The organism is Nocardia sp. NPDC047038, from assembly GCF_040644075.1.
Classification (GTDB): Bacteria; Actinomycetota; Actinomycetes; order Mycobacteriales; family Mycobacteriaceae; genus Nocardia; species Nocardia sichangensis.
This window is the reverse complement of record NZ_JBEYVQ010000007.1, coordinates 166,570-222,000: the sequence shown is the minus strand read 5'-3', so window position 1 is coordinate 222,000 and position 55,431 is coordinate 166,570. Positions and strand designations below refer to the sequence as shown.

General features: G+C 67.2%; 56 protein-coding genes, 1 tRNA gene and 1 pseudogene (1 of these 58 only partly in view). 42 read left to right on the top strand and 16 right to left on the bottom strand.

Annotation, left to right across the window (positions count from 1 at the left end):
- Nucleotides 1–85: the start of a GntR family transcriptional regulator gene (locus ABZ824_RS24130; RefSeq protein ID WP_356965450.1), read on the bottom strand. Its footprint begins 476 nt before the window's first position; the window shows 85 of its 561 coding nt (coding positions 1–85); it begins with the start codon at nucleotides 83–85; the stop codon falls past the left edge of the window.
- Nucleotides 86–463: 378 nt separating this feature from the next.
- Between ABZ824_RS24130 and ABZ824_RS24125 the strand changes: the two genes are divergently transcribed.
- Nucleotides 464–1,003: an HD domain-containing protein gene (locus tag ABZ824_RS24125; RefSeq protein ID WP_356965449.1), complete on the top strand. Its 540-nt coding sequence runs from the start codon at nucleotides 464–466 to the stop codon at nucleotides 1,001–1,003.
- Here the strand turns inward: ABZ824_RS24125 and ABZ824_RS24120 are convergent.
- Nucleotides 991–1,458, bottom strand: coding sequence for an NUDIX domain-containing protein (locus ABZ824_RS24120; RefSeq protein ID WP_356965448.1), 468 nt, complete (start codon nucleotides 1,456–1,458; stop codon nucleotides 991–993). The two genes, ABZ824_RS24125 and ABZ824_RS24120, sit on opposite strands and share 13 nt — an antisense overlap.
- Nucleotides 1,455–2,213: an XRE family transcriptional regulator gene (locus tag ABZ824_RS24115; protein WP_356965447.1), complete on the bottom strand. Its 759-nt coding sequence runs from the start codon at nucleotides 2,211–2,213 to the stop codon at nucleotides 1,455–1,457. Before ABZ824_RS24115 ends, ABZ824_RS24120 begins: the two co-directional genes overlap by 4 nt.
- A 142-nt stretch (nucleotides 2,214–2,355) precedes the next feature.
- On the opposite strand from ABZ824_RS24115, the gene ABZ824_RS24110 reads away from it, so the two are divergent.
- From ABZ824_RS24110 to ABZ824_RS24050, 13 genes are read left to right on the top strand one after another with little or no spacing between them, the layout of a single operon-like run.
- Nucleotides 2,356–2,784, top strand: coding sequence for a hypothetical protein (locus ABZ824_RS24110; protein ID WP_356965446.1), 429 nt, complete (start codon nucleotides 2,356–2,358; stop codon nucleotides 2,782–2,784).
- 2 nt (nucleotides 2,785–2,786) lie between these two features.
- Nucleotides 2,787–3,026 (top strand): hypothetical protein, encoded by a 240-nt coding sequence (locus tag ABZ824_RS24105; protein WP_356965445.1) that lies wholly within the window; start codon nucleotides 2,787–2,789, stop codon nucleotides 3,024–3,026.
- Nucleotides 3,027–3,062: 36 nt separating this feature from the next.
- Nucleotides 3,063–3,692 (top strand): DUF2637 domain-containing protein, encoded by a 630-nt coding sequence (locus ABZ824_RS24100; RefSeq protein ID WP_356965444.1) that lies wholly within the window; start codon nucleotides 3,063–3,065, stop codon nucleotides 3,690–3,692.
- Nucleotide 3,693: 1 nt separating this feature from the next.
- On the top strand, nucleotides 3,694–3,996 hold the full coding sequence (locus ABZ824_RS24095; protein WP_356965443.1) for a hypothetical protein: 303 nt from the start codon (nucleotides 3,694–3,696) through the stop codon (nucleotides 3,994–3,996).
- Nucleotides 3,996–5,321, top strand: a complete 1,326-nt coding sequence (locus tag ABZ824_RS24090; RefSeq protein WP_356965442.1) for an FtsK/SpoIIIE domain-containing protein — start codon at nucleotides 3,996–3,998, stop codon at nucleotides 5,319–5,321. Before ABZ824_RS24095 ends, ABZ824_RS24090 begins: the two co-directional genes overlap by 1 nt.
- The gene (locus tag ABZ824_RS24085) at nucleotides 5,318–5,647 is read left to right on the top strand and encodes a hypothetical protein (RefSeq protein WP_356965441.1); all 330 of its coding nucleotides are present in this window, start codon (nucleotides 5,318–5,320) and stop codon (nucleotides 5,645–5,647) included. Before ABZ824_RS24090 ends, ABZ824_RS24085 begins: the two co-directional genes overlap by 4 nt.
- The gene (locus ABZ824_RS24080) at nucleotides 5,644–5,841 is read left to right on the top strand and encodes a hypothetical protein (RefSeq protein ID WP_356965440.1); all 198 of its coding nucleotides are present in this window, start codon (nucleotides 5,644–5,646) and stop codon (nucleotides 5,839–5,841) included. The genes ABZ824_RS24085 and ABZ824_RS24080 overlap by 4 nt, the downstream gene beginning before the upstream one ends.
- Nucleotides 5,838–6,020 (top strand): hypothetical protein, encoded by a 183-nt coding sequence (locus ABZ824_RS24075; protein ID WP_356965439.1) that lies wholly within the window; start codon nucleotides 5,838–5,840, stop codon nucleotides 6,018–6,020. The genes ABZ824_RS24080 and ABZ824_RS24075 overlap by 4 nt, the downstream gene beginning before the upstream one ends.
- Nucleotides 6,017–6,649 carry a hypothetical protein gene (locus tag ABZ824_RS24070; RefSeq protein WP_356965438.1) on the top strand — a complete coding sequence of 211 codons (633 nt, stop codon included), beginning with the start codon at nucleotides 6,017–6,019 and terminating at the stop codon, nucleotides 6,647–6,649. The genes ABZ824_RS24075 and ABZ824_RS24070 overlap by 4 nt, the downstream gene beginning before the upstream one ends.
- Nucleotides 6,646–7,545: a hypothetical protein gene (locus ABZ824_RS24065; RefSeq protein ID WP_356965437.1), complete on the top strand. Its 900-nt coding sequence runs from the start codon at nucleotides 6,646–6,648 to the stop codon at nucleotides 7,543–7,545. Before ABZ824_RS24070 ends, ABZ824_RS24065 begins: the two co-directional genes overlap by 4 nt.
- Nucleotides 7,542–9,242, top strand: coding sequence for a replication initiator (locus ABZ824_RS24060; RefSeq protein ID WP_356965436.1), 1,701 nt, complete (start codon nucleotides 7,542–7,544; stop codon nucleotides 9,240–9,242). The genes ABZ824_RS24065 and ABZ824_RS24060 overlap by 4 nt, the downstream gene beginning before the upstream one ends.
- A 9-nt stretch (nucleotides 9,243–9,251) precedes the next feature.
- Nucleotides 9,252–9,470: a helix-turn-helix domain-containing protein gene (locus tag ABZ824_RS24055; protein WP_067809589.1), complete on the top strand. Its 219-nt coding sequence runs from the start codon at nucleotides 9,252–9,254 to the stop codon at nucleotides 9,468–9,470.
- Nucleotides 9,470–10,681, top strand: a complete 1,212-nt coding sequence (locus ABZ824_RS24050) for a site-specific integrase (RefSeq protein WP_356965435.1) — start codon at nucleotides 9,470–9,472, stop codon at nucleotides 10,679–10,681. Before ABZ824_RS24055 ends, ABZ824_RS24050 begins: the two co-directional genes overlap by 1 nt.
- A 42-nt stretch (nucleotides 10,682–10,723) precedes the next feature.
- Here ABZ824_RS24050 and ABZ824_RS24045 read toward each other — a convergent pair.
- From ABZ824_RS24045 to ABZ824_RS24030, 4 genes are all read right to left on the bottom strand, one after another.
- Nucleotides 10,724–10,797, bottom strand: a tRNA-Pro gene (locus tag ABZ824_RS24045).
- 128 nt (nucleotides 10,798–10,925) lie between these two features.
- The gene (locus ABZ824_RS24040) at nucleotides 10,926–11,729 is read right to left on the bottom strand and encodes an NAD(P)H-binding protein (protein ID WP_356965434.1); all 804 of its coding nucleotides are present in this window, start codon (nucleotides 11,727–11,729) and stop codon (nucleotides 10,926–10,928) included.
- Nucleotides 11,726–12,346 (bottom strand): TetR family transcriptional regulator, encoded by a 621-nt coding sequence (locus ABZ824_RS24035; RefSeq protein ID WP_356965433.1) that lies wholly within the window; start codon nucleotides 12,344–12,346, stop codon nucleotides 11,726–11,728. The genes ABZ824_RS24040 and ABZ824_RS24035 overlap by 4 nt, the downstream gene beginning before the upstream one ends.
- A 101-nt stretch (nucleotides 12,347–12,447) precedes the next feature.
- Nucleotides 12,448–13,632, bottom strand: a complete 1,185-nt coding sequence (locus tag ABZ824_RS24030) for a cytochrome P450 (protein WP_356965432.1) — start codon at nucleotides 13,630–13,632, stop codon at nucleotides 12,448–12,450.
- Nucleotides 13,633–13,730: 98 nt separating this feature from the next.
- Between ABZ824_RS24030 and ABZ824_RS24025 the strand changes: the two genes are divergently transcribed.
- A complete protein-coding gene (locus tag ABZ824_RS24025; protein ID WP_356965431.1) occupies nucleotides 13,731–13,862 on the top strand; it encodes a hypothetical protein in 132 nt (43 codons plus the stop codon).
- Between the two features lie 303 nt (nucleotides 13,863–14,165).
- Here ABZ824_RS24025 and ABZ824_RS24020 read toward each other — a convergent pair whose 3' ends face one another.
- Together ABZ824_RS24020 and ABZ824_RS24015 are read right to left on the bottom strand one after the other, a co-directional pair.
- On the bottom strand, nucleotides 14,166–14,903 hold the full coding sequence (locus tag ABZ824_RS24020; RefSeq protein ID WP_356965430.1) for a GNAT family N-acetyltransferase: 738 nt from the start codon (nucleotides 14,901–14,903) through the stop codon (nucleotides 14,166–14,168).
- Between the two features lie 118 nt (nucleotides 14,904–15,021).
- Nucleotides 15,022–16,479 (bottom strand): MFS transporter, encoded by a 1,458-nt coding sequence (locus ABZ824_RS24015; protein WP_356965429.1) that lies wholly within the window; start codon nucleotides 16,477–16,479, stop codon nucleotides 15,022–15,024.
- 206 nt (nucleotides 16,480–16,685) lie between these two features.
- On the opposite strand from ABZ824_RS24015, the gene ABZ824_RS24010 reads away from it, so the two are divergent.
- From ABZ824_RS24010 to ABZ824_RS24000, 3 genes are all read left to right on the top strand, one after another.
- The gene (locus tag ABZ824_RS24010; RefSeq protein WP_355076651.1) at nucleotides 16,686–17,261 is read left to right on the top strand and encodes a TetR/AcrR family transcriptional regulator; all 576 of its coding nucleotides are present in this window, start codon (nucleotides 16,686–16,688) and stop codon (nucleotides 17,259–17,261) included.
- 74 nt (nucleotides 17,262–17,335) lie between these two features.
- Entirely contained in the window at nucleotides 17,336–18,124 is a 789-nt protein-coding gene (locus tag ABZ824_RS24005) for an oxidoreductase (protein WP_356965428.1), read from the top strand.
- 159 nt (nucleotides 18,125–18,283) lie between these two features.
- A complete protein-coding gene (locus ABZ824_RS24000) occupies nucleotides 18,284–19,108 on the top strand; it encodes an MBL fold metallo-hydrolase (RefSeq protein WP_356965427.1) in 825 nt (274 codons plus the stop codon).
- A gap of 78 nt (nucleotides 19,109–19,186) precedes the next feature.
- Here the strand turns inward: ABZ824_RS24000 and ABZ824_RS23995 are convergent, their stop codons facing one another.
- Nucleotides 19,187–20,218 (bottom strand): amidohydrolase family protein, encoded by a 1,032-nt coding sequence (locus ABZ824_RS23995; protein WP_356965426.1) that lies wholly within the window; start codon nucleotides 20,216–20,218, stop codon nucleotides 19,187–19,189.
- 207 nt (nucleotides 20,219–20,425) lie between these two features.
- Here ABZ824_RS23995 and ABZ824_RS23990 point away from each other — a divergent pair, with 207 nt between their 5' ends.
- The 4 genes from ABZ824_RS23990 to ABZ824_RS23975 all read left to right on the top strand — a co-directional run bounded on the left by ABZ824_RS23990 (nucleotide 20,426) and on the right by ABZ824_RS23975 (nucleotide 25,264).
- Entirely contained in the window at nucleotides 20,426–21,256 is an 831-nt protein-coding gene (locus ABZ824_RS23990) for an alpha/beta fold hydrolase (RefSeq protein ID WP_356965585.1), read from the top strand.
- A complete protein-coding gene (locus tag ABZ824_RS23985) occupies nucleotides 21,256–22,284 on the top strand; it encodes a VOC family protein (protein ID WP_356965425.1) in 1,029 nt (342 codons plus the stop codon). The genes ABZ824_RS23990 and ABZ824_RS23985 overlap by 1 nt, the downstream gene beginning before the upstream one ends.
- Nucleotides 22,281–23,999 carry a bifunctional 3-(3-hydroxy-phenyl)propionate/3-hydroxycinnamic acid hydroxylase gene (locus ABZ824_RS23980; protein ID WP_356965424.1) on the top strand — a complete coding sequence of 573 codons (1,719 nt, stop codon included), beginning with the start codon at nucleotides 22,281–22,283 and terminating at the stop codon, nucleotides 23,997–23,999. The genes ABZ824_RS23985 and ABZ824_RS23980 overlap by 4 nt, the downstream gene beginning before the upstream one ends.
- A gap of 359 nt (nucleotides 24,000–24,358) precedes the next feature.
- Nucleotides 24,359–25,264 carry a class I SAM-dependent methyltransferase gene (locus ABZ824_RS23975; RefSeq protein WP_356965423.1) on the top strand — a complete coding sequence of 302 codons (906 nt, stop codon included), beginning with the start codon at nucleotides 24,359–24,361 and terminating at the stop codon, nucleotides 25,262–25,264.
- A 33-nt stretch (nucleotides 25,265–25,297) separates the two neighbouring features.
- Here the strand turns inward: ABZ824_RS23975 and ABZ824_RS23970 are convergent, their stop codons facing one another.
- Nucleotides 25,298–26,545, bottom strand: a complete 1,248-nt coding sequence (locus ABZ824_RS23970; RefSeq protein WP_356965422.1) for an alkane 1-monooxygenase — start codon at nucleotides 26,543–26,545, stop codon at nucleotides 25,298–25,300.
- 738 nt (nucleotides 26,546–27,283) lie between these two features.
- Nucleotides 27,284–28,606 carry a lipase family protein gene (locus ABZ824_RS23965; protein ID WP_356965421.1) on the bottom strand — a complete coding sequence of 441 codons (1,323 nt, stop codon included), beginning with the start codon at nucleotides 28,604–28,606 and terminating at the stop codon, nucleotides 27,284–27,286.
- A 169-nt stretch (nucleotides 28,607–28,775) separates the two neighbouring features.
- Here ABZ824_RS23965 and ABZ824_RS23960 point away from each other — a divergent pair, with 169 nt between their 5' ends.
- The 3 genes from ABZ824_RS23960 to ABZ824_RS23950 all read left to right on the top strand — a co-directional run bounded on the left by ABZ824_RS23960 (nucleotide 28,776) and on the right by ABZ824_RS23950 (nucleotide 30,474).
- Complete coding sequence (locus ABZ824_RS23960) at nucleotides 28,776–29,315, top strand: helix-turn-helix domain-containing protein (protein ID WP_355076632.1); 540 nt, start codon at nucleotides 28,776–28,778, stop codon at nucleotides 29,313–29,315.
- A gap of 101 nt (nucleotides 29,316–29,416) precedes the next feature.
- Complete coding sequence (locus ABZ824_RS23955) at nucleotides 29,417–30,073, top strand: SRPBCC family protein (protein ID WP_356965420.1); 657 nt, start codon at nucleotides 29,417–29,419, stop codon at nucleotides 30,071–30,073.
- Nucleotides 30,073–30,474 carry a metalloregulator ArsR/SmtB family transcription factor gene (locus tag ABZ824_RS23950; protein ID WP_356965419.1) on the top strand — a complete coding sequence of 134 codons (402 nt, stop codon included), beginning with the start codon at nucleotides 30,073–30,075 and terminating at the stop codon, nucleotides 30,472–30,474. Before ABZ824_RS23955 ends, ABZ824_RS23950 begins: the two co-directional genes overlap by 1 nt.
- A gap of 28 nt (nucleotides 30,475–30,502) precedes the next feature.
- Here the strand turns inward: ABZ824_RS23950 and ABZ824_RS23945 are convergent, their stop codons facing one another.
- Nucleotides 30,503–31,762 carry a KasA/KasB family beta-ketoacyl-ACP synthase gene (locus tag ABZ824_RS23945; protein ID WP_356965418.1) on the bottom strand — a complete coding sequence of 420 codons (1,260 nt, stop codon included), beginning with the start codon at nucleotides 31,760–31,762 and terminating at the stop codon, nucleotides 30,503–30,505.
- 106 nt (nucleotides 31,763–31,868) lie between these two features.
- Between ABZ824_RS23945 and ABZ824_RS23940 the strand changes: the two genes are divergently transcribed.
- Entirely contained in the window at nucleotides 31,869–32,837 is a 969-nt protein-coding gene (locus tag ABZ824_RS23940; RefSeq protein ID WP_355076625.1) for a helix-turn-helix domain-containing protein, read from the top strand.
- Here ABZ824_RS23940 and ABZ824_RS23935 read toward each other — a convergent pair.
- Entirely contained in the window at nucleotides 32,834–33,532 is a 699-nt protein-coding gene (locus ABZ824_RS23935) for an HAD-IB family hydrolase (protein ID WP_356965417.1), read from the bottom strand. The genes ABZ824_RS23940 and ABZ824_RS23935 overlap by 4 nt on opposite strands.
- Complete coding sequence (locus ABZ824_RS23930) at nucleotides 33,529–34,785, bottom strand: cation:proton antiporter (RefSeq protein ID WP_356965416.1); 1,257 nt, start codon at nucleotides 34,783–34,785, stop codon at nucleotides 33,529–33,531. The genes ABZ824_RS23935 and ABZ824_RS23930 overlap by 4 nt, the downstream gene beginning before the upstream one ends.
- Nucleotides 34,786–35,106: 321 nt before the next feature.
- Between ABZ824_RS23930 and ABZ824_RS23925 the strand changes: the two genes are divergently transcribed.
- From ABZ824_RS23925 to ABZ824_RS23880, 10 genes are all read left to right on the top strand, one after another.
- Entirely contained in the window at nucleotides 35,107–35,922 is an 816-nt protein-coding gene (locus tag ABZ824_RS23925) for an SDR family oxidoreductase (protein WP_356965415.1), read from the top strand.
- Nucleotides 35,885–37,111, top strand: coding sequence for an acyl-CoA dehydrogenase family protein (locus ABZ824_RS23920; RefSeq protein WP_356965414.1), 1,227 nt, complete (start codon nucleotides 35,885–35,887; stop codon nucleotides 37,109–37,111). Before ABZ824_RS23925 ends, ABZ824_RS23920 begins: the two co-directional genes overlap by 38 nt.
- Nucleotides 37,112–37,116: 5 nt before the next feature.
- Nucleotides 37,117–38,262 (top strand): acyltransferase, encoded by a 1,146-nt coding sequence (locus ABZ824_RS23915; RefSeq protein ID WP_356965413.1) that lies wholly within the window; start codon nucleotides 37,117–37,119, stop codon nucleotides 38,260–38,262.
- A 382-nt stretch (nucleotides 38,263–38,644) separates the two neighbouring features.
- Nucleotides 38,645–39,673, top strand: a complete 1,029-nt coding sequence (locus ABZ824_RS23910; protein WP_356965412.1) for an isocyanide synthase family protein — start codon at nucleotides 38,645–38,647, stop codon at nucleotides 39,671–39,673.
- A gap of 14 nt (nucleotides 39,674–39,687) precedes the next feature.
- Nucleotides 39,688–40,491: a TauD/TfdA family dioxygenase gene (locus ABZ824_RS23905; protein WP_355076612.1), complete on the top strand. Its 804-nt coding sequence runs from the start codon at nucleotides 39,688–39,690 to the stop codon at nucleotides 40,489–40,491.
- Nucleotides 40,492–40,518: 27 nt separating this feature from the next.
- On the top strand, nucleotides 40,519–42,315 hold the full coding sequence (locus tag ABZ824_RS23900; protein ID WP_356965411.1) for an NAD(P)/FAD-dependent oxidoreductase: 1,797 nt from the start codon (nucleotides 40,519–40,521) through the stop codon (nucleotides 42,313–42,315).
- Between the two features lie 9 nt (nucleotides 42,316–42,324).
- The gene (locus tag ABZ824_RS23895) at nucleotides 42,325–43,266 is read left to right on the top strand and encodes a helix-turn-helix domain-containing protein (RefSeq protein ID WP_356965410.1); all 942 of its coding nucleotides are present in this window, start codon (nucleotides 42,325–42,327) and stop codon (nucleotides 43,264–43,266) included.
- A 222-nt stretch (nucleotides 43,267–43,488) separates the two neighbouring features.
- Nucleotides 43,489–45,165, top strand: a complete 1,677-nt coding sequence (locus ABZ824_RS23890; RefSeq protein ID WP_356965409.1) for a S8 family serine peptidase — start codon at nucleotides 43,489–43,491, stop codon at nucleotides 45,163–45,165.
- Nucleotides 45,166–45,169: 4 nt separating this feature from the next.
- A complete protein-coding gene (locus ABZ824_RS23885) occupies nucleotides 45,170–45,577 on the top strand; it encodes an NYN domain-containing protein (RefSeq protein WP_356965408.1) in 408 nt (135 codons plus the stop codon).
- Between the two features lie 89 nt (nucleotides 45,578–45,666).
- Nucleotides 45,667–46,017 (top strand): hypothetical protein, encoded by a 351-nt coding sequence (locus ABZ824_RS23880; RefSeq protein WP_356965407.1) that lies wholly within the window; start codon nucleotides 45,667–45,669, stop codon nucleotides 46,015–46,017.
- A gap of 63 nt (nucleotides 46,018–46,080) precedes the next feature.
- On the opposite strand, the gene ABZ824_RS23875 is transcribed toward ABZ824_RS23880, so the two are convergent.
- Nucleotides 46,081–46,233 carry a hypothetical protein gene (locus ABZ824_RS23875; protein ID WP_356965406.1) on the bottom strand — a complete coding sequence of 51 codons (153 nt, stop codon included), beginning with the start codon at nucleotides 46,231–46,233 and terminating at the stop codon, nucleotides 46,081–46,083.
- Between the two features lie 307 nt (nucleotides 46,234–46,540).
- Between ABZ824_RS23875 and ABZ824_RS23870 the strand changes: the two genes are divergently transcribed.
- From ABZ824_RS23870 to ABZ824_RS23845, 6 genes and pseudogenes are all read left to right on the top strand, one after another.
- Nucleotides 46,541–48,184: a fatty acyl-AMP ligase gene (locus ABZ824_RS23870; protein ID WP_356965405.1), complete on the top strand. Its 1,644-nt coding sequence runs from the start codon at nucleotides 46,541–46,543 to the stop codon at nucleotides 48,182–48,184.
- Nucleotides 48,185–48,214: 30 nt separating this feature from the next.
- Nucleotides 48,215–48,481 carry an acyl carrier protein gene (locus tag ABZ824_RS23865; protein WP_356965404.1) on the top strand — a complete coding sequence of 89 codons (267 nt, stop codon included), beginning with the start codon at nucleotides 48,215–48,217 and terminating at the stop codon, nucleotides 48,479–48,481.
- Nucleotides 48,385–49,523 (top strand): annotated as a pseudogene (locus ABZ824_RS23860) (polyketide synthase); the annotation flags it as partial. The gene ABZ824_RS23865 and the pseudogene ABZ824_RS23860, both read left to right, overlap by 97 nt.
- 93 nt (nucleotides 49,524–49,616) lie before the next feature.
- A complete protein-coding gene (locus tag ABZ824_RS23855) occupies nucleotides 49,617–52,763 on the top strand; it encodes an aminotransferase class I/II-fold pyridoxal phosphate-dependent enzyme (RefSeq protein WP_356965584.1) in 3,147 nt (1,048 codons plus the stop codon).
- A 430-nt stretch (nucleotides 52,764–53,193) separates the two neighbouring features.
- Nucleotides 53,194–54,801 (top strand): carboxylesterase family protein, encoded by a 1,608-nt coding sequence (locus tag ABZ824_RS23850; protein WP_356965403.1) that lies wholly within the window; start codon nucleotides 53,194–53,196, stop codon nucleotides 54,799–54,801.
- 230 nt (nucleotides 54,802–55,031) lie between these two features.
- The gene (locus ABZ824_RS23845; RefSeq protein WP_355076594.1) at nucleotides 55,032–55,283 is read left to right on the top strand and encodes a S1 RNA-binding domain-containing protein; all 252 of its coding nucleotides are present in this window, start codon (nucleotides 55,032–55,034) and stop codon (nucleotides 55,281–55,283) included.
- Nucleotides 55,284–55,431 lie beyond the last annotated feature (148 nt).

Here is a 55,431-nt window from a genome sequence, read left to right as displayed (position 1 = left end):
GGGGCTCCGACACGGGGAATGATCGTAGGCGATCATCAATCACGTGGCGGAATTCGTTGAAGTGCAACGGTTTCTGTCGACTCAATCACGTAGGGTGGATGCACCTCCAGCCGAGGGGCGGTGGACTTGGTCCACACACCGCGCCCAGGAAGGAGGTGGTGGGGATGGCGAAGCATCGCCGGAGAAAGCAAGAGACCCCGGTCGACTACGGCATCATCCTGGTAGTTGCTGCCGTGATCGCCGGGGCTCTGGTCTTGGTCCGCCGAGTGCGGGCTAGCTAACCCACCTGGTGGGGCGTCGCGCCAACGGCGTCCCACCTCTCGGCATCACTCGCGTGACTCGACCAGTTTACGGAGATGAGCCAGCCTTGCATAGTGACTATGCAGGCGATGCGGGCTTCGGCCCCTTTATCGGGGTACCGTCCGCATCTGCGCTTGGTGCCTGCGACCGCTACCGTGGAGTCATGGCGCATGACCTCGTGAATTGGGCCGCCGATGTCGCTCGAGAGCACCTGCGTGATTTGCCTCGGCGACTGAGTCACGTGCAGGGTGTTGCGCGGCGAGCTGCTTCGGCGGGTGACATCGCTGATGATGCGGAGCTGCTCGTGGCTGCGGGTTGGCTGCACGACGTGGGGTATGCCCCGGGCCTGGTTCGAACCGGATTTCACCCGGTCGATGGAGCAGCGTTCCTTCGCGAGGCTGGAGCGTCCGAGCGGTTATGTGCACTTGTGGCGAACCACTCTTGTGCGTGCGTTGAGGCGCGCAACCGCGGACTCGTCATCGAGTGGCCGGATGAAGACAGTCCGCTCCGGGACGCGCTGTGGTGGGCCGATATGACGACGACGGCCTCAGGCGAGGACACAACACTCTCTGAGCGACTGTCGGACGTGTACCACCGGTACGGGGACGGTGACGTTGTCACTCGATCGTTGCGGGAAGCGGAACCAGCTTTGCGGGACGCGGTCGCGCGAACCGAAAGCCGGATGCGGCTTCAGGTGAAGTAAGGCTCGTCGCCTGGTTGTAGTCCGCGTTGAATCCGCTCCCGGATCGACGGATGGATCTCGAGAGTCGGTAATTCGTCGGGCGCAACCCAGCGAACGGCCTTGGATTCCGAGCTTGTTCGAAGACTTCCGCCGATCGGCTCTGCCTTGAAGCAGATCGAAAACTCCTGGCGGACTTCGCCATCGTCGTATGCGACAACGTGGCGTGGATTGGAGAACACTCCAAGCAACGCAGTGGGCCGGACTAGAATTCCGGTCTCCTCGGTGACCTCCCGAACGACTGCGTCGGCGACGGTCTCGCCGACCTCCATGCCTCCACCTGGAATTGAGTATTTGTCGTTGTCGGTCCGGTGGATCATGAGAATCCGGCCTTCGGCGTCCTGAACGAACGCGCTGACCGCGACCTTGAGACTGTTTGCGGCCGGCGCTTCGGCGTCGTTGAAATAGTCAGTTCTCATGCCGCATCCTCCTGAAGAGGCGCAGGCCGCGAACCAGCCCAGACCTGCTCGAAGCTTGTCACATACGTATCAAAAAGGTCACCCCCTGCCAACCGGCGAAGGTGCATAGCTGGTGCATACGCGCCAGGTTGACCGTAGACATGCATGTTGACAACCATCTCGTCATCGAACCGAAAGATCGAGTTGTACAGCGTGGTTTCGTGGTAGTGCAGATCGACGCCGTCGATCTGAGCCAGCGGGGAAACCAGCACCAGCGCATTGCGAATCCGCGCGGAGACCGTGCCCGCTGCGAGTCGTTCTTCACCGGCGCGCTTATCCGCCTCGTCCGCAACCGGATCTCCGAACAGCAGGCGAATGGAGGTGCCCTGGCTTGCCTTCTGCTTGATTGTCCTAGTGAACGAAGGCTCTTCGGCCAAAAATAGGCCCGCCAAGACGAGGATCTCGATGCGGTCGTTGGCGCTTTGAAGCAGGCGCGTCCAGAGGTCGGCGGGCACCGAATTCCGGTGTGGATAGACCTTGACCACCTCGGACTCGGCGATCGCCGAGCGTCGATCGGGGCTAATCGCCTCCGGCCACAGATAGCTTTCGGTCTCCTTGACCAACGACGCGACGGTGTGCCGATGACGCGGATACGGCGCGCGCCCCTTGGTAATCCACCGCTCAACAGTCTTCTGATCGACGCCCGTCGCCTCGGCCACTTCATCGATGCTCAGGCCGTTTCGGAGAAGCGCTTCCCGCAGTCGCTCGTTCGCCATGTCAACTCCTAGGGACGAGTAGGGACGACTTAAGCGTATCCAAGACGTCTCTAGTTGTCCACGTATGCGGTCTCCGTGTCGCGCGAATTGTCGGAAAGTACTGGTCAGCAAGGTAATTCGCAAACTACAAGGAGATTGAGCGATGGCTTTGAAGGATGTTTGGTTCACCCCGGCGTTCGAGGAAGCGTTCCCGATGGGTCTGTTCCTGCTGGGGGAGATCACGCCGGTGACGGAGTTCAGCACCGACCGCAACGCGCCGAAGCGTCAGCGGCTGGACCTGGACGCGGAAGGCAACGGCACCGGTAAGCGGCTGTGGAAGGGCACGGTCACCGACCCTGCGGCGGCGAACGCGAAGCAGGCCAGTTTCGACGTGGTGTTCGTCGCGGACGTGCAGCCGGTTCCGGCGGCTCCGGAGATCGCGCGGGGTATGCGGCCGGTGGAGCTGGAGGGTTTGCAGGTCAAGCCGAAGATCGCCGGTCAGGGCGAGTTCAAGTCGATCGGCTGGACGATCCGCGCGACCGGGATCAAGGGCGACAACTCCGGCGCCAAGTCGGCTGCGAAGGCGGCGTGATCATGTCGTTCTTCAGCACCACGGACCACGGGTATGAGGGGATCACTGTCCGCTACCGGCCGCAGACGCAGGACGCCTACGGCGGGCTTCCGGCGCGGGTGTCGGTGTCGTTGAACCGGTCGGAGAGCTGGATGTGCCTCGACATCGAGGATGCCCGGTCGCTGCTGGCTCAGCTGCCCGTGGTGTTGGCCGAGCACGATGCGGTCGAGGCTGCGACGGCGTCGTCGGACAAGGCGGCCTGACGATGAATACGGCGGATCAGTCGGCGGGGATGCGTCTTGCGCTGGTCCGCCGTGGTCATCATCATCGCGGTCGGCGCGGCGGCGTTCCGGCTCAGCTTCGCCACGCTGAAGGACCTCGCGGTCCTGGCGCACATTCCGGCGTCGGATGCGTGGCTGTTCCCGCTGATAGTGGACGGCACGATCCTGCTGGCGACGTTCGGGGTGCTGGTCCTGGCCAATGCCCCGGAGCGCCGGTTCTTCGTCACGGTCCTGGTCATCGGCTCGGTGGTGTCGGTGGCGGGCAACTCGCTGCACGCGGTCGCTGCCGGGCGGGAACTGCCGTGGTGGGCCTCGGCGCTGGTGGCTGCGATCGCCCCGATTTCCCTGCTGGCCGACACACACGGTCTGGCGCTGTTGATCCGTGCGGCACAACGTGAATCGGCACCTGATCCGGCTCCGGTCATCGAGCCTGCCGCGGAGCAGGCCCCGGCCGAACCCGAGCCTGAGCCGGAACCGGTGTCGGTCCCCGAGCCCAAACCCGATCCCGTGCCTGAGCCGGTGCCGGTGCCTGAGCCGGTGCGGGTGGCTGAGCCTCGCCCGGCGCCTGTCGCGCCGGTCAACATTCCTGTTCGTTCTTCGCGACCGCAGCAAACCATGCTGCCGATCGCTGTTCCCGTTGGGGGTTGAGATGAGTGCTTTTATTCCTGCTGTAGCGACGGGTGTTTCCGCGCTGGTCACCGTGTTGGCCGGGGCCGGGGTGCTGGTGGATCAGACGCCTGATGCTCCGGCCCCGATCGTCCCGGCCGCCGCGTCCTCGGCGGTGGCCACCACGACCACGAGTCCGGCTCCGGCTCCGCGCGGGTGCGTGATGTTCTGCGAGGACTCCGGGCCGGGTCGGTCGGAGGTCGAGATGGCTCCGGCGTCCCCGGTGCCGAAGGGGTGCCGGTTGTTCTGCGAGTTGGAGCGCGGCCGGGAAGGCGGCGGGTTCTGATGAGTATCGCGGGAACGGTGATGCTCGCCGGCGGGATGTGCACGGGCGCGTCGGCGCTGTGGTGGCTGCGGTCGATCGCGGCACGCGGCTCGGAGATGCAACCGGCTGGTGCTGTCCGTGAGGTCGTCGCGGCGGCTCCGGTCGAGCTGCGCACGGCGGTGTTAGTGATCGCTGATCCCGAGCAGCGTCCGCGCATGTTCCTGGCGCTGAAACTGGGGTCGGTCGAGACCGGTTTCCCGGTGCTGGAGGACTGGGTGTACACCGACTACGGGCTTCAGGTCGATCTGTTGATGCTGTCGGGGCAGACCCGCAACGACTGGTCCAAGGACGAAACCCGCGACGCCCTGTGCCAGGTCCTCGCGGTGGGGGACGTGCGGGTGGTGTTCCCGCACCCGGGGATGGTCCGCCTCGAACTGCGAGTGTTCGACACCTTGGCCGACACAGCAACCCTGCCGGGCTCGGTCTCCGCGGTGGGTGTGGACCTGGAAGCGGTCCCGGTCGGGGTGACCGAGGACTTCGACACCTGGCGGGTGCGGGTGCTCTACGGGCACATCCTGCTCGCCGGTGCCACGGGGTCGGGTAAGGGCTCGGTGCTGTGGTCGATCATCGCTGCACTCGGTCCCGCGATCAAAGCCGGATTGGTGGACCTGTACCTGGCTGATCCGAAGGGCGGTGCGGAGTTCGGCAAGGGCGAGAACCGGTTGTTCGTGCGCTTCGCCACCGACAACACCACCATCCTCGCCATGCTCAACGAGGCTGTGGAGCAGATGCGGGAGCGGCTGGCGCGGATGCGGGCGGCGGGGCTGCGCAAGATCGTCCCGAGCACCGATGAGCCGCTGATCCTGATCATCATCGACGAAGCCGCCTCCCTCTCGTCCTACGCCAGCCGAGAGGAGCAGCAGGAGTTCCGGCGCCTGACCGGGCTGTTGCTGTCGCAGGGGCGTGCGGCGGCGGTGTCGGTGGTCGCGGCGTTGCAGGACCCGTCGAAGGAGACGATGCCCAACCGGCAACTGTTCCCGGTCCGTGTCGGCCTCCGGCTGGATGAACCCACCCAGAGCGCGATGGTCCACGGGCAAGGCGCCCGTGATCGTGGTGCACGCTGCGACGAGATCTCCGACCTGACACCGGGTATCGGCTACGTCGGCGAGGACGGCACCAGCGAGTTCGTGCGGGTGCGGGCGTACTTCGTCTCCGATGACGACATCGACGCCATCGTGGATGCCTACTCGCCCGCGCCCGAGATCGCCGCTCCTGCTGAGGATTACAGCGGGTTCGATCCTGATGACCTGGGTGATGAGTCCGAAGACGGGCCGGTGGCGGCATGAAACGCGGACTGGTCATCGAACAGCACGTCGTCGTCTACTGCGATACCTGCGGCGACCACTACACCGAAGGTGAGAACGAAGCGATCTGCTTCGACTCCATCACCCAAGCCATCGCCTATCTGACCGTCCATTCCGCGGGCGGTGTCGGCTGGGTCTACGACGGCGACAAAGTCACTTGCGACGGCTGCCAGGCCACCAACCGGTGCGCCGAGCACGGCCACACCTTCCCCGAGTCCTGGCGCACCACGGTATGGCCGCTGGGCAATTCCACCCGTTCCCGCACCTGCGACGTCTGCGGAGTCCCCGAAATCGAGGCCCAGCCATGAGTAACCACACCACCGGCCACCGCTACGACGACAACGTCATCGACCTGGCGGCCCGGCGCCGCTGCCACCTGGAGCGCTCCGGGTTGGACTCGGCCGCGATCGCTGCGCACCTGCTGGTGGAGACCGGGGTTGTCCCGCTGTGGGACAACAGCGACGACCACGACGACTTCGACGGCGGGGACTGGGCGGCATGAGCAGCGAGGTGTCCGGAACCAGTGGACGGCCGACGAACCCGATCGTCACCGCGGCGGCCGAGCAGGTCGCCAAGTCCAAGCGGCGCCGTACCAGCAGCAAGACCAAAGACGTGCCGCGCTGGGAGTGCCCCGACCAGATGACCCTCTTCGACCCCTCTGCCTCGGAGGCGAACCGATGACCACCAAAACCGTTCACCTCCGCAAGGACACCCATTTGGACGCGTCCGACCGGTTCGCGCTGGCGCTGCTGAACGTCCTGTGGGCAGCGTTGATCGGCCTGTGGTGGATGGTGCTGTTCCCGATGATCTCCATCCCCCTCGCGCTGGTTGTCGCGGTGTGGGTGTGGTTGGGGTGGCCGGTAGGTCTGGTGGCTGCCGGGGTGTCCGTCGCCGGACTGCTGCTGTGGCAGCGCGCCCGCCCGGAGATGTTCGACCGCTGGGTCACCCGCCGCGCTCGTTCCCGGTTCCTGGCCTGGCACCGCTACCGCCGCTGCTGGGTCAAGCTGATGCGCGCCTGCCACCTGAGCATCGACCGCGGCGACCGCACATTCATCCCGCGGTTGCTGGGTGTCGAGATCGGCGCCGCGACAGATCGGGTGCGGGTGAGGATGCTCGACGGCCACTGCCCGGCCGACTTCGAAAACCGGGTCTCGCAGTTGGCGCACGCCGTCGGCGCCCTGCACTGCCGCGCCACCATCACCGGTCCCGGCACCGTCGAGTTGGCGTTCCGCCGGTCGGATGCGCTCGCGGAAACGGTCATCTTGCCGCGGGTGGATCACTGGACCAAGGGACGGGGGCAGGTGGCATGACTACGCCGACGCTTCGTGTGCTGTCGCTGGGTGCTGGTGTCCAGTCCACCGCTCTCGCGCTGATGGCCTGCCGTGGGGACCTGCCCGGGTTGGATGGTGCGATCTTCGCTGATACGGGGTGGGAACCGGCTGCGGTGTATGCCCAGGTGGATCGGCTGGCGGTGGAGTTGGGGCGCGCCGGGATACCGCTGTATCGGGTGAGTAACGGCAACGTCCGCGCGGATTCGCTCGACCCGGCTCACCGGTTCGTGTCGGTCCCGTATTTCACCCAGGCGCCCGACGGCTCGAAGGGCATGGCGCGGCGGCAGTGCACGAGTGAATACAAGCTGGTCCCGATCAACCGGAAGGTGCGTGAGCTGCTGGGGGCGAAGGCTCCCACGTTCCGGACCGTGCCGAAAGGGCGGGTAGCTGAGCAGTGGATCGGGTTCTCCACCGATGAGGTCTACCGGGTCAACGACCGGCGCGAGAACCGGTACACGATCAAGCGCTACCCGTTGTTGGAGCTGGGCCTGTCTCGCAAGGACTGCGAACGCTGGCTGAAGGTTCTCGGCTGGGGCCACACCGTGAAGTCGGCGTGCATCGGCTGCCCGTTCCACGGCAACGCCTACTGGCGCGAGATGCGCGAGCACCGGCCCGTCGAGTGGGCGGATGCCTGCGAGTTCGACCGCCGCATCCGCAAAGGGGGCGCCAGCGCCCCGCCGCTGAACGGTGAAGCTTTCCTGCACTCCTCGCGGGTTCCGTTGGAGCTCGCGCCGATCGACCGCGTGACCCGCAAGGAGTGGGGGGATCGGCAACTGGACATCTTCGATGAACTTGCCGAACAAGGCGACTTCGACGGCTGCTCGCCGTATGGCTGCCGCTCCGGTGCACCTGTTACCGATCGGGAGGCAGCATGAGTGCGACAACCAATGACTTTGTCGCTGAACCGATCCCAGCTCGGCAGACCGCGGCGCAGCGCCGTAGCCTGCCGGATTTCCGGGATGTCGCGCACGCGGTGGCTGATGAGCAGCACGTCTGCCGTCGTCCGGTGCCGATGCGCGCTGAAGACCCGAGGACGCTGCGGGTGGATTACGTCGGCGCCCCATGCAAGTCCACCATCGAATCGGTCTGCCCGGCGTGTGCGGCCAAGGCCCGGTATCTGCGGATGACGCAATGCCACGAGGGCTGGCACATGAGCGCCGAACCCGAGATCGACAAGCGCGCACCCACCCAGCAGCAGAAGGACCTGATCGCGACACGTTCGGATCTGTTCGCCGCTTACCAGGCCGCGAAGGAAGAAGATGACCGGCAGCGGATGGACGACGCCGCCGAAGACGTGGCCGGTATCGACAAGCAACTCCGCGAATCAGGTTTCCGCGGCCGGTTGCCGGACCTGGACGCCACGCGCAAGGATCGCCGCCAGCGTTCCACCCGGCGGCGCCAGGACGTACCGGACCTGCCTCGGCACAAGGTCGCCAAAACCACCATCGGCCGCGAGTACGCGGGCATGTACCGGCCCTCGACGTTCGTGACGCTGACCCTGCCGTCCTACGGGTTGGTGCACAAGGACGGCGCGGTGAACTCCAAGGGCGAGGTCTGCGGGGACGGTTCCCCGCGTGACCCGGACTCCTACGACTACACGCGTGCGGCGCGGGACATCGTGCATTTCGCGGCCCTGGTGGATCGGTGGATTCAGAACTTGCGGCGCGCGGTCGGCTGGGACGTGCAGTACTTCGCGACGGTGGAACCTCAGCGTCGGGGCGCCCCGCATCTGCATCTGGCGATTCGGGGTTCGATCCCGCACGCGGTGTTCCGGGCGGTGACCGCGGCGACCTATCACCAGGTGTGGTGGCCTCGGTTCGACCCAGAGAACGAGGTGTACTCCGGCGAGACGATGCCGGTGTGGGATCACGCGGCCGGCACTTTCACCGACCCCACCAGCGGGCAGCCGTTGACCGGGTGGGACGACGCGCTGGACATCATCGATTCCACCGATGATCTGCAACCGGCGCATGTGATCCGCTTCGGGGTGCAGGTCGATTCCAAGGGCATCCTCGGCGGCACACCGCAAGCCGACGAGAAGGTCCGCTACCTGACGAAGTACCTCACGAAGTCGGTCGCGGAAATCCTCGAACCCCAGTCCCGGCGGGCAGCCGAGCACTACGACCGGCTCCACGCCGAACTACAGCACACCCCGTGCTCACCGCGGTGTGCGGTGTGGCTGCGCTACGGCATCGTCCCCAAGGGCGCCACCGCCAAGACACAGCCGGGCCGCTGCAAGGGCAAGGCGCATCGCCGCGACACGTTGGGGCTCCCGGGGCGGCGGGTGCTGGTGTCGCGTCGCTGGTCGAACAAGACCCTTCCGGATCACAAGCACGACCGCGCGGAGTTCGTTCGGCAAACCCTCGCCGCGGTCGGGATCGTCAAACCTGATCGTTCGCATCTGATCATCACGCCCGTGGAACCGGGCGACAAGAACGTCCCGCCGCGCGATCACCTGATCATGGCGGCGGTCTCCCAACGCATCACCTGGCGCGCCGAGTACACCAGAGCGCTACTCGCCGCCAGTCCGCCAGGGGCACAACAAAGTTCGGCAATCATGCAAGCGGCCTGAGGAGGGTTGATGGATACACGGCTGGTTGACGGCAAATGGTATTCGACGGCGGAGCTGGCGTTGCTGCTCGGTATCGATCCGTCGAGTCTGCGGCGGTGGCGTACCGCGAATCCTCCGTGCGGCCCTGCGTTCGTGCGGGTCTCTCCGCGGGTGGTGAAGTACGCGGCGGAAGATATCGAGGTGTGGTTGCGGGGTCGGCGTACTGATCCATCCCAGGCGGCGGCGTAATGGCTGAACGAGCGAATATCCCTGTCGGCGTGCGGCTGTCGTCCGACATCGAAGAGCGGACGGACTACGGTCGGCGTCCGTTCAAAGCGCGGGTCCGCTGGACTGATCCGGTGACGAAGAAGCGCCCCTCGGTCTCGGAACCGTTCGAGACTCGGGAAGAGGCAGAGGCGTGGATTGCCCGTCTGGAACGGAAGGCAGCCCAGGGGATCGACCCCAAGACGGCGACGATGCGCCTGGCGGACTACGGCGAGGCGAACATGGAGTTGGCGTTGCGGGGTCTGGAGAAGAAGACCACGGACCCGTACATGGCTGGCTGGCGCAAGCGCGTGGTTCCGACGTTGGGGCATCTCCCGGTGGCCATGCTGACCAATGGTGCTGTGGATCGCGCGGTGGTCGGCTGGATCAACGACGGCGCCGGTAAGTCGACGGTGAAGAGCAGTCTCGCCGTGCTGGTGCGGGTGATGGAACAGGCTGTGCGGGACGAGATTCGGGAGACGAACCCGGCGCGGGTGCGTGGTTGGCAGAAGCTCTATCAGCAGATCGAGGACGAACTCGATGATCCGCGGTCGCTGGCGTTGCCCAACTGGTCGGCGCTGGTGACGCTGGCTGATGCCCTGGTGGCTCGTTCGGCGGATCGGTATCAGGGCTGGGGTGATGTGGTGATCTTCGCTGCCTGCACCGCGTCCCGTATCGGCGAGGTCTCTGGCTGCCGCGTCGGTGACATCGACACCGATACCTGGACTTGGCGGGTGCGGCGGCAGACCACACCGGGACCGGGCGGCATGGAGGACAAGGGCACCAAGGGCAACCGGGCGCGGTACGTTCCGCTGATCGAAGAAGTTCGGCAACTGGTAACCCAGCGCATCGCGATTGTCGGCACCGACAACCTTGACGCCCGGCTGTTCCGCGGTCCGCGTGGGGGACGGATCGCGACCGGCGTGCTCCGGGATGCCACTCATTGGGATGAGGTCGTGATCAAGCTCGGGTACGAGCATCTTCGGCGGCACGATCTGCGGCACACCGGACTGACGTGGATGGCCGATGCCGGGGTGAGTTTGCACGTGCTTCAGAAGATCGCTGGACATGCCGACAGTCGGACCACGGAGCGGTATCTCCACCCTGACCGCCGGGAGATCACCGGGGCCGGTGACAAGCTGTCCGAGCACTTGCGGTCCCGTTCTGGTCCCGCTCTGCGGGTGGTCGGCGAATGAAAAAAGCCCCTCCGACGCTGGTCAGAGGGGCTTTCTCTTCTGTCGGGCTGACAGGATTTGAACCTGCGACCACTTGACCCCCAGTCAAGTGCGCTACCAAACTGCGCCACAGCCCGTTGCGTCCGCTGTGCGGGCGCTCGAAGAGATTACCGCACGAGGCTGGAGGGGTGCTAATCGGCTGGTCAGAGGGGGTTGAAGGGTTGGGCTGGCCGGGGTGGATCGCCGGTGGGGGAGGGGTGGGCGGTCAGCGGTAGTCGTCCACGTGGTCTACGGCCCATTGGGCGAAGGTGCGGGCGGGTATGCCGGTGACCGACTCGGAAGTGGGGCCGACCGGGCTCGGTTCCGAGCCGGCCTTCGCCCACATGTCGAGGACGGGGCGGTAGTACACGTCGGCTGCTTCCTCATAGGTCAGTTCGATCAGTTGGACCGGCTCGCCCAAGGCGGCGGCGATGGCGGCGACCTGCTGGTGGTGCGACAGGGATTCGGGGCCGGTGAGCGGGTAGGTCTTGCCCGCGTGGGAGGAGTCGTCGAGCGCCGCGATGGCCGCGTCGGCGATATCGGCCTCGTGGATGGGGGTCAGGTGCAGGTCGGGGAAGGGAACGCGGACGACGCGCTCGTCCTTGATGGTGGGAAACCAGGTGCGGGCGTTGGCGGCGAAGGCGCCCGGCCGCAGGACGGTCAGCGGCAGGCCGGATGCTCGCAGCGGGTTCTCGACCGCGAGATGCCTTGCGCCGATGGGGTTCTGGTCGTTCTCCGCCGCGATGGACGACAGCAGTACGACGTGGGCGACACCAGCGGCCTCGGCGGCGTCGATGAAGTTGCCGATGCCTTCCGCGGCGGCGTAGCAGAAGACCTTCTCCACACCCGCGAGCGCGGCGGTGACCGATTCCGGATCGGTCAGGTCGAGTCCGACGAGTTCGACATCGTCCGGCACGGTGGTCTCGGCGGGGCGAGAGCTGGCCGCGCGCACCGGTTTTCCGGCCGCGCGCAGCTGGTCGACGACGGTCCGGCCGACGATGCCGCGAACGCCGGTGACGAGGTAGGTCATGAAATATCTCCTTCGGAGCGGGAATCGGTGAGATGGGCGAGAATGCGGCGCAACTGTTCGCCGTAGCGCTGCTCGAATTCGGCGGTCCGGGCCTCCACGCCGAACAGTTCGCGAACCTGGACCGGCAGCAGCAGCGGGGCGATGACCATCCCCATCACCGCGAGCTGGAACGCGGCCGGGTCGAGGTCGGCGGCGACCTCGCCGCGCTCTTGCCGGCGCCTGGTCTCGGCGATGTCGGTCTCGGAGATCGGGTGCGTACCGGTCGGCGCGGCATCGGACAATCCCCGCCACATGAGCAAGCGGATGCCGCGGGGGTCGCGCAGACCGTCGCGGAGATAGTTCGTGACCACCTCCGCCAACGGCAGCGCCGGATCGCTGAAGGCGGCCTCACGCTCCAGCCAGTTCTGCTGGAGCGCCCGGTAGAGACCTTCCTTGCCGCCGAAGTAGTAGGTGATCAACTGCTTGTTGACACCGGCCCGCTGGGCGATGTCACCCACCCGGGCACCGGCGTAGCCCTTGGCGGCGAACTCCTCCAAAGCCGCCTCGAGCAGGCAGCTTTTGGTGCGTTCGGCGTCGCGGACGCGGTGAGCGGGATCAGGTGTGCGGTGTGTCGCCACATACCCAGATTAGGCCAGTATTTTACAACTGGCTAATTGTTTTAGACACTCGGTGGATAGTCGAGGTGCGTTGCCTCGCACCGCGACCCGCCCCATCGCTGTCAAACGAACGCCAGGGGCGGAGACGCCGGAAAGGTCACCGGAACGGCCGCCGGTGCGCGGTGGAAGGAGCTCGGCAGCCACTCCAGTTCGTCGGCGGGGACCGACAGCCGGATCTCCGGAAGGGCGTCCAGCAGTTGGTCGAGCGCTTCCTGGACGATGACCATGGCGACCGACTGGGCAGGACAGGTGTGTGGCCCGGCGCCCCAGGCCAGGTGCGACCGGTTGCCCTGGCGCTCGCCTGCCACCGCCGCGGGATCGTTGTTGCACGCCGCCAAACCGATCAACACCGGTTGGTGCTGGGGCAGCCACACATTCCCGACGATCTGCGGCTGGTTCGGGTATCGCACGCAGGAATTCGCAGTGGGAGGATCGGTGAACAGCACCTCGTCGATGGCGTCCCGGGTGGACAGCGCTCCGCCGAGCAGTTCGCCGCCGAATCGTTCATCGGTCACCAGCAACAGCACGGTGACCGCGATGAGGTTCCACGTCGGTTCGGCGCCCGTGGTGTACAACGAGGCCATCTGCTGCACGAGTTCGGTTTCGCTCAACCGAGCCGGATGCTGTACCAGCCAGGACGCCACATCCGCCGCGGGCGCCGCGCGTTTGGCCGAGATCACCTCGAGCATCGCCGCGGCGAGCGTTCGATGGCTCGCCTCCGCCGAGGCCGCGTCGGCGGCGTCCCGCAGGCTCATCATCGCCGTGTAGGCGTTCTGCCGGACCTCCGGCGGGAATCCCAATACCTCTTCCAGCACCCTGACGGTGAGCGGGATCGCGTACTGGCTGAGCAGATCCGCCGAACCGGCCGCGCAGAAACCGTTGATCAGCGACAGCGCGGTGCGTTCCACGGTGTCGCGCAGCGTGTGCAGGTCGATGCGATCGAGGCTGCCGGTGACGGCGTTCCGGTAGCGAGCATGCTCCTCTCCCGCCGTCCGCGACGCGTCCGGCCGCCAGCGCATCGCCCACGGCACCGGACATCCTTCCGGCACGTTCTGTTCCCATTCGCTGGGATCGGCCGAGAAATGCACGGCGTCGGTGAGCACGTCCAATGCCGTGCGGTAATCGATGATCAATGTCGCGGGCACCTCCGGCGCTACTTCGACCGGGACGAGCGGGCCGTGATCGCTGCGCATCCGCCGGTATGCGGCGTGCGGGTCGGCCGCGAACTCGTTCGAATACAGCTTCACCCGCGCGCACCGTGGCGATCGAAGGGCAGCGCAAGAGACGAGGGATCAGTCAAGACAGGCTCCTGGAAAGGAAATGCACGATCGAGAGCGGATTCCGCATGACCTCTCTGGCGTACGCGAATCCGGCCCTGCGCGGAATAGCCGGGTCGGCTACCGAAGCAAAGCGTGTGCGCGAGACCGACGACACGCACTGGGTGCAAATAGTCGCAGGCCTGCCGATCGGATCGTGAATCCTGGCGATCCGTGTACCCGGTGCCACCTCGACACTTCTGAACTCCCCTGCTTACGCCGCCGGCATTCGGTGCCGCGGCCGAACCCGGCCGTCATACCGACCGGTCCGCCAAAAGTGTTCGACCGCAGCGTAATTCGACTAACGAGGGGAGCATACCCAGGTCTGTCGTCCTTCGCAGCGCGAGCAATTCGAGACAGTCATGCCCCGCGAGACATTCGCCTCCGCGACGTTCTTCCCGGGCATGAATATTTGTAAACGCATCTCTAACAAAGCGTGAACTGATCACCCCCGACGTGGTGCGTCAAACCATGGCACTCGTGGGCGACGACTGCGCAGGGGTCTGCACGACAGTCAATTTCGAACGTTTGCGCAGCGTGAATCCCAGCGTCTCGTACAAATGGATCGCCGACGTATTGCCGGCGGAAGCGTGCAGAAACGGTGTCTCACCCCGCGCACGGATGCCCGCGCCGACCGCGCGGACCAGGCGCGTGGCGAAGCCGCGGCCACGGAATCCGCCGTCGGTGCACACGGCGCTGATCTCGGTCCAGCCCGGCGGGTGCATGCGCTCCCCGGCCATCGCCACCAGTCTGCCGTCGACCCGCAGCCCCAGATAGGTGCCCATCTCGATGGTCCGCGGAGCGAATGGGCCGGGTCGGGTGCGAGCGATCAGCTCGAGGATCTCGGGCACGTCCGCCGCGGTGAGCCGTTCCAGTTCCGGATCGTGGGCGACGCGCAGGGCGGTGCCGTCCATCTGCACCGAGTCCATGTGGTTCAGGACCGTCCAGCCGTCGGGCGGCACGTGGCCGTAGCCGCGCAACGCGGTGCTGCCGCCCGGCCCGAGAAGTGTGGCCAGGTCGGCCCAGTCTCGGTCGTCCAGCACCGGCGGGTGGCCGACGAACCTGGCGACCTCCGGGTCGTAGCGGCCGATCCGGCCCACCCAGCCGGCGAACCGGCGGTGTTCGCCACGCAGCGACGCCCGCACCGGGTCGTCGAGCGGGTGTAGCGAGGTATCGACGTCGACAATCGAATCAGTGGTCACCGCGTACTCCTCCACAACAGCGTCCGACGAGAGAACGTTAGCGAGGCGCACGATCACCCGACACGGGTTGCGCTCACCGCGATTCCGATGCATCGACCCGCGTGGAGGCGCGGGCGAGTCATCGCGCGTGTGTCGAAACCATCGATGTCCGCGGCGTATTCGCGCCGGTGCGGAAGTCGGGCGCGAACGCCGCCACTGTCGCCAGGGCCGAGGCCGCGAAGCACAGCAGCACCGCCCAGCCAAGTGACGCCGACGACGCGGTTCCACCGAATGCCAGTAGTACGCCGGTGGTCATGGCGATGCAGAACGTGGCCGACAGCCGCTGCGTCAACTGCAGGAAGGACGCGGCCACCCCGTGCAACGACGAGGGTGAGAACGCCAGTGTCACCGCCCGCAGCGGCGGCTCCACCACGCCGCTGGTGAGACCGCAGGCGACTTGGATCGCGGCCAGCACGAGGAACAGAATCCACCCGTCCAGGAACAGTGTCGTGGCGGCGGTCGCCGCCATGCAGGCGGTTTGGACGACGAGCCCGTAGGCTACGACCACGGACCCGTGCACCGCGAAAAGCCGTTGCCCCCAACGCGCCGCGAAGATCCGGGCCAGCGCGGAGGGAATCAGTGCCAGCGCGACCACCAGTGCGGGGATCTTGTGGACCTGGAGGAAGTACACCGTCTTCACCGTGGTGAACGCGAGCATCGATCCGAACCACAGCAGCGCCACCACATTTCCCGTGACGTAGCCCCGGGAACGCATCAACGGCGGCGCGAACAGCGGCAGGCGGCCGCGGCGGGCGTATGCGCGCTCCCAGAGGGCCAGTCCGATGACGAGAAGGCCGCTCGCGACGACGATGGCGGCGACCGCTGGGGCGGGGAGACCCGGATCGATGACGGGGATCGTGACGATGACGACGAGCAGTCCGAGCGCCGCGATCCCTGGGAGGTCCAGATCGGTCGAGCGGCGCCCACGGACGTCGCGAGGGAGCCCGCGGAGGCCGAGCGCGACCGTCGCGAGCGTGAACGGCACGGGCAGCACCAGTACGGCGCGCCAGCCCAGATCCGGCGGCAGCATCCAGAGTGCCGTTCCGGCGAGGACCGGCCCGGCGATCGCGGCCAGCGCGCCCGCGGTGGTGTACGCAGCGAGAGCGCGCAGGCGGGCGGCTCCGGTGAAGACGTCCTGGATGACGCCGAGCACCTGCGCGCTGATCACCCCCGCGCCGAAGCCCTGCACCAACCGGCCCGCGATCAGCGGCCACGCGCCGGGGGCGAACGCGGAGACGACGGCGCCCACGAGGAACAGCCCGAGTCCGGCGACGAACAGGTTGCGGCGGCCGTACGCGTCGCCGAGCCGCCCGGCGGGGGCGAGCCCGAGGCCGAAGGTCAGCGAGTACGACGCCAGGTACCACTGCACGTCCGAGTTCGCCAGACCGAGCGTCGACCGCACGTCCGGCGCCGTGAAAGCGACCGCCGCGGAGTCGAGCAGCGTCGCGAAGCCCGCCCCCAGGCAGCACCAGAGAGCGGCAGCCCGATCGCGGATGACCGGTGGGCGGGTGACCGAGGATTGCGGTGAGTGCCTCAACTCGGCACCTGTCCCGCACCACCGTGCGGCCTGATCCGGCCGCCGGTGGTCGTCGCATGCATGCCGGAAGTATCGAGCCGCGACGAATCGATCGGAAGCTTTAGGATCGCCCCGATCTCATGGCCGATGCCCGGCAGGCGGGCCGGAGGGGCGCCGAATCACACGCTTTCTTGACCTGCCGGTCGAAAACTATTACGGTTCGGATCATGGGCAGGCCGCGCAACTTCGATCCGGACACGGTGGTGGAGCGGGCCATGGAGGCGTTCTGGACCCATGGGTACGCCAACACCTCGCCCGCGCAGCTGGCCGAGGCCACCGGAGTCGGCAAGGGGAGTCTCTACCACGCTTTCGGTAGCAAACGCGCGTTGTTCGACCAGGCTTTGGATCGCTACGACCGGCTCGGTGCCGAGCTGGCCGCCGAGATCCTGTCCCGCCCGGGTTCCACTCGCGACTGTCTGGCCACGTTCCTGTGCGGTCTGGTGGATTCCGACCTGGCCCAGCCGGTTCGGCGCGGCTGCTTGGCGGTGAACACCGCCATGGAACTGGGCGGACACGACCCGGAGATCACCCGCGCGGTCCGCGCCATGCAGGACCGTGTGATCGGAGCGTTGGAGGCTCGCATCGATCAGGGGCGGCGCGACGGTGACGTGCGCGCCGGGGCCGACCCTCGGGCGGCGGCCGAATTCTTGATGAACACCATCGTCGGCCTGCGAGTGATGGCCAAGACCTACGATGCGCCCACGTTGCATCGCGTCATCGATACCGCTTTGACCAGCCTCTGAATTCCGATGCCCGACCGTCGGCCCGCTTGCTGCCCATATTGTTGACCTGTAGTTCAAGAAAGAAAGGTTCCCTCATGGATCTCGAACTGTCCGGCAAGACCGCCGTCGTCACCGGCGCCAGTCGCGGCATCGGCCTCGCGGTGGCGGAGGCGTTGACCGCCGAAGGTGTCCGGGTGGTCGGCGCCGCGCGCACCATCACCCCCGAGCTCGAAAAGGCCAGTGTCGCGGCCGTTCCCGTCGACCTCTCCACTTCCGATGGGGCGACTCGGTTGATCGATGCCGCCCTCGAAGAACTGGGCGGCGTCGATATCGTGATCAACAACGTCGGCGCGGTGAACGCCGCGCGCCTGGAGTTGGGCGGATTCCTCGAGGTCGATGACGCGCAGTGGCGCGAGCTGTTCGACCTGAATCTGTTCAGCGCGATCTGGGTCACCCGTGCGGCCCTGCCCAGCCTGCTGGAACGGCGCGGCTCGATCGTCACCATCTCATCGATCAACAAGCATCTGCCCGCCGCGGGCCCGGTCGGTTACAGCGAGGCCAAGGCCGCGTTGACCGCGCTCACCAAGCGGCTCAGCGAGGAGTTCGGGCCGCGCGGAGTGCGGGTCAACACCGTCTCTCCCGGCGTGGTCGGCACGCCGCTGTGGCGTGGACCCGATGGCGTCGGCGCCAAGTTCGCCGCCGCGCAGGGGCTTTCGCAGGAGGAACTGCTCGCGGCCGTGCCCGAGCAGTTCGGCATCGCCTCCGGCCGGATCAGCGAGCCGGAGGAGGTCGCCGCTCTCGTCGCCTTCCTCGCGTCACCGAAAGCCGCGAATATCGTCGGTGCGGACTACGTCATCGACGGAGGCACCTTGAAGATCGCCTGACGAGGTCCGCGGCGGGAGTGCTCTCGCGCTCCCGTCGCATGGTCTTCCGCGTCGAATACGTTCGCGCACTTGGTATCACGAGCTTCGCCGGTATCTGTCGCGTCCGGAAGTGTCAGCATGTAGCGTGGCTGGTCGGACGGCGCGGATAGGAGCGGACTGGTGCGTGTCCATCATTTGGATGCCGGGGGAACTCGTCCCTTCGGAGGCCGTTTGTTCGACGGCCGACCGGGGTTTCGGCGTACGGCCGCCGGAGCTTGCCACTGTTTGTTGATCGAGCACTCCGCTGGATTGGTCCTGGTCGACACGGGTTACGGCGAGCAGGCGCTGTCGCGGCCGGATGCCTGGGTGGGGCGTCAACTCATCCGGCAATCGAATCCGGTTCTGGACCAGCCGATCGCACGGCAGGTCGAGGCGCTGGGCTTCTCCCGCGACGATGTCCGCGACGTCATCGTCACGCACCTCGATCTCGATCACGCCGGTGGCCTCGCCGATTTCCCGCAGGCCACCGTGCATGTGCACCGGGCGGAACTCGATGCCGTCGCGGGCCCCTTCGGCAGGCGCGAGAAGTTGCGGTATCGGCCGGTGCAATTCGAACACGGACCCGAGTGGTCGGTCTACGACGAAACCGACAGCGACGCGGAGCGCTGGTTCGGGTTCCAGGCGGTGCGTGAACTGCGGGGGCTGCCGCCGGAAGTCCTCATGGTTCCGCTGGCCGGACACACGCGCGGTCATGTCGGCGTCGCGGTCGACACCGGAAACGGCTGGCTGTTGCACGCCGGTGACGCATACACCTATCACGGGCAGATGCGTGCGAAGCCGTCGATGCCGTTGGGCGCGCGCATCTTCCAGTGGTACGTGGACACTCGGCGACAGTCCCGCATCGAGAATCAGCAGCGGCTGCGGGAACTCGTCCGCGACAACGGCGGCACGGTGACGGTCTTCTCCGCCCACTGTGCGACGGAGTTCGAACGACTTCGCGGTTGACACCCGACGCCCGGAGCGGCACGCGCCTATGATCCGACACCGAGGGATCGGTGCGACGGCCGGCGCCGAAGGCCGGGTTCAGCGCCGGGCGATCGCCCGCGCCACGCTGCGGAAGAGTTTGCGCCGAAGGCTCGTCCGTGCCCTGGCGAGCAGCGGTGGCTCCGGCGCCGGCGCGGTCGCACCGAAGCGGGGGAACAGCGCGATGGCATTGTCGCGCTGAATTTTTCGCCGCGTGCTGTCGTCGCATCCGGGAAAGGTGTCGAGCCCGGCGTTGAAATAGTGCACGGCGGGTTCGGGCGCGAAGGGCCAGTCGCTGCCGTAGAGCACGTGACCGGGTTCGGCGAACGCGAGCAGGGACGGCAGTGCCGCCGCGCTCGCCGACAAGGCGGTATCGAAATAGAACCCGGCGAAGTCGTCCAGGATGTCCAGCGGGCTGCGCCCGGTGTCGTTGAAGATGGCCAGTGCCATGCGGTGTGCGGCGTAGGGGACGAACCCGCCTGCGTGGGCGAGGACGAAGTGGATGTTGGGATAGCGCCGCCGAATGCCGTTGCGCACGAGCAGGTACGCCGCGCGGGTGGTGTCGAGCAGGAAATCCGCGGCGAACGGCGCGACGCTCGGCACGGCGGGCGCGGGCAGGTCCGCGGGGTGGACGAACGCGACGGCCGATCGCCGGTCCAACACCCGGAAGAGGTCGTCCTGCCCGTCCTCGCCCAGGTAGGTCCCCGCCGCGTTGCCGAGCAGCACGACGCCGTCGGCGTGCAGGTCGTCGAGGGCGCGTCGAGCCTCGTCGGCGGCAGCGGTGACGTCGGGCATGGCGAGGGTGGCGAAGAACCCGAACCGGCCGGGTTCGGCCTGCGCCAGCGCGGCGGTGTAGTCGTTGACCGAGCGGGCGAGTGCGGCCGCCTGTGCCGGGTCGGCCAGGAAGGTGGTGCCGGGCGTCGACACCGACAGCACCGCCGAAGCGATCCCGGCCCGCGTCATCGACGCACGCGCCGCCTCGGGACTCCACTCGGGCAGTGCACGCCCGCCCGGGGCGGTCACACCGTGCGCCCGCAGCGCTTCGGCATAGTCCGGCGGGATCAGGTGCTGATGCACGTCGATGCGATTCATGGGGTTCCAGTAGTCCTTTCTCCGGGCGCACCGGGCTCGAAGAGGTCCGGACCCTCACTCTGGCGCACCCCCGGGGCGTTGCGCAAGCAATTCTGATGATTTCATCATTGTTGCTTGACAGACTATTTCTACATAACTGATGATTACATCAGATCAACGATCTGGGAGGTAGTGGTGACAACCGACAGTGCCGCCGAGACCGGGCGGATGATCCGGGTCGGCAATCGAGACATCTTCTACAGCGAAGCAGGCGCGGGCGCCGCCGTGGTGCTCTTGCACGGGGGCGGACCTGGAGCCAGCGGCAGGTCGAACTACTCCCGCAACATCGAGGCGCTGGCCCGGCGTTTCCGGGTGATCGTTCCGGACATGCCCGGCTACGGGCGCTCGACCAAGCGCATCGACCAGTCCGATCCGTTCGGCGACTTGGCCGCGGCGGTCGGTGGGTTGCTCGACGCCCTCGATATCGACTCGGCACACCTGATCGGCAACTCCTACGGGGGAGCGGCCGCGCTGCGGTTGGCCATGGACCGACCCGAGAAGGTGCGGAAGCTGATCCTCATGGGCCCCGGTGGGGTGGGCACCACGCGCGCGTTGCCGACCAAAGGCTTGCAGTCGCTGCTGTCCTATTACGGCGGTGACGGCCCGAGCCGGGCCAAGCTGGCCGAGTTCATCCGCGAGTATCTGGTTCACGATGCCAGCGGCGTCACCGAGGAGATCATCGACGACCGTTATCGGGCCAGTCTCGATCCCGACGTGCTCGCCGATCCGCCCTTGCGGCGTCCCTCGGGACCGTCGGCATTGCGAACGCTGTGGCGCATGGATTTCACCCGCGACGCCCGGTTGCCGGGCGTGCGCAATCCGACGCTGGTGATCTGGGGCGCCGAGGACAAGGTGAACCGGCCCGACGGTGGGCGCATGCTCGCCGAGCGGATGCCCAACTGTGATCTGTACCTGGCGGCGGAGACCGGCCACTGGGTGCAGTGGGAGCGCGCGGAGCTGTTCAACGCGCTGGCCGCCGCGTTCCTGGGAGCGGCGTGATGAGCGAGCGCACGGGCCGGGCAACCGGTGGGTCGGTGTTCGGCGCGGTGCATCTGGGCTATGTCGTCGTGCATTCGCGGCGACTGGCCGACTGGCGCCGGTTCGGCGGGTCGGCCATCGGGATGCACGTCGACGAGCTGGACACCGACGTGTTGCGCTTCCGTCTGGACGACCACGCCTGCCGCTTCCTCATCCGGCACGGCACGGCCGAGGACGTCACCGCGCTGGGCTGGCAGGTGGACGACCACGAGACCTTCGACCGCATCCTTGCCCGGGTCAGCGACCGCGGCGTGCCGATCGAGGAAGGCACCGCCGAGCAGGCGGCCGCGCGCGGCGTGCAGCGCCTGTGGCGCTTCCCCGGCCCCAAGGGCATCGCCACCGAAATCTTCACAACGCCGGTGACCAGTCCGGAACCCTTGCGGATGCTCAGTTCCGGCTGGGTCACCGGGGAGGCGGGGATGGGCCACGTGGCGATCGTGTCCCGTGAACCGGAGTCGATGCGCGGCTACTACGACACGGTGTTCGACGCGCGGTTGACGGACTACATCGACGAAAACATCTCCGGCTTGACGATGAAGATCCGGTTCTTGCGAGTGAACGAGCGTCACCATTCGATCGCGATCGCGAACCTGCGCGGGATGAAGATCGATCCGCTGCGAACTCGGGTGCAGCACATCAATATCCAGTCCGCGAGCCTGGAGGACATGCTGGCCGCGTTCGGCCGGGTCACCGATCTGGGTTTCCGGATGGCGTGGTCGGTCGGCCAGCACACCAACGATCGCGAATTGTCGTTCTATTGCGTGACGCCGTCCGGTTTCGAGCTGGAGGTCGGCTGGAATCCGGTGGTGATCGGCCCGGAACTGGAATCGACCTGGGAACCGAGCACCTATCAGGGCATCAGCATCTGGGGCCACACCACGGTGGGGGAGACGGTGCTGGACAAGTTCGCCCAGTTCCGGCAAGCCCTGCGGACCATCAGGACTCCGGAACCCACTGTCGCCGAACTGACGGGAGGACTGTCGCGATGAGCGACTTCGATGTCGATGTGGTGGTGGTCGGCCTCGGCCCGACCGGTTTGACCCTGGCCAACCTGCTGGGACGGCGAGGGGTGCGAGTGCTGGTGCTGGAACGGGAGCCGGAATACTACGGGATGGCCCGCGCGGTGTACACCGATGACGAAGGCATGCGGGTCTTCCAGACCGCCGGGGCCGCGGACGAATTGGCGGCGGACATGAACGTCGATTCGACCGTGCAGTGGGTGCGCGGGGACGGCTCGGTGCTGGCGCAGTTCCATCAGACCGACCGGCCGCTGGGCTGGCCCGTGGTCAACTTCCTGTACCAGCCGTATCTGGAGAACACGCTCGAACGGGCACTCGACCGCTATCCGCACGTCACGGTGCGGCGCGGTCGCGAGGCGGTCGACTTCGACCAGGATGCCGACGGCGTGCACGTCGAGCACGCCGAATGCCGGGGTACGGGCTACGGCAAGCGCCCGGCGGACACCGATCCGCGCACGGCCGAACGGGTGCGGGCGAAGTTCCTGGTCGGCTGCGACGGCGGCCGGAGCGTGGTGCGCACCAAGCTCGGTATCGAGATGTCCGGCACCAGTTTTCCGGAACGGTGGCTGGTCGTCGATCTGAGAGCCCGTGACGGTGTCGATGCGTTCCGGCATCTGCCGTATTTCAACTTCGTGTGCGACCCGGAACTGCCGATCGTGTCCTGCCCGCAGCCGGACCGGCATCACCGGTTCGAGTTCATGCTGTCGGAATCCCAGACCAAAGCGGAGATGGAGGACCCGGAGACCGTACGCCGCTACATCGCACGCTTCGTCGACCCGGACGAAGTGGAGGTGCTGCGCAAACTCGTATACACCTTCAACGCGGTTGTCGCCGATCGTTGGCGCGACGGGCGGATCCTCGTCGCGGGCGACGCCGCGCACATGACCCCGCAGTTCATCGGTCAAGGCATGAATTCCGGAGTGCGCGATGCGGACAACCTGTCCTGGAAGCTGACCGCGATCATCGAACACGGTGCGGCGCTGGACATCCTGGACAGCTACGAGTCCGAGCGGAGGCCGCACGCGAAGGCGATGATCGATCTGTCGGTGTTGAACAAGCAGATCGTCTCGCTCGACAACAAGCTGCTCGCGGCGGCCAGGGACATCGGGCTCACCACCGCGCTGCGGGTGCCGGGGCTCGGCGGCTGGATCCGCGGCGCGAAAATGAAACCGCGGCCGCGCTTCCGTCGCGGCGCCTATCTCGGTCTGCCCCGGCGCGTGCTGCGTGGTATCGAGGGAACCCTTGCCCCGCAACCGGACATCCGCGACTACAACGGACGTCACCGGCGCTTGGACGAGGCGTTGGGCATCGGATTCGCGGTCCTGGGCTACGGCACCGATCCGCGCCGAGCCTTCGGGCCGGAGCAATTGGCATTCCTGCGTGGTCTCGACGCCGCCTTCGTCACCGTGTATCCGCTCGGTGGACGCCCGCAGGGCAAACCGGGCGACGGCCGCGACGACGTCACCGACATCGAAGACCACACAGGCACTCTGACCCGCTGGTTCGGCAAGGCCGGACTGCGCCCCGGCGGCGTCCTCGTGCTGCGCCCCGACCGATTCGTCTTCGGCGCCGCCGCGGCCGGGCACGGCGCGTCATTGGTCACCGAACTCGCACGGCAACTGGGCATCTTTCCGATGTCGCGAGCGGAACAGCCCGACACCCGCGCGCAGTACGAGCAGGCCTGACAACCTCGCGCGGCATGTTCACAGCTGCGGCCGGGGTGGCAGCGGCCCGGACGCACCGGCATCGCATCGGGCTGCCGGTCCGAGGCCCGCGCGCTGCCTTGCCGCCCGATCCGGCCTCAGGGAGTCGGGCGAGTCGCGATTGGCCGCGAGTTTGCCGAGATGGACCGTTCTAGGACGTGCTCTCGTGGAGCGAGGTAGCGTGAAGATGTGTCGGCCGAGGCCGGCCACGGGAAACAGCGTGGTCGTCTCCGTCGGCAGCGCGTGGTCGGTGCGTTCACATCGTGGTCCGTACCCGGCAGGAAGCCGCCCGGCGGCTTCCGCTGAACAGCAGTGCCGGTTCGTGCGAAAGATCCGCCATCATGAGTGTTCACGCCCCCCTTTACCACGAGGTGCTCTCCCGCGAGGAGTTGCCGGACGAGTTCTTCGGGCTCTTCCTCGACCCGACCCGCACCTACAGCTGTGCTTTCTGGTCCCACCCTGACGACACCCTGGAAAAAGCCCAGACGGCGAAGATCGACCTGGCCTTGGCCAAGTGCGATCTGCAGCCGGGAATGGCCCTGCTGGACGTCGGTTGTGGCTGGGGCTCCACCATGCTGCGCGCCATGGACACCTACGGGGTGAACACGATCGGGCTGACCCGCAGCCGTAACCAGTACCGATACGTGCGGGACATGCTCGTCGACCGGCTGATCCGGGGCCGTCCGTACGGTGGGGTGCGCGTGCAGGGCTGGGAGGACTTCGACCGGCGCGCCGACCGGATCGTCTGCATCGGAGCGCTGGAACACCTGCCGGTGGACCGCTACGGAGAGTTCTTCGATTTCGCCTACCGGATCATGCCCTCCGACGGGGTGCTGCTGTTGCAGACCGTGGTCAGCTACAGCCGCGAACATCTGCGGGCACACGGTACCCAGATCACCAGCGACGACTTCGCGTTCTTGCGATTTCTGCGCGAGACCATCTTCCCCGGCGGTGAGCTTCCGCTGCCGACCGGTCATCATCCCAAAGGGGTCACCGAATACGCCGAGGACGCCGGATTCACCGTCGCCGACATCCAGGCACTGGGACCGCACTACACCACGACACTGGACTGCTGGGCCGACGCCCTCCACGAAAACCGGGACCGGGCTATCGAGCTCGCCGGGCGGGACACCTATAACGCCTATATCCGGTATCTGACCGGTTCCGCCGAGTACTTCCGCCGCGGGCATACCGACGTCATGCAGTTCACCTGTCTCAAACCCGACGCTCGGCGCCCGCCGCACTGAATCCGTACCCTCGCCTGCCGGGCGGCGGCCGCATCAGCGATTCGCCTCCGTGGGGAACAGGTCGTCGTCGCCGGTCGACGGGCTCATGCCGTGCGTGCCGGGGTCCGCGGCCCATCGCACGTCATCGCGCGGGTACCGGATGGGCAGCGGTAGCCTGCGTCTGCGGAGCTTGAGGTTGATGAGCGTCATGTCGCCGTTGTAGTGGGCGAGGACGCGGGGGTCCATGACCGCACGCCACAGCGGGGGGATCGCGGCGAGCACGACCATGGTGGCGTAGCCGGCGGGCAGTTGCGGCGCCACGTCGCAGCTGCGCAGGGTCTGATAGCGGCGGCCGGGGTTGGCGTGGTGGTCGCTGTGGCGCTGGAGGTGGAACAGGAAGATGTTGGTGACCAGGCGGTCGCTGTTCCAGCTGTCGCGCGGCGAGCAGCGAGCGTAACGCCCGTCGGGTCTGCGGGTACGCAGCAGTCCGTAGTGTTCGACGTAGTTGACGGTTTCCAGCAGGCCCGCGCCGATGAGCGCCTGAATGGCGAGGTACGGCGTGATAACGGGGCCGAAGGTCACGATCAGGCCGCCGAACAGCACCGCGCTCATCGCCCAGGCCTGCAACAAATGGTTACCGGGACTGAACCAACGTTTGCCGTTACGGGCCAGGCGCGTGCGTTCCAGCGCCAGTGCCGACCGGAACCCGCCCATCATGGTGCGCGGCAGGAACTGCCACAGCGATTCGCCGAAGCGGGCGCTGGCCGGGTCCTCGGGCGTGGCGACGCGAACGTGGTGGCCGCGGTTGTGCTCGACAAAGAAATGTCCGTACCCGGACTGCGCGAGCGCGATCTTGGCCAGCCACCGTTCGAGATGTTCGGCGCGGTGGCCGAGTTCGTGGGCGGCGTTGATACCGATACCCGAGACGAAGCCGAGAGTGACCGCCAAGCCGAGCTTGTCGGCGAGGCTCAGCTCATGGCTGGCCCACATATAGCCGGCGATGAGCAGGCCGATGAATTGCATCGGCAGGAACAGAAAGGTGCACCACCGGTAATAACGATCGTTGGACAGCGCTTCGTAGTCTTCGTCGCGCGGGTTGCTTCCGTCGTCGCCGATGAACCAGTCCAGCGACGGGATCACCACCAGCACGATGATCGGGCCGATCCACCAGAACAGTTCCAGTCCGGTGTGTGCCACCAACGTGGAAGGCAGCAGTGCGCAACCCGGGGCGATCAAGCCGAGAATCCAGAGGTACCGCTTGGGGTCGCGGGCTCGCGTGTGCTCGAAGATCGTCATAGTCATCTCGCCGATCCGTGAGGACGACACTCAACCGACAGTTCCGACTGCGGACAACACCTGAACCATGCGCGCCAATCCAGGATAACTGGAAGTTCGCCAGGTGGTGGTGAACCGTGGAAACCGCTGCCTGAGCGGGCAATCCTCATCATGCGCACACGGTCCGACGCCCGATCGGTGGGGAGGTTTTCGGGCCCCGTCTCGCGTGTGTCGCCTGTTCGGCTCGGTGTGGCGTGGACGGGATCGGCAACGGTGTGCTTGTTCGCCGCTGTGACGTCGACTGTCTGGAAGCGCTGCGGATTTCGACAGCCGAGGTTCGACAGCCGGCCTTCGGACGGTCGAAGTTGCCGGATCCGACGCGGGTCGATTCGTGCCAGATGTCCGAGTGTCACCGTTGCGCACACCTGAGTGGCTCAGGTCGGCGGGGGTGAGCCAACTCCGACATCCGCACCTTTCCGTCCCGATTTCGACCCAGCTAGCGAAGATCAACAGCAAATTTTCTGCAAATCAATGCACCGGCTCCGGGGCATCGGGAGACCGTGGGGTGCGGCTCCGCCTGCCGCACGGACGCCTGTGCTCCTCCGGGCAGGCAGTCGGCCGCGGCTCGGTCGTGAAAACCGAACCGCGGCCGACCATGGTGCACGAAGTTCGCGGCACTACGAGCAGAACTTCTGTGCGCGGCGCGGCGCGCCGAATCTCCGATTCAGATACTGACGGTATCCGAGTTGGTCGTGCTTTCGCAAATCAGGGCAGCGCTCCGCAGTTGGTCGGCGCGGGCTGGCCCGCGAGCCGTTCGGTCATCCAGTCCTGCGAGGCACCCAGCGACGGGAAGAACGCCAGTACGTGGGTAACCCGCAACCCGGTGATGACGCTGGGTAGCTCGGCATTCGCATTCAGCTGGACGGGTGCGCCACCGCCGCACCATCCGGCGGCCAGTTCGCGCACGGGCACGTACGGCGCGCCCTCGTCGGCCTGGTTCGAGGCGATGAGGACGGGCACTCCCGGGGTCATCGTGCCGACCCGCTGATCGTTGAACGCCGCCTTCAACGCCGGGGACTGATCGATCACCGCGGTCAGTGGTTGCCCGCTGGTGGTCCACTGTGAGGTATTCGGGAACTGCTGGGCCAGTCCCAGCGGCACGGCGCACTTGTCCATCGACTCGCGCATGATCGCCTTACCGGTGTCGTTGAGTTCGGCGTCGAGCACCGGCCGGGTCTCGGGGTAATTGGCGGCGATGCCGTTGAGGATCCACGCGAAGGCGGGTCCGAGCGGTGCTCGTCCGTCGTTGAAGGCGATGAAGTACTCGTCGTCCACCACCGGCCCGCCGACGTAGGCGCCCCGCACGTTCAGATCGGGGGCGTAACCCGGCTGCAGTTCGGCCGCGCCCGCGGAGGCCATGCCGCCCTGGGAGTATCCGTACAGAATGACCGGCGATCCGGGATTCAAGCTGGTGCCCGGCAATTGCAGCGCCGCGCGCGCGGCGTCGAGGACCGCGTAGGCCTGAGATTTGCGGTTGAGGTAGTCGTGCACATCCGGTGTGCCCAGACCGTGGTAGTCGGTCACCATCACCGACATGCCGCGGGCCAGCAGCGTGTAGATCGCCAGTACGTCGTATTCGACGATTACGTCGAACGGGGGCTGGTATTGGATGAATTGCGCCAGCAATTTCGACGGCGCGCACTGATCGCCTTGCCCCTTGGTGCCGACCGCGTAGGAGATCAGCGGCCGTTCGCCCGGACCGGTCCACGGCTGGGACGGTTCCAGATAGGTTCCCGTCACCGCTGTGCGGGCACCGTGGGTATCGCTGCTGGTGTACATGATGCGCGTCGACGTCGCGGGGACCTGCCCTGGGACGCCGGGGACCGAGATCGCCAGCCGCGACCCTTCGGCGCGGATGATGGAGCCCGGTGCGCCCGCCGGTGCCGCAGGCGGGATGTAGAAATCGTCGCCGGCGACGGTTTCGGCGGCAGGTTCCGTCCATGCGTGTGGGGCGGCGACGGCCCCACCCCCGACCACGAGGAGGGTTCCCGTCAAAGCTGTGGCCAATCTGAGTATTCGGCTCCTCACGATGCGATCCTTCCTGCGATTGGGATACCCCTGGCATCTAGAATCGGATACTGAGAGTATCTGTAAGGGGTCGAAATTGTCCGGGAATAGCGATGAGTGTCGGCGGCTCGCGGGGGCGGGGCGTTCCCGGCCGACCCGGGCGCAGAGCCAGGCGCGGACGCGCGCTGTTTTGATCGCAACCGCCGAGCGGCTTTTTCTGGAGGACGGTTTTCAGGCCACGACTCTGGACAAGGTCGCGAAAGCCGCCGGTTTCACCAAAGGGGCGGTGTATTCGAACTTCCGCACCAAAGACGAGTTGTGTCTGGCGGTGCTCGACGAAATTCACGCTGAGCGGGCGGCGGAGGTCGCCGAGATCATCGCCGCGCCGACGGCCGCGCAGCGACTGCTCCGGATGACGGAATGGGCCGAACGGGTGGTCGGCGAGCCCGACTGGACGCATCTCGAACTGGAGTTCAGCGTGCACGCACGGCGCGACGAGCACCTGCGCGCCGAGTTGGCGACCCGGCTCGACAACATCGTGGGCATGGTCGGCGCCGCCTTGCGCGCGACGGACGATCTCGACACCCCGATGCCCCGGGCCGAAGCCGCCGTCGCCGTGCTGGCCCTCGGCGTTGGGCTGGGTCTGTTCCGGTCGATCGATCCCGGCATCCCGGTCGCGGGAATGATCTCCGCGCTGCGCGCGATCGCGGGGTTGTCTCCAGACGACTGATCGGGGCGGCGCGCGTCCGGTCTCTCGGGGTGGCGCCGCACCGGTCTTGCGGTCACGCCGCGCGCCGATAATATAAGTGAAAACTTATCAAGGAGGTTGTCATGGCGTTGCTCACCGATCCCGCCGCCATCGCCGGGCTCGTGACCCGTGAGGTCCGCACCGGATCCCGCGACGGCGTACCCACCCGAATAGCTGTCGCCCGTCGGAACTACCCGACCGATCGAGCGGATCTCTGGGACGCGCTCACCGATGCCGAGCGGATTCCGCGCTGGTTCCTGCCGATCAGCGGTGATCTGCGGGTCGGCGGGCGCTATCAGCTCGAAGGCAACGCCAACGGCGTCGTCGAACAGTGCGACGCGCCGGAGCGGTTCGCCGTGACCTGGGAGATGGGACCGCAGATCTCCTGGCTCACCGTCGTTCTCACGCCGACCGCGGACGGCACCGAATTGGAGTTGCTGCACGAGGCGCCGGTCGCCCCCGAGTTCTGGGCGCAATACGGGCCCGGCGCGGTGGGCGTCGGCTGGGATCTCGCCCTCATGGGTCTCGGGCTGCACTTGTCGAGCGGAGATCCGGTGGACCCGGCCGAGGGGCTGGCCTTCCCGACCACACCCGAGGGCCTGACGTTCGTCCGGACGGCGGCTCTCGGCTGGGCGGAGGCGGCCGTAAGTGACGGTGACGATCCAGACGCCGCGAACTCGGCGGCGCGGCGGACGATCGATTTCTATACGGTCGTCCCGGAGGACGGCGCCGAGTCCTGATGGATCGATCGCCGGCGAAGATCTTCGAGGCGCTCGGCGACCCCGTCCGCCGGTTTCTTCTCGAAATGGTGGCGGCCGAAGAGCAGCCCGCGGGCGCGCTGGTCGCCGCCGTGCAGCAGCGCACGCGGATCTCCCAGCCCGGCGTCTCCCAGCACCTCAAGGTGCTCCGCGACGCCGGGCTGGTACACGTCCGCGCCGAGGGCACACGACGGCTGTACGCCCTCGACCCCGCCGGTATCGAGGCCGCGCGGGCTTGGCTGACCGGGCTGGCGGACCCGATGCGCCATTTCGCTCAACCGCTCGACGCGCTCGCGACGGAGATCGCCCGTGGAAAACGCACGCGCCGCGGGGCCGGTCGAACCGGCGGCGAGGATTCCGGCAGGCGAGCTCGCCACGCATGAGTGGCGGGCGCACCGGGCGTCGCCGCGGTCAGCAGCGGCCGAACACCACGGCCGCGTTGTGGCCGCCGAATCCGTACGAGTTGTTCAGCGCGTACTCGATGTTCTGGGTGCGCGCGCTGCCGTGCACGATGTCGAGATCGATCTCGGGATCCTGGTTGTCGAGGTTCAAGGTGGGCGGCACGACACCGTCGCGCACGCTGAGCACGGTCAAGGCGGCTTCGACCGCGCCCACCGCGCCTACGGAGTGCCCCAGCGCGGATTTGGGGGCGTAGACCGAGGGGTGGTCGCCCACGGCCGCCCGGATCCCCTTGGCCTCCGCCAGGTCGCCGAACGAGGTGGACGTCGCATGGGCGTTGACGTGGTCGATGTCTTTGCCGCTCAGGCCTGCCGTTTCCAGCGCGCGGCGCATCGCGCGAATGTTTCCGGCGCCCTCCGGATGCGGGAGCACCATGTGGTAGCCGTCCGCGGTCAGGCCCGCCCCCATCAGGCGAGCCAGGGGCTTCGCGCCTCGCGCCCGCGCGTGATCTTCGGACTCCAGCACGAACAGCGCGGCGGCTTCGCCGAAGACGAAACCGTCGCGGTCACGGTCGAACGGGCGCGACGCGCGCTCGGGCTCGTCGATCCGGGTGCTCAATGCCCGCATCATCGCGAATCCGGCCACCGCCAGCGGGTTGATGCGGCCTTCCACACCGCCCGCCACGATCATGTCGGCTTCCCCCAGGATGATCGAGCGCCACGCGTGGACCAGCGCCTCGCATCCCGAAGCGCACGCCGAGACGGGTGTGATCACGCTGGCTCGCGCACCGAGCTCCAGCCCGACCACCGCGGCGGCGCCGTTCGGCATGGCCATGGGCACCGCGAAAGGGGACACCTTGCGGTAGCCCGATTCCCGCATCAGGTCGTTGGACTCGATGATCGTGTCGGCGCCACCGAGACCGGTGCCGATGCAGACGCCGAGTCGATCGGGATCGACCTCCGGGCGGCCCGCGGTGTCCCAGATCCGTTTGCCCATGACATAGGCGACCTGCTGGACGTAGGACATGCGGCGCTTTTGGACGCGGCTGAGCTCTTCGGTCGGATCGAGCTTGAACTGGCCGCCGATGTCGACGGGCACCTGGAAACGCTCGAAATCGGGGTCCTGCACCTTGGCGATTCCGGTCTCTCCGGCGAGCAGTCCCTTCCATGTCGCATCGGTGCCGGTGCCGACGGCGGTCGACATCTCGACAGCGGTCACGACGACGCTCCGGAACCCTCCGTTGCTGGTCGAGAAGTCCGTCAAATCGGACATCAAACCCCTTCTTTCGGCTTGTCGGCTCGCATACTCGAGCGAGGCTATGTGCGCGCCGGAAGACCGGGGTAGTAGCCCGAGTGCCGTTCACCGCTACGATCGGGCCATGCAACCGGATGGGGGAGAGCGTCGGGTCACGGTGGTCATTCCCGATGAAGTAGTGCTTCTGGACGCCGCGATCCCGATCGACGTGTTCGGATCCGACCCGAACTACCGGCTCGAGGTGTGCGCGGTCTCGCGGACGGCGGCGACCTCGGTTCCGGGGCTGTCGTGTGTGACGGTGGCCGGGCTGGAGGCGCTGCGTGACGCGGAGACGGTGGTGGTGCCCGGGTACGCGTCCTTCGCGACGCCGCCGCCGGAACCGGTGCTGCGAGCGCTTCGCGCGGCCCACGGCCGCGGCGCGCGAATGCTGTCGATCTGTACCGGGGCTTTCGCGCTGGCCGCCGCGGGGTTGCTGTCGCACCGGCCCGCCACGACGCATTGGCGGGCCGCTCCGTTGCTCCAGAGCGAATACCCCGACGTCGAGGTGCACGCGGATCGGCTGTTCGTGGACGACGGCGATGTGCTGACCTCCGCCGGAGTGACCAGCGGTATCGATCTCTGCCTGCACGTGGTGCGCAAAGACATCGGCGCGGCGGCCGCCAACGAACGGGCTCGCGATCTGGTGGCGCCCCCGGTGCGCGAGGGCGGCCAGGCCCAGTACACCCGGCAGTTCGCCAAGCAGACCTCCTCCGGCGCGCTCGCCGAGACACGGGCGTGGATTCTGGCGAACCTCGACCGCAGGCACTCGCTCGAGGATCTCGCCAAGCGTTCGAATCTCTCACGCCGCAGCTTCATACGGCGATTCCGGCAAGAGACCGGAACCTCCACGCACGTTTGGATCACCAGCGCGCGCCTGAACCAGGCGCGGGAACTGCTCGAGACGACCGAACTCCCGATCGACCAGATCGGCTACCGCGTCGGCCTCGGGAACCCGGCGAACACCAGGGCTCTGTTCAAGCGCCATCTCGGTGTCAGCCCGGGGCAGTATCGGCACATGTTCACGATCGGCAACGGAAGGCAGCAGGGAAGCTAGCCGGGCAGCCGTTCCGCGGGATAGCCGTGCAGCCGCCGGTCGGTGTCGCCGACGACGACCGGGTGGCCGACCAGGTCGAACATCGCGATATCGGAGTGGTGATCGCCGAACGCCGTGCAGGACGACAGGTCCACGGCCGTTCGCTCGGCGTAACGCAGCAGCGCCGCGGACTTGTCGGCGCCGACCATCGTCGCGGGCACCGCACCGGTGTATCTGCCGCCCGTGGTCTCCAGCGTCGTGCACAAGACCGACGTGGCGCCGACGGCTTCGGCGATCGGGTGGAGTGCGGGGACGAACGAGCCGGACACCAGGACGATGCGAGTCCCGGCGCGGCGCAACTCGTCCAACCGGTGCCGCACCGCGACATTGAAGAACGCCGAATCCGCGGCACGGGACGCGAACCAGTCACGGCCGGTGCGCGACACCTCGGCGACTTCGCGGCCGGCCCAGTGCCGATAGAACCACCGATGGGATTCGCCGCGGCTCATCCCCGCCGCGCGCAGCGCGCGGAACTCCTCGAGCACGGCGTCGGCTTCCTCGCCTTGAGCACGGCGTCGCGCGTCGAAGACGAACAAGGACAGGAAGGTGACATCACGGACCAACGTTTCGTCGACGTCGACGAAAGCCGCTGGGACGTGGCGGTTGTCGACCGCAGGCGCACCGGCGGGATCGGGAGCCGCGTGCGGTTGGTTCACGAGGCCGCGGCCTCCGTCTGAACAGCGGATTCCGCGCGTCGCTCGGTTTTCCCCGTGCCCTGGGGTGCGCCGTCGTCGCGCAGGGTGTGCGGGACACCGAAGAGTTTCAGCAACGGCGCCGTCATCGCCGTGGTGATCAACGCCATCATGACCAGCAGCGAGTACAGCCGCTGGTCGATGACGCCGATCGTGAGCCCGACATTCAGGATCACCAGTTCCGTCAACCCCCGGGTGTTCATGAGCGCGGCCAGCGCGGCGGATTCCGTCCGGCCGGTCCGGCCGAACCGAGCCGCCGAGTAGGTACCGCCGAGTTTCCCCGCGAGCGCGGCGAACATGATCGCCGCGAACTCGGCGATACTGGTGCGATCCAGTCCGCCCAGGTCGACCTGGAGGCCGGCTACCACGAAGAACGCGGGCAGGAAGATGCTGCTCAGCAGTTGCGCGCCGCTGTCGACGGCCGCGCGCAGCCGCCGGGGGAAGACGACCCCGAACAGGAACGCCCCGAAGATCAGGTGCAACCCGATCCATTCGGTGGTCGCTCCCAGCAGAAGGGCGCCGGAGACGCCGACGAAAACCATGTTGGACGGGTTCTTCTCGGATCCGGCGCCCGCGATGCGGTCCAGGGCTGGGCGCACCGCCCACCACAACACCACGACCAGCGGAACGAACAACAGCAACCGCCAGTGGTGACCGAGGCCGGGCCGGGCGATGCCGATGACCACCGCCAGGACGCACCAGGCGAGGACGTCGTCCAACGCCGCGCAGGTCATTGCCGTCTGGCCCAGCCGGGTGCCGAGCAGCTTGCGGTCGTGCAGGATGCGGGCCAGCACCGGAAACGCCGTGACGGCCAGGGCACAGCCGATGAAGAGCGCGAAGTTCAGCCGGTTGCCGCCGTCGTGCCGGGCCAGCGCCCACACCGCGACGGCGGAACCGAGCGCGAACGGTGTGAGGTAGGCCGACAGCGCGACCGCGGTGACCGATCGTCGCCGTCCCGCGACGGACCGCAGATCCATCTCGAGGCCCGCCGAGAACATGAAGATCATCACGCCGACGTTCGCGAATGCCGTGAGATACGAGCGAATATCGTGCGGGAAGACGGTCTCGGACAAGTGCGCCCCGAGCAACGTCGGGCCCGCGAGTACGCCTGCCACGATCTCGCCGATCACCGGAGGCTGGCCCAATCGCTCGGCCAGCCAACCCAGCACACGCGCCGCGGCCACGATCAGTACGAGATCCAACAACAAGAAGATCATTTGGTCGCTCGGCAACGCCTCGACTCCGTTCCGACATCGAGGGGAGGAGCGGATCCGATTCTCGCACGGGGTATTCCGTGACGCGTCGACCGCAGTATGAATCCCCCGAAACATGGACTGCCTGCGCTCAGACGATATCGCACCGGCCCGACGAGCGACGGTCGAGAGTGATCTACGACACATTCACGGGGGTGTCGGCGCGGGCTGGCGCAAAGGTGTGCATGTCTGTCGCGAAAGGTACTGGCTGGTCGCTCTTTCCGTTCGGAATACTTCGATCCGTGGCTTGCGCCGGTCGGAGGGCGCGGCCGAGGGGAGTCGACGTTGTTCGAAGGTAAGACAGTACTCGTAACCGGTGCGGCAACCATCATCGGCACCGAAGTCGCTCGCGTCTTCGCCGATTATTCGGCGAATGTCGTACTGGGTGACCTGGATACGGACGGGGGAGAGAAGGCGGCCGCCGAGATCGGCGAGCGCGCTCTCTTCGTACCCGTCGACCTGCGCAGCGATTCGTCGGTCAGGTCGTTCGTCGCGGACGCGGCCGACGCGCACGGACGCATCGACGCGCTGGTCAACATCGCCTGCGTCTACGGTGACGACGGGCCTGGCGCAGATGCGCGGGCCGAGTGGCTCGAGGTGCTGAACACCAATGTCGTCGGTACGGCGATGTTGTGCGAAGAGGCCCGAAACCGACTGCGGGACACGGCGGGGTCCATCGTCAACTTCACCTCGCCCAGCGGGCGAGTAGCTCAGGCCGGGCGCGTTCGATACCCGGTCAGCAAGGCGGGGTTGTTGCAGCTGACCCGCAGTCTCGCATTGGAATACGCGGGCGACGGGATCCGGGTGAACAGTGTCTCGCCGGGCTGGACCTGGTCTCGCGTGATGAACGAGATCACCGAAGGGGACCGAGCCCGCACCGATGCGGTGGCCTCCCGGTTCCACATGCTGGGCAGGGCGGGAGACGCACGCGAGATCGGTGAAGTCGCGGCGTTCCTCGCCTCGCCCAAAGCGAGCTTCGTCACCGGAGCCGAATGGACCGTGGACGGCGGTTACTCGGCCCTCGGTCCCGAGCAGACCACTTCGGCGATCGAACTGCTCCAGCGTGAGCGGCCGGGACCGCACGCAACTTCTCTGGCTTAGGAGTTCCGCAATGACTGCAGCAACAATTTCGGCGACATCCCTGCTGACCGCGGTGCGTTCGCTGGTTCCCGATCTTGCGGCACGTCGCAGTGAGATCGATGCGGAGCGCAGGCTTCCCTCCGACATCGTCGAGCGGCTGCGTGAGATCGGTGTGTACCGCATGTGTTTCAGTGCGGAGATCGGTGGCCCCGGCCTGACGTCGCTGGAGCAATTCGAGGTCGTCGAGGCGCTGTCCTACGGGGACACCGCCACCGGCTGGTGCGCCATGATCGGCGCCGCGACCGGCATCTACGCCGGCTATCTCGACGAGCGGGCCGTCGCGGAGCTGATGCCGACCCAGGATCTGATCACCGCGGGACTGATCTTCCCGGCCGGCCGCGCCGAGCGGGTGGCGAACGGTTATCGCCTGACGGGGCGTTGGAAGTTCGGCAGCGCCATCACGCACGCGGACCTGGTCATCGGCGGCGCTTTCGTGACATCGGGCGGTCGCATGGAAGAGTCCGCGGAGGGCGCGCCGGTCGTCCGGCTCTTCTTCATGCCCCGCGATCAGGTCGCCGTGTTCGACACCTGGGACACCACGGGCTTGCGCGGCAGCGGCAGCAACGATTACGCGGTCGAGGGTCTCTTCGTCCCGGAGCACCATTCCTTCGCGTTCAGTGAACGGAAAAGCTGTCGCGGGAAGCTGTCCGAACCGGAGGCGCTGGCCCGCATCATGCCGGGTGTCCCGCTCGGCACGGCCCGTGCGGCCCTCGACTACGTCCGCGGCCTGGCGGAGGGGAAGACGGTGAACGCGACCGGTCAGAAGTGGGCGGACAACTACCGCGCCCAGTACCTGCTCGGTGAGTGCGAGATGGAGTACATCGTCGCGCGCGGCGCTGTCGTCAACACGGTGGAGGAGCTGTGGAACGCGTTGGACCACAGGCGTTTCGCGGACTTGCCGACCGATCTCCGGATCGCGACCGCCTTGGCAAGGACCAACGCGTTCCGCGCCGCGCAGCGGATCCTCACCCGGCTGTGCGAACTCGTCGGCACCGATTCGATCTACCGGCCGAATCCGCTGGACATCTGGCTGCGTGACACGAACACGATGGCGCGGCACGTCATCGCGCATGACCAGGTGATCCAGTCCACCGGCGCCTTCGTGCTGGGCGGCAGACCGGAATTCCCCTTCGTCGTGGGTCTGGGCTGATCGCGATGGAAGTCGATAATCGCAAACGGCTGCCGTCCCTGACCGGACTGCGGTTCTTCGCGGCGTTCTCGGTGTTCGTCTTCCATGTGATGCTGCCCGCCTCGCCGATACCGCCTTACAAACCGGTCAATCTGTTCGCCGACCCGGATATCGCCTACGACGCGGCATGGGTGGTCGGCAAGGCGGGTTTTCTCGGGGTGTCGTTCTTCTTCGTCTTGAGCGGCTTCGTGCTGACCTGGTCGTGGAAACCGGGATCGAGCAAATTGCAGTTCATTCGGCGGCGAGTGGTCAAGATATTTCCCAATCACTTGACGCTGTGGGTGGCCTCGATGGTGTTGTTCGCGGCGGCTATCACGCCGTGGAAGGCATGGCTGCCGAATTTATTCCTGATCCATGCCTGGTTCCCGCAGAATTACATCAACGCGGGGGTCAACACGCCGTCCTGGACATTGTCCTGTGAGCTCCTGTTCTATGTTCTGTTCCCGTTCCTGATACCGGTCGTACTGCGCATCGAGTCGAAATACCTGTGGTACTGCGCCGCCGCCATGGTGGCCGGCATCTGTGTGATCGTGCTGCTGACCGCATTCGTCATACCGAGTTCCGAGAAGTCGGAGCTCACACCCATACCCGTATTGCAGCTCTGGTTCGGCTATCTCTTTCCGCCGTCGCGGCTGTTCGAATTCTTCCTCGGCGTATTCGTGGCACGGATAGTGCAAGAGGGGCGCTGGATACGGGTGCCGCTCTGGGCGTCTCTCGCAGCGGTGGTCGCGGGATACGTGGTGGCGATGTACACGCCGTTCTACGTCGGCTTCGTCCTGGCGACCGCGGTGCCCCTCGCGCTGTTGATCGGCTCCGCCGCCCAGTCCGACCTCGACGGCGCCTCGCGGTTCCTGTCCAGCAGGCTGATGGTGCGGCTCGGTGAGATCTCCTTCGCCTTCTACATCTGTCAAGGCGTGACGCTGTTCTACGTCCGCCGCACGATGGACGCCGCCACCTTCAGCGCGCCGGTCGCGGTATCGCTGATCGTCGCGTTGTTCTTCCTGAATATTCTCGCCGCATGGTCTTTGTTCACCTTCGTGGAATCTCCCGCGATGCGCCGCTTCGCCCGGCCGAAACGCGTCGCGGTTGTCGCGGAAAAGGTGGCGAGTTAGGCGCTCCGGTTTACTGTCGGCAACAATCGAATTACCTGTTCGGCGGTGCGTGGCGATGCCATGCACCGCCGAATTGCCTTCCCTGCGGTGGAAAACAATATGGTTGCCGCCCTGTCCGGGCAGCGCTATCCTGGTGTTATAAACCACAGAACCGTTTAAAACATGGGGGGTGCTGGATCAATTGGGGTAGGTGATTCGGATCCGGCTGTGAGCATCGGGGCTCGCGGTTCTCGGGTATCGAATGAATTTCGGCACTGAATCCGTATCCCAGCACGACGTTCTGATCGCAAGCAGATGCCGACGGCTCGCTCCGCGCTGATCGCGGGAATTTTTCTGTGCCGTCCGGTTGCGTGCGCTCTTTTGGTGTGTCCGGAAGGTAGTGATGAGTACGACTGTCGACAACGGCTCCGAGCGACTCCAGGAGCTCGAGCGACCACAAGCCCACCCGAGACCCGACGACGACGTCGAGTCGGTTGCCACCCGGATCCTTCGCATGGTCTTCGCCCGTCGGCGCAGTGCCGAGGAGAAGTCGCTGTGCGATGTGGCTCCCTGTGCGGACTGCTTCGCGCCGCACCTGAGCAAAGTGATCCGATACATCGAGGCCGGCGTGCCGGTCCATTTCATCATCCCCGCGTTCCCGGCGAAGTCGCGCAACCGCCGCAAGACGCTGGGGCGGCTGCCCGACATGGCGGAAACTCTGGCGATCGAGTCCCTGCAGGGATTCTGTGACCAGATCTCGGCCGTCTACCGGCCGGGCGCCATCGTCACCATCTGCTCCGACGGCCACGTGTTCAGTGACACGCTTGGCATTCCGGACGTTCACGTGGACGACTACGGTGACGAACTCCGCCGCGTCATCCGCTCGACCGGCGGCGGCTCCGTCGGCCTGTACGGCCTGCGCGACGCCATGCCGGAGATGTCCTGGGACGAACGCAGGCGCCGCCTGCTCGCCGAGTACTCCGACGGCATCGACGCGCTGCGCGAGGCGATCCGGACGGAACCCGCGGCCCGGCGCATGTTCAACGGAATACACCGGTTCATGGTCGAGGACAACGCCGTGCTGTTGCCCGACCTGTCGGCCACGCAGCGGCGCAACCGATCGAAGGAGACCGCTTACGCGGTGGTGCAGCGCAGTCAGGCGTGGAGCCGTCTGATGGGAGAGATCTTCCCCGACGCGGTGCGGCTGTCGATCCATCCGCAGACGAATCACTCCGAGAAGATCGGCTTCCATCTGCTGCGGACCCAGGACAGCTGGCTGACTCCGTGGCACGGCGTGGTGCTCGACGACGGAACGAACTACTCGCTGGTCAAGCGGATGCACGCCGAGGAGCTCGGTGCTCGTCTGGTATGGCGCAACAGTCGCCCCAGTCATTTCGTCCTCGGACGGACACCAGAGATCGAAACACAGTGAACCTGAGGAGACACATGACGAAAAGCTTGAACGAGGTACTGCTCGAGGGGGAGCCGCTGCGGCCGTTCGGCCGCCTGGTGGAGTCCGGTTCGGAAGGACGAACCCTCGCCGATGTGCCGGTCGAGGAACTGCTCGCGCTGGCGCTGGATGCGAAAGTGGTCGTACTCCGCGGATTCGGCCTGCTCGGCAAGCAGGAACTCGAAAACTATTGCCGGGCAGCGGGAGAGATCCTGCAATGGAACTTCGGGTCGATCCTGGATCTGGTGGTCCGGGACACTCCCGACAACTATCTGTTCGACAAAGGCGATGTCCCGTTCCACTGGGACGGCGCGTTCGCCGAGCAGGTGCCTCGATTCTTCCTCTTCCAATGTCTGCGCGGCGAGGGCGCGGGCGGCGAGACCGTGTTCTGCGACAGCGTCCAAACCTATCGGGACGCGCCGGAAGACCTGAAAGAACTGTGGGCCCGCACCTCGATCACGTACCGCACCGACAAACTCGCGCACTACGGCGGCCTGGCCGAATGGCCCTTGCTCGGCACCCATCCGGCCACCGGCGAGACGACGATCAGATACGCCGAGCCCCTGGATCCCGCGCGCTACGCCAATCCGCTGTTCTTGACCGTCGACGGCATCTCGGCCGAGGACGGCGTGCGCGTCATGGAGGACCTGCGCGAGCGGCTGCACGACGCCCGCTACTGCTACGCCCACGAGTGGCGGACCGGCGACATCGTCGTGGCCGAGAACCACGCTCTGCTGCACGGCCGGAACTCGTTCACCGGGTCGGTCTCGCGGCACCTCCAGCGCATCCAGATCATCTGAGAAATCGGCCATCAGGGAGGAATATCAATGGCTAATTCAATCTCCGGACCAGCGGACGACTACGACGTCGTCATCATGGGTGGTGGGCCGGCCGGGTCCACGCTCGCCGCGATGCTCTGCCGCGACACCGATCTGCGTGTGGCGGTGTTCGACCGCGAGGTGTTCCCGCGCGAGCACATCGGCGAATCGGGTGCGCACCCGCTGGTCCCCGTTCTGCAAGCCAGCGGCGCGCTCGAGAAGGTGCTGGCGAGCGAGTGCTGGATCCAGAAGTTCGGCGGAATCTACCAGTGGGACACCGAGCGGCCGTTCGTCGGCTTCTTCGAGCACTCGGACTATCTGGTCGACGGTGTGTACCGCTGGTCGGTGCACATCAACCGCGCCGAATTCGACACCGTGCTGCTCGAGCACGCCGAGTCCTGCGGCGCGCACGTTTTCCAGGGCGTGCGGGTGGTGCGGTTCCTCGCCGACGCGGACCGGGCCACGGTCGTGCTGGAGGACGGAACCGAAGTCACGGCACGCTATTTCGTCGACGCTTCCGGCCGGGCGAATCAAGTGGCCGCCCGCGGGTCGCAGCGTGACAAGCAGTGGCTCTCGGACTACCGCAACGTAGCCGTGTGGTCGCACTACCGCAATTGCGTGCCCGCCCAGCGGGCGGCGGGAGACTGGAACGTATTCCGCGCGGACGATCTGTCCCCGATCTACGCGGTGGCGTTCGAGCACGGATGGGTGTGGTACATCCCGACGCCCCGGCTGGTCGACGGCGTGCGGGAGACGGTGTGGTCGATCGGCGTCGTGACCAATCCGGAGTCGATCGCGCGGGTGGATCTGCGTGATCCGGACATTTTCCTGAAGACGATCAAGTCGATTCCGGTGCTCCAGGATCTGGTGGCGAACGCGGAGCCGATCCGTGACGAGATGCTGACGGCCACCAACTATTCCAGGGTCAGCGAATGCTTCGGCTCGTACGAGGATCGCTGGATGGCGGTCGGGGACGCGTCGTACTTCGTCGATCCGCTCTTCTCCTCCGGCATGTCCTTCGCCGTCACGCAAGCGTGGGCGGCCGCCTTGGTGCTGCGCAAGACGTTCGACCAGGAGTTGGACGAGCAGTCCAAGCGAGATCTCTGGCGGGACTACGACGTCGAGTGGCGCGGGATGGCGGAGACCTGGGCGCTGAGTATCGACCAGTGGTACCACGAGATCTCTCGCTCGCATCCGGACAGCCCCTACTGGAGCGCGGAAGGCAGGCGAGTCGAAGCCGACAACGCGACGGAGGGAACCTTCCAGGCGTTGCTGAACACCGCGCTGGTGCCCGACCTGCTGAACATCATGACCAAGGGCACCCGAGATCCGCGCGATCTCGCCAACGAAGGACCGTACCTGCGGGCCTTCACCGCGGCCGACGCGGTCGAACTGGCGCAGGACGACATCGTGGCGCTGTCTCCGGACGCGCGCATTCGCACCGGCGTGGCGGCGGACATCCCCGGCTTCAAGGGGATGTCGCCGCCGTTCGAGATTCCGCAGGTGGTTCGCGACGGACTGGCCGCCTACTGGCGGGACCCCATCGCCAACAGCGACGCGGCGCCGGCGCCGCTCGCCGACGCCGTTGCCTGCCATCGGATCTACTCCGCGGCCGACCCGGACATCGAGGTGCGGTGCCTGGAGCGCGACGGTGGCGAGCAACTGTGGGAGACGCTGAACCGTGGTCCCGCCCGGTGGTCGGAGCTGGCGCCACAGTTGACGGTGCTGCAAGGGCGAGCCCTGAAGCGCTTGATCCGCGCCGGGTTGGTGGTGACGGGACCGGACTCGCAGCAGCGGGTCGACTAGGTCGAGGACATGAGGTCATTGGCTGTTCTGGCCGTCGACGACGTGATTCCGTTCGATCTCTCGGTTCCGCTCGAAATCTTCGGGCGGGCCATGCAGGAGGACGGCACCGCGGCGTACGAGGTTCAGGTCTGCGGGGTGCAGTCGGACGTTCCGTCGAAGTTCTTCGACATCTCATGTCCCGGGGGAATCGACTATCTCGAGGACGAGGCCGAAACCATCGTCGTGCCGGGAGCGATGAGTTATCGGTCGCAGATACCGGATCGGTTGCGAAAGGCGTTGGTGCGCGCCCATGAGCGCGGTGCGAGGGTGGCATCGATCTGCTTGGGCGCGTTCACCCTCGCCTCGGTGGGGTTGCTCGACGGAAAGCGCGCGACGACGCATTGGATGGCCGCTACCGAATTGTCGAGGAGCTATCCGCGCGTTCGAGTGGATCCCACGGTGCTCTACGTGGACAACGGGAGCATCCTGACTTCGGCCGGCGCCGCGGCCGGGTTGGATCTGTGCCTCCATATGGTGCGCACGGATTACGGGACCGCGGTGGCGGCGGATACCGCCAGGTTGTCGGTGATGCCGCTGACCCGCGACGGGGGACAAGCGCAATTCATCGTGGAACGTCCGCGCTCGGAGGCGGACAGCAAGTCCATCAATCCCACACTGGAGTGGGCGGAGATGATGCTCAGTGAGCAGATCACCGTGCTGGATCTCGCGGAACGAGCCGGAGTCAGCAAGCGCACGCTGATCCGGCGCTTCCACGAGCAGGTCCGGATGACGCCGAACGAGTGGCTCCAGACCGCCCGGGTGCGCAGGGCGCAGGTGTTGCTCGAGACGACCATTCTGACGATGGAGTGCATCACCGTTCGAACGGGATTTCCTTCGGTGGCCGCATTCCGGAAGGTGTTTCGCAAGACCGTGGGGGTGACGCCGCAGGAGTACCGGCGGGCCTTCCGCTGACCCGTCGCGCGGCTGTCCGCGTGACCCGTCGTCTCTCGCCGTGGATTCGCGTACCGGTCCGGATCCACGGCGAGAAGTCCCGGGCGCGAGGCCTGCGGGTTCCATGGGTCTGCCGAGGCGGGAGCCGCCGACACGAGAGTGTCGCTCTACTCCGTGTTTCCGCGGTGGCCGCAGTTTTGGTTCATAGTTGGTGCTTCGGTCCCCACGGCGAAGGACATCATGGTGCCCACGGCGAATTTCGGTACGAAGGACGATCCTGGTTTCGAGCTGGCGCAGAGTCCCGATCTGATCGTGGTGCGCACGCACAGCGGTCGCGGGATCCGGCGGCAATCGGGGTCGGTGCGCACCCCGCTCGGCGCCGAACTCGACGACGCGACACTGGTGCAGGCCTACCCGGAGGCGGGGGTGGAGGTCTACCGGCTGCCCGCGGGATCGAGATCGGTGGAGCAGCGCAAGCCGGTGCTCGACGCCGCGCCGGAGGTGCGGTTCGCCGGGCACGTCCTGGTGGATCCTGGCACCGGGGAACCGGTGCTCTATACGGAGAACATCTTCGTGAAGTTCGTCGACCGCGTCGATCGGGAGCATTGTCTCGCTGTGCTCGCAGCTGCGAATCTTACTGTGAAGCAAGAGGTTTCGTACGCGAACAATGCGTACTTCACGGCGGCCACGGAGGGCACCGGCCAACAGGTGTTCGACATCGCCGCCGCGCTGCTGAATCGCGACGACGTCGAGTACTGCCATCCCGAGCTGATCCGCAGCCGCGCCAAGAAGACCATCTTTCCCCAGCAGTGGCATCTGAAGAAGACCACCATCGGCGGTGTCACGATCGACGCGCATGCCGGAGTGGAAGCCGCCCACGCGATCACCCGAGGGGCCGGGGTGACGATCGCGATCATCGATGACGGCATCGACATCGACCATCCCGAATTCGCCGGTGCCGCCAAGATCATCGCGCCACGGGACGTCACGGCGAAGACCGGCGATCCGCGCCCGAAGGACAGTTTCGGAACCGGCCCCGACAACGGTGACAATCACGGCACCGCGTGCGCGGGCGTGGCCTGCGCCAACGGCACGGCCGGGGCATCCGGAGTAGCGCCGGAAGCCCGGCTGATGCCGATCCGGCTCGCCTCCGGGCTCGGTTCGCAAGCCGAGGCGGACGCCTTTCAGTGGGCCGCCGACCACGGCGCGGACGTCATCTCGTGCAGCTGGGGCCCGGCCGACGGCGCATGGTTCCAGCCGGGCGATCCGGCGCACAATCGGGTCGTGGCGCTGCCCGCGAGCACCAGGCTGGCAATCGAGCACGCCGTCACCAGCGGACGCGGCGGCAAGGGCTGTGTGGTGCTGTTCGCGGCGGGCAACGGCAACGAGTCCGTCGACAACGACGGCTATGCCGGTTTCGCGAAGGTCATCGCCGTCGCGGCCTGCAACGACACCGGTAAGCGCAGCGTGTACAGCGATTTCGGCAAAGCGGTGTGGTGTGCGTTCCCCAGCAGCGACATCGGGCACCGCCCGTTCGGGCATCCCGCCCCGCTCACGCCCGGAATCTGGACGGTGGACCGGCACGGTGCCGACGGCTACAACCCCGGCACGACGGCGTCGGGCGACGCGGCGGGCGATTACACCAACGACTTCGGTGGTACGTCCAGCGCTTGCCCGGGAGCAGCCGGGACAGTCGCCCTGATGCTGTCGGTGAATCCCGGGCTGTCCTGGGACGAGGTGAAGAACATGCTGAAAGGCGCCTGCGACAAGATCGATCCGCAGGGTGGCGGCTACGGGTCCGACGGCCACAGCGACAAGTACGGGTACGGCAGGATCAACGCCCTCGCCGCGGTGCGAGCGGCGCGGCCCGAGGGAGCCGAATCCGCCGCCGATGCGGTGCTCACCGTGGGAGGAGACTGAGGGGGTGACGGCGGAGGGCGTTCGGTTGATCGTGGTGGACGCCGCGAATGTCATCGGTTCACGACCCGACGGATGGTGGCGCGACCGCCCCGGTGCCGCTCGGCGACTGCTCGAGCGGATTGCCGGACTGCCGGAACGCCTGGCGGAACGCACCGAGGTGATCGTGGTGCTCGAGGGAGCGGCGAAGGCCGCGGTCGATGCGGCGGACCCGGAGGTCGGCGGGGTGCGTGTGGTTCGGGCGGACGGTTCGGGCGACGACGCCATCGTCGGTGTGGTGGCCGCGGCTCGTGCGCAGGACGGCCGCCGTCCGATCACCGTGGTGACGGCGGACCGGGGACTGCGTGACCGCGTGGCGGTTCACGGCGCGGATGCGGTCGGTCCACGCTGGTTGCTCGACCGCGTCGGCTCCTGACGCGGTCAGCGCCGGGTGGTAGGTCTCGCATTGATGACGCCCGGCGTTTCACCCATCTGTCCAGTCCGTTTTGCGGCAGTCTGAGCGGTATGACCGCCTCCGACGTCGTGGGGATGCCGTTGCTCTACCTGGTCGAGATCTCCGAGCCAGGTTACTTCAATCGGCCGTGGTGGAAGATCGCCAGCACCGGCGCGCCCGGTCAGGTTCGCGCGGCGCTCGCCGAACTGGCCGTGCGGGTCGAGCGGGACGTCCAGCGCGCCGGCGGCGCGGGTCGGTGCTGGTACCGCTACGACGTGCGGTGGTCCGACGGCGCGATGCTCGAGTGTTTCCAGGGCGCGATCCGATCGATACTGATACCAGGGGAGTTGCGCTGCCTGGCCGTCGCCCTGACCTCGGCGACGACCGTCGATCTGCGCTCCGCCGAGCGTCCGCCCCGCTGAGTTGGCACTGGTGACAGACGCGTAGAGCCCCGAAGGCTTCGGGGCTCTACCCGTATCCGCGACTCAGTCCAGCAGAGCCGGTTGTTTGGCGTCCTGCTGTGCGGCACTCGCGTGTCCCGCCTCCGTGCGAGCCTCGGCTCGCATCGGGTCGAGTGTGGGGGCCGTCGCCCGGATCAGGCGGGCCCGCCCATGAGCCGTATCGGACGAGACTGCCATGGCCGCTCCAGACGAGATAAGTTGCTTGCGCTATGCAACTATATAGTGATTGCTTGCGCTAAGCAACTAGTGTTGCGAGGGTCCTCGGCCGGTCACGGATATGTGCGGTCAGCAGATCGACAGCTATCTACACGGCGGCGCGGGAATACCACCACCCCAGGGGTGTCACGATGCCACCCTGTGGGTTTGCCGGGCGCTCCCTGCGGTCCCTGGTTCTGCGGTTATGGCCAGCGCACAGTAGTAGCCGAACTCCCAATGCCGATCGCTACGAAGGAACCACGAGATGCAGCCGACTTTCGTTCACCACATGAGGCAACAGGTTGCCGAATATGGGGATGCCAGGTCATACACCTATCTTCGTGAGGCCGGGCTCGAGCTCAGCGAGGAGATCCGCACCTACCGCGAACTCGACCGTGACGCCAGAGCGTTCGCGGCTTGGCTCGCGGGCCGTCCGGAGTCGGTCGAGCCGGTCGTGCTGCTCTATCTCGACGGGATGGCCTTCTTGCGGGCGTTTCTCGGGTGCCTGTACGCCGGGGTGGTGGCAGTTCCCGCGCCCGTGCCGCACGATGCGAACAGCACGCGACGACTGGCAAGTGTGATCGCGGATTCCGGCGCCCGATTGGTACTCACGACCGCGCACTTCCAGCCGCTTGTCGAAGCGGCTGCGCCCGTGACCGTAGTCGCGGCCGACGGTCCGCTCGGTGAGCCCGACGCGTGGGAGATGCCCGCCATCGCCGCCGCCACGATCGCCTTCCTGCAATATACGTCCGGCTCAACCGGCACACCCAAAGGCGTTGTCGTGACCCACGGCAATCTCATGCACAACGAGGCCGCCATCGCCGCGGGCGGGATGAACGATGCCGGCACCGGCGTCGGTTGGCTTCCGCACTTTCACGACATGGGTCTGATCGGGCTGCTGCTGGGGGCGGTGTACGCCGGCGCGAACCTGGTGTTCATGGCGCCGACGACGTTCCTCAAGCGCCCGGTGCGCTGGCTGCGTGCCATCGACAAGTATCGCGGGACCTTCACCGCCGCACCCGATTTCGCCTACCACCTGATCGCGCGCCGGGTAACCGACGAGCAGTTGGCCGATCTCGATCTCAGCACGCTCGAGATCACGCTCAGCGGCGCCGAACCGATCCGTGAGCGGACCATGACGGCGGTGCTCGAACGGTTCGCGCCCGTGGGTTGGCGGCCGACGACATTCCGGCCTGCCTACGGCCTGGCCGAGGTGACGCTGCTCGCCAGCGGCCGAACCGCCCCTTCGGCGCCGGTCTTCCTCGACATCGGCCACGAAACTCGGCTCGTCGGCTGCGGACACGCGGCCCGTGGTCTCGATATCCGGATCGTCGACCCGCACCGGCGGCAACAGCTGCCGGAGAACACCGTCGGCGAAATCTGGATTCGCGGCGGCAGTGTCGCCGTCGGTTACTGGAACCGCCCAGAGGAGACCCGCGAAACCTTCGAGGCTTACCTCGGCACCGAGGGACCGTTTCTGCGCACCGGTGATCTCGGTCTGCTGAGTGACAACGAGTTGTTCGTCGCGGGCCGCCTGAAGGATCTGTTGATCGTCAACGGACGCAACGTCTATCCCCAGGACATCGAGGGGCTGATCGGCGAGTTGCATCCGGCGTTCGCGGACAGTGCAGGCGTCGCCATATCCGTCGATGCGAGCGGCCGGGAGAGGCTTGTCGTGCTCCAGGGTGTCAAGACGGCGCTGCAAGGCGACACCACCCTCGCCGAGTTCACCTCGACGATCAAGTCGGCGATCGCTCGCAGGTTCGACGTACCCGCGCCGAATGTCGTTCTCGTCGCGCCCAGGTCGGTGCACCGCACTACCAGTGGGAAGGTCCGGCGCAGCTCGATGCGGAAGGCGTTTCTCCAGGGCCGCGTCGCGAATGTGCTGCACGAGGATCTCGAACCGGCGCTGAGCCGATCCATGACCGTCTGATCGATCGAAACCCGCCGAGGAGCCTGAAACATGTTCAGCGCCATCACTGTTCGCCCGAAGACGATCGAGGATTGGCTCGTGGAGCGCGTCGCGGATTACACCGAGCGCGCACCGCACGAGGTGGATCCGTCCGTCCCGCTCGCCGAGCTCGGCCTGGACTCCGTCTCGGCGGTGAACCTGTGCGGTGAGATCGAGGACCGATGGTCGCGCGAGGTCGACCCGATCCTGGTCTTCGAGTACCCGACCATCGCCGATATCGCCGCCTACCTCGCCGCCGAATTCACCCTCGCCGCATGACCGACATCGCCATCGTCGGCATCGACTGCCGATTCCCCCAAGCACCCGATCCGGCCGCGCTGTGGCGGCTGCTGATCGACGGACGTGACGCGATCTCCGAGGTCCCGGCGAGCCGCTGGAACGCCGCCGACTTCCACGACCCGGCCGGTGCGCCCGGCACCATCAACACTCGCGGCGGCGGCTTCCTCGACGACGCGGACGCGTTCGACGCCGAATTCTTCGGCATCCCCCGCGCGAAGCCGAGGCGATGGACCCGCAACAGCGATTGCTGCTGCAAGCCACCTGGCGGGCCTTCGAAGACGCCACACTCGACCCGCGCGGCGAGGCCGGTTCGCGGACCGGGGTGTTCGTCGGCGTGATGGCCAACGAATGGGCCAACCTGCAGATGAGCGACTACGCCGCGATCACGCCGCAGCACGGCTCCGGCAACGGCTACTTCATGACCGCCAACCGGCTGTCCTACCAGTTCGACCTGAGAGGACCGAGTGTCGCGGTCGACACGGCCTGCTCGTCGTCGCTGGTCGCGATCCACCTCGCCTGCGGCGCGCTGGCTTCCGGCGAGTGCGACCAGGCCGTCGCCGGTGGCGTCAACCTCGTGCTCACCCCCGCCGTCGGCGTCTTCTACACCCAGGCCGGTCTCTCCGCTCCTGATGCTCGGTGCAAGCCCTTCAGCGGCAGCGCCGACGGGATCGTGCGCGGCGAGGGCGTCGCGGTGCTCGTGCTCCGGCGGCTCGCCGACGCGCAGGCGGCAGGCCTGCCGATCTACGCGGTGATCAAGGGCAGCGCGGTCAATTCCGACGGGCGGAGCAACGGCATCACGGCGCCGAACCGGTGGGCGCAGCAGCAGGTGATCGGGGAGGCGTGCGAGCGTGCCGGGGTACGGCCCGAGCAGGTGGACTTCCTCGAGGCGCACGGCACCGGAACGGTGCTCGGCGACATGATCGAGGTCAAGGCGCTGGGGCAACTGCACGGGCGCAACCGGTCGCGGCCGTGCGGAATCGGTTCGATCAAGGGCAATCTCGGTCACACCGAGGGCGCGGCGGGCGTCGCGGGCCTGATCAAGGTGGCCCTCAGCCTGCGGCACGGTGTCGTTCCGCCGTCGCGGTTCGCCGATCAGGAGAATCCGCGGCTGCGGATGAGTCAGCAGGGTCTGCGTCTGCTCACCGACGCGATGCCGCTGGACGGTCCCGGCTACGGCGGAGTCAGCAGTTTCGGCCTCGGCGGCACGAACGCCCATGTCGTGCTGGGCAGCCCGCCCATCACCGGAACGTCAGGGACGCCCGGTGGCGGAGTGCTCACCCTGTCGGCGAACGACGCGGAAGGCTTGCGGCGCAATGCCGATCGCCTTGCCGATGCCTTGGCGGCCATGCCGCAGGACCAGTTCGCGCAAGTCTGCTGGACCAGCAACCGAATCAAGTCCTCCGGTCGCGCCAGGCTCGCCGTCGCCGCGGCCGATCGCGACGCCGCGATCGCCCGGCTGCGCGACGGTGCGGAGACCGGGGTGGTGCGGCCGGTCGGCGTCGGCTGGATGTGCACCGGCCAAGGTTCGCAATTCGCGGGCATGGCACGCGTGTTGGACGCGGCCGTCCCGCTGTTCCGGCACGCGCTGGAGCAGGTCGACCAGGTCATGGCGGCCCATCTCGGCCGGTCGGTGCGCGAGCTGATGCTCGACGAGCACACCGAGATCGACCGCACCGAACTGGCGCAACCGGCGATCTTCGCGATGGAGTACGCCTTGGCCGAGTCGCTCGCCCGCACCGGCGTCCGTCCGGCCTGGGTGATCGGACACAGCATCGGCGAGTTCGCGGCGGCGGCAGTGGCGGGCGTGTTCGACCTGGACGACGCCTGCCGTCTCGTCGTCGCACGAGGCGAGCTGATGCGGCAGCTCCCGGAGGGCGGCGCGATGCTCGCCGTGCGAGCGGACCCGGCCGAAGTCGCCGGAATGCTCTCCGGCCGAACGGACGTCGCGATCGCAGCCGTCAACGGGCCGGGGGAGATCGTGTTGTCCGGCGCCGCCCCGGCGATCGTCCGCATGCGGGAGGCGCTCGCGGCGCGTGGGGTCGCAACCAGGCCGCTCACCGTATCGCACGCCTTCCACAGCCCGCTGATGGAACCCATGGTGGAGCGGTTCGAGGCGGTCGCCCGCGAATGCGCCTATCGGACACCGGTTCTGCCGCTCTATTCGACAGTGCGCGGTCGCCTGCTCGACGCGAACGAGACGATGGACGCCGCTTACTGGACCGAACACGTTCGCGCCACAGTGCGCTTCGGCGAGGCGGTCGAGGCCGCGCTCGGCACCGAGCCGAGCCATGTGATCGAGATCGGGCCGCGCCGCGTCCTCGCCGCGCTGGTGGGCCGGATCCGTCCGGATCTGGCGCCGCGCTGCCTGACGCCGAGCCCCGGCCCCGGCGCGACCGGCGGCGAATTCGCAGACGTCGTCGCCGCGCTGTACCGCGACGGACTCGACCCCGACTGGGACCGGCTCTACGAACCCGCGCAGCGCGTGCGCCGGAGGCTGCCCGGCTACGAGTTCGCCACCGGCCAGCGATTCTGGGTCGACCCATCCGCCACGCCTTCCCGATCCACGCAAGCCGAGGAAACCTCCATGGACCAGTTGATCGCACTCTTCCGGGAACAGAACGCCGTCCTGGCGAGTCTCGTCGGCGCGCCCGAAGAGCAGCGGGCGGGCGCCGCGTCCCTGACGGAGCCGACGGTGCGGCAGCAGATCCCGGTGCCGACGACCACCGCGAAGCCGCCGCCCGCACCGGAATCGGTCGCGGCCGTCGTTCGCGCGGAATTCGCGAGGGTCAGCGGATTCCCGGCCGATCGGCTCCGCGATACCCAAACCCTCGGCGCCGAACTGGGATTCGACTCCCTCATGGTGACCGACCTGATCGCCGCGCTGGTTCGCAAACTACCCGCGGCGACCATCGACCCGGCTCGGTTCACGCCAACGACGACGCTCGGTGACGTCGTCACCCATGTCACGACCTCGGCGGGTGCAACCATTCCGCCGCAGAGCGCGCAAGCCATGGCCGCCGAGTCGACCGAACCCCGGCACACGGTCGTCGAGCCGGAGTACCGGATCTCGGAATTCGAGGAGGTCAAGGCGATCGCCGACCGGTTCTCCGGCGTCGAAGCGCTCGGTCTGTCCAACCCCTACTTCCTGATCAACGACGGCATCACGCGGGACACCTCCGTCGTAGACGGCACGTCGGTGCTCAACTTCTCCAGCTACAACTATCTGGGGTTGTCCGGTCATCCGGCGGTCGTCGCCGCCGTGCAGGAAGCCGTGGCGCGCTACGGCAGTTCGTGCTCGGCCAGCCGGATCCTCTCCGGCGAGAAACCGGTGCACCGCGAACTCGAGGCCGAAATCGCGGGCCTGCTCGGCACCGAGGACGCTATCGCGTTGGTCGGCGGCCACTCCACGAACGTCACGATCATCGGGCACCTGGTCGGCCCGGAGGACCTGGTGATCCACGACAGCCTCGCGCACGACAGCATCGTGCAGGGCTGCAAGCTGTCGGGCGCGACCCGCCGTCCGTTCCCGCACAACGACCACGCCGCCCTCGACGAACTGCTGACCGAGATCCGCGGCCGGTACCGGCGGGTGCTGATCCTGATCGAAGGCGTCTACAGCCAGGACGGCGACATTCCGGACCTGCCCGCGATCATCGCGGTCAAGAAGAAGCACAAGGCGCTGTTGCTGATCGATGAGGCGCACAGCATCGGTGTGCTCGGCGCGGGCGGTGGGGGCATCGGCGAACACTTCGGCGTCGCCCGCGACGATGTCGAATTGTGGTCGGGAACGATGTCGAAGGCGCTCGCCGGATGCGGCGGGTACGTTGCGGGCAGCGCGGAGCTGATCCGATTCCTGAAATACACGACTCCGGGGTTCGTCTACAGCGTCGGCATGACGCCGATGAACGCCGCCGCCTCGGCCGCGGCGATCCGGCAGATGCGGTCCGAGGGCGAACCGCTGGAACGCCTACGGCACAATTCCCGGCTGTTCCTGGGACTGGCCCGGGAGGCGGGCATCGACACCGGCGACAGCCACGACACACCGATCGTCCCGTGCATCGTCGGCGACTCGCTGAAGACGCTGAAACTGTCGAACGCGCTGCTGCGCCGCGGCGTCAACGTCAACCCGATCCTGTACCCGGCGGTGCCGGAGAATCTGGCGCGCCTGCGGTTCTTCGTCACCGCCTGCCATACCGAAGACCAGATCCGCGACACGCTCGAGATTCTTGCCGAGGAACTCGCGTTGCTCGCCGACAGCTGACGCGCGACTCGGCTGTCGCCGGTCGGACGCGTACCGACGGTGGCCACCGGTCCGCGGCGACCGGAACGGCTGCGTCTGTACCGCGACGCGCACCGGACCGCTGTAGCATCAGCCGGGTGCCATTGCCGCAGCTCAATCGGTAACGGCGACTTTCCGCGGGTTGGATGGACGATGAGGGCCGGGCACGGCGTCCGCTGTCGGGTGTTGTTCGAACGCCGTCGACGCAGTCGGCCAGGAGGGTTCACGGGCGCCGTACACGTGTGACTGCCAGGTGAAGGGTTCGAGCGGCGATTCGGTTCCCGCCGCGTGCGTCCGGTCGACTCCTGATCCGAGGGTGCACGCCGAGCCGATCGATGCCGGCTACCGCGGTGGACGAGGCCGCCTGCCTCGCCGCCGACCGTAGCGCTCGCATCGGAGGTAGGGCACAGCCATGATTCGCTCGATCGTGCGAACCGCGACCGCTCTGACGGTCGCCGCCGGTACGTGGTTCGCGGGTGCTCCGGCGCCCGTGGTCGCGTCGCCGCCGCTGGATGTGGTGGTGACCGGCGGCGCGATCTCCGGCCGCGCCGTCGACGGGATCACCGAATACTTCGGCATCCCGTTCGCCGCGCCCACCGGGGGGGAAGCGCGGTTCGCGCCGCCGCGCCCCGTGTCGCCGTGGCCCGGCGTGCGCCCTGCGCGCGACCACGGGCCGCAGTGTCCGCAGACGGGATACCTGCCCGGCATACCGTCGCTCGCGCCTACCGGCGAAGATTGCCTGACCATCGATGTCTACGCGCCGGACGGCGACCGCGACCGCGCGCGGCCGATCATGGTGTTCTTCCATGGTGGCGGCTATCTCGACGGCTCCAACACCGAATACGACGGTCCCACCCGGATGGCCGCGGATGGTGACGTCGTCGTGGCCATCCCCAACTACCGCCTCGGACCGTTCGGCTTCCTGGCACTGCCCGAGCTCGCGGCCGAATCCGGCGGCGCCACCGGTACGGTCGCCATCCAGGATCAGCAAGCCGCGCTGCGCTGGTTGCGCGACAACGCCCACATCTTCGGCGGCGATCCGGACAACATCACGATCTTCGGGGAGTCGGCCGGCGCCGTCAGTGTCTGCACCCACTTCGCCGCACCCGGCTCCGACGCCCTGTTCGCCAAGGCGATCATCCAGAGCGGTCCCTGCGCGCAAGCACCGCTGGCACCGAGCGATCGTGCCGACGCTTTCGCGCGCTCGCAGCGCTATGCGGACAGCGTCGGATGCGGCGACGCCGCGACCCGGCTGGCCTGCCTGCGCGCACTGCCCGTATCGAGACTCCTGGACTCGCCGATCGCCCGATCCGAGGGGGAGAATCCCATTTGGTTTCCCGCCATCGACGGCGTCGTCATCACTCGGACACTCGACGAGGGCCTGGTGGGGGATCCGAGGAAAGCGCCGATCCTCATCGGGACCACCACCGCGGAAGGTGCGTTGATCGTCGCCGAAACCGACTATGCCCGCGGCCACATCCCGGACGCGGCGAGCTACGAGCGTTTCGTGCGCCGGTCCTTCGGCGCCGACGCGGACCGCGTCCTGGCCCGATATCCGCTGGACCGATTCCCGTCACCGGCAGCAGCCCAGGTCGCGGTGATCACCGACAGCGAGCTCGCCTGTCCCACCATGTCCACCAGCCGAACGGCGCGCGATGCCGGACATCCACTGTGGCAGTACGAATTCGATCAGGCGCCGCTCGGTGCCGCCAATCCGGTTCTGCCCGGCGCCTTTCACTCCGCCGAGCTCTACTATCTGTTGACCAGATTCATGGGCGTGCCGATTCCTTGGACCGGCGCGTCCGCCGCTTTCGCCGCGCAGATGCAGCGATGGTGGACCACCTTCGCCCACACCGGTGACCCGAACGCGCCGGGTTCCCCCGAATGGCAGCCCTGGCCTGCGTCGACGGGAAACGGCCCCGATGGATCCGCTCTGCTCATGCGGGCGACCGGCAGCGTGATGACGGACGATTTCGCCGCCAGGCACGACTGCGCGTTCTGGGCGGAAATCGACCGCTGATCCATCGCCCGAAGTCCGTGATGGACTGTGCTTTTCGTTGTTCTCCGGCTCTTGATCTTGCCGTGCCGCTTCGCGCTGGGTTATGGTCGTCGCCATGACTGCCGGGTCGGCGACACGCCGCACACAGAACGGTTACCCGGCCGCGCTGTGATCATCAGGCGGGCCAGGGGCCCGCCGCCTTCTTCGCGAATCCCATGTCACTACAGGGACGCCGGAAGGAGGTGAAACACATGTCCCATTCGGAATCACCGCAGCGCGGATGGCCGGACTTCGTCGCCGCACACGCTCGGGGCGGAGTGCTGGAGGCCACTGTCGTGCAGATCGCGCCGTTCGGCGCGTTCCTGGAGGTCGCTCCAGGAATTCACGGATTGCTGCACCGTACCGAGTGGTCCACCGAACCGCAGGTCGGTGCCACTCTGACGGTGCGCATCCTCGATATCGATACCGAGAGGCAGCGGGTCGCTCTGGCGCACGCTGAATAAGGCTCGGCACGGGCGTGGGGGGGGGGGGGGGGGGGCCCCCCCCCCCCCCCCCCCCCCCAACCCCCCCCCCCCCCCGGCGAGGGGGCACCCCCGGGGGGGGCGGGGGGGGCGCCCGCCCCCCCGCCGGCGCGTGCTGTTTTTGAAGCGG

Bases quoted from the DNA above. Each gene is read 5' to 3' on its own strand.
- ABZ824_RS24115 (WP_356965447.1), bottom strand. From the start codon at position 2,213: ATGGCGAACGAGCGACTGCGGGAAGCGCTTCTCCGAAACGGCCTGAGC.
- ABZ824_RS24060 (WP_356965436.1), top strand. From the start codon at position 7,542: ATGAGTGCGACAACCAATGACTTTGTCGCTGAACCGATCCCAGCTCGG.
- ABZ824_RS23845 (WP_355076594.1), top strand. From the start codon at position 55,032: ATGTCCCATTCGGAATCACCGCAGCGCGGATGGCCGGACTTCGTCGCC.
- ABZ824_RS23990 (WP_356965585.1), top strand. From the start codon at position 20,426: ATGATCCGGGTCGGCAATCGAGACATCTTCTACAGCGAAGCAGGCGCG.
- ABZ824_RS24055 (WP_067809589.1), top strand. From the start codon at position 9,252: ATGGATACACGGCTGGTTGACGGCAAATGGTATTCGACGGCGGAGCTG.
- ABZ824_RS24050 (WP_356965435.1), top strand. From the start codon at position 9,470: ATGGCTGAACGAGCGAATATCCCTGTCGGCGTGCGGCTGTCGTCCGAC.
- ABZ824_RS23905 (WP_355076612.1), top strand. From the start codon at position 39,688: ATGACGAAAAGCTTGAACGAGGTACTGCTCGAGGGGGAGCCGCTGCGG.
- ABZ824_RS24095 (WP_356965443.1), top strand. From the start codon at position 3,694: ATGAGTGCTTTTATTCCTGCTGTAGCGACGGGTGTTTCCGCGCTGGTC.
- ABZ824_RS23970 (WP_356965422.1), bottom strand. From the start codon at position 26,545: ATGACTATGACGATCTTCGAGCACACGCGAGCCCGCGACCCCAAGCGG.
- ABZ824_RS24075 (WP_356965439.1), top strand. From the start codon at position 5,838: ATGAGCAGCGAGGTGTCCGGAACCAGTGGACGGCCGACGAACCCGATC.
- ABZ824_RS23950 (WP_356965419.1), top strand. From the start codon at position 30,073: ATGGATCGATCGCCGGCGAAGATCTTCGAGGCGCTCGGCGACCCCGTC.
- ABZ824_RS23865 (WP_356965404.1), top strand. From the start codon at position 48,215: ATGTTCAGCGCCATCACTGTTCGCCCGAAGACGATCGAGGATTGGCTC.
- ABZ824_RS24025 (WP_356965431.1), top strand. From the start codon at position 13,731: ATGACCTCTCTGGCGTACGCGAATCCGGCCCTGCGCGGAATAGCCGGG.
- ABZ824_RS24090 (WP_356965442.1), top strand. From the start codon at position 3,996: ATGAGTATCGCGGGAACGGTGATGCTCGCCGGCGGGATGTGCACGGGC.
- ABZ824_RS23870 (WP_356965405.1), top strand. From the start codon at position 46,541: ATGAGGCAACAGGTTGCCGAATATGGGGATGCCAGGTCATACACCTAT.
- ABZ824_RS23915 (WP_356965413.1), top strand. From the start codon at position 37,117: ATGGAAGTCGATAATCGCAAACGGCTGCCGTCCCTGACCGGACTGCGG.
- ABZ824_RS23975 (WP_356965423.1), top strand. From the start codon at position 24,359: ATGAGTGTTCACGCCCCCCTTTACCACGAGGTGCTCTCCCGCGAGGAG.
- ABZ824_RS23980 (WP_356965424.1), top strand. From the start codon at position 22,281: ATGAGCGACTTCGATGTCGATGTGGTGGTGGTCGGCCTCGGCCCGACC.
- ABZ824_RS23875 (WP_356965406.1), bottom strand. From the start codon at position 46,233: ATGGCAGTCTCGTCCGATACGGCTCATGGGCGGGCCCGCCTGATCCGG.
- ABZ824_RS24120 (WP_356965448.1), bottom strand. From the start codon at position 1,458: ATGAGAACTGACTATTTCAACGACGCCGAAGCGCCGGCCGCAAACAGT.
- ABZ824_RS24070 (WP_356965438.1), top strand. From the start codon at position 6,017: ATGACCACCAAAACCGTTCACCTCCGCAAGGACACCCATTTGGACGCG.
- ABZ824_RS23895 (WP_356965410.1), top strand. From the start codon at position 42,325: ATGAGGTCATTGGCTGTTCTGGCCGTCGACGACGTGATTCCGTTCGAT.
- ABZ824_RS24080 (WP_356965440.1), top strand. From the start codon at position 5,644: ATGAGTAACCACACCACCGGCCACCGCTACGACGACAACGTCATCGAC.
- ABZ824_RS23880 (WP_356965407.1), top strand. From the start codon at position 45,667: ATGACCGCCTCCGACGTCGTGGGGATGCCGTTGCTCTACCTGGTCGAG.
- ABZ824_RS24105 (WP_356965445.1), top strand. From the start codon at position 2,787: ATGTCGTTCTTCAGCACCACGGACCACGGGTATGAGGGGATCACTGTC.
- ABZ824_RS23955 (WP_356965420.1), top strand. From the start codon at position 29,417: ATGGCGTTGCTCACCGATCCCGCCGCCATCGCCGGGCTCGTGACCCGT.
- ABZ824_RS24005 (WP_356965428.1), top strand. From the start codon at position 17,336: ATGGATCTCGAACTGTCCGGCAAGACCGCCGTCGTCACCGGCGCCAGT.
- ABZ824_RS23900 (WP_356965411.1), top strand. From the start codon at position 40,519: ATGGCTAATTCAATCTCCGGACCAGCGGACGACTACGACGTCGTCATC.
- ABZ824_RS24110 (WP_356965446.1), top strand. From the start codon at position 2,356: ATGGCTTTGAAGGATGTTTGGTTCACCCCGGCGTTCGAGGAAGCGTTC.
- ABZ824_RS23910 (WP_356965412.1), top strand. From the start codon at position 38,645: ATGAGTACGACTGTCGACAACGGCTCCGAGCGACTCCAGGAGCTCGAG.
- ABZ824_RS23995 (WP_356965426.1), bottom strand. From the start codon at position 20,218: ATGAATCGCATCGACGTGCATCAGCACCTGATCCCGCCGGACTATGCC.
- ABZ824_RS23985 (WP_356965425.1), top strand. From the start codon at position 21,256: ATGAGCGAGCGCACGGGCCGGGCAACCGGTGGGTCGGTGTTCGGCGCG.
- ABZ824_RS24010 (WP_355076651.1), top strand. From the start codon at position 16,686: ATGGGCAGGCCGCGCAACTTCGATCCGGACACGGTGGTGGAGCGGGCC.
- ABZ824_RS24040 (WP_356965434.1), bottom strand. From the start codon at position 11,729: ATGACCTACCTCGTCACCGGCGTTCGCGGCATCGTCGGCCGGACCGTC.
- ABZ824_RS23850 (WP_356965403.1), top strand. From the start codon at position 53,194: ATGATTCGCTCGATCGTGCGAACCGCGACCGCTCTGACGGTCGCCGCC.
- ABZ824_RS23930 (WP_356965416.1), bottom strand. From the start codon at position 34,785: ATGATCTTCTTGTTGTTGGATCTCGTACTGATCGTGGCCGCGGCGCGT.
- ABZ824_RS24085 (WP_356965441.1), top strand. From the start codon at position 5,318: ATGAAACGCGGACTGGTCATCGAACAGCACGTCGTCGTCTACTGCGAT.
- ABZ824_RS23855 (WP_356965584.1), top strand. From the start codon at position 49,617: ATGAGTCAGCAGGGTCTGCGTCTGCTCACCGACGCGATGCCGCTGGAC.
- ABZ824_RS23940 (WP_355076625.1), top strand. From the start codon at position 31,869: ATGCAACCGGATGGGGGAGAGCGTCGGGTCACGGTGGTCATTCCCGAT.
- ABZ824_RS24065 (WP_356965437.1), top strand. From the start codon at position 6,646: ATGACTACGCCGACGCTTCGTGTGCTGTCGCTGGGTGCTGGTGTCCAG.
- ABZ824_RS23945 (WP_356965418.1), bottom strand. From the start codon at position 31,762: ATGTCCGATTTGACGGACTTCTCGACCAGCAACGGAGGGTTCCGGAGC.
- ABZ824_RS24125 (WP_356965449.1), top strand. From the start codon at position 464: ATGGCGCATGACCTCGTGAATTGGGCCGCCGATGTCGCTCGAGAGCAC.